At 41.1% G+C, this 57671-nt stretch carries 38 protein-coding genes (1 of these 38 running past the window's edge); 26 read left to right on the forward strand and 12 right to left on the reverse strand.

The features are described from left to right. Positions 1 to 1042: 1042 nt before the first annotated feature. The 3 genes from R2R71_RS11655 to R2R71_RS11665 are packed head-to-tail and all read left to right on the forward strand — an operon-like array spanning position 1043 to position 6175. On the forward strand, positions 1043 to 1621 hold the full coding sequence (locus tag R2R71_RS11655) for a TlpA disulfide reductase family protein (protein WP_316831443.1): 579 nt from the start codon (positions 1043 to 1045) through the stop codon (positions 1619 to 1621). Between the two features lie 26 nt (positions 1622 to 1647). Further along, complete coding sequence (locus tag R2R71_RS11660) at positions 1648 to 4815, forward strand: SusC/RagA family TonB-linked outer membrane protein (protein WP_316831444.1); 3168 nt, start codon at positions 1648 to 1650, stop codon at positions 4813 to 4815. A gap of 10 nt (positions 4816 to 4825) precedes the next feature. Continuing rightward, on the forward strand, positions 4826 to 6175 hold the full coding sequence (locus tag R2R71_RS11665; protein ID WP_316831445.1) for a RagB/SusD family nutrient uptake outer membrane protein: 1350 nt from the start codon (positions 4826 to 4828) through the stop codon (positions 6173 to 6175). 113 nt (positions 6176 to 6288) lie between these two features. Here R2R71_RS11665 and R2R71_RS11670 read toward each other — a convergent pair whose 3' ends face one another. The 3 genes from R2R71_RS11670 to R2R71_RS11680 form a co-directional block, all read right to left on the reverse strand. After that, positions 6289 to 6624, reverse strand: a complete 336-nt coding sequence (locus R2R71_RS11670) for a hypothetical protein (RefSeq protein WP_316831446.1) — start codon at positions 6622 to 6624, stop codon at positions 6289 to 6291. A gap of 249 nt (positions 6625 to 6873) precedes the next feature. Further along, the gene (locus R2R71_RS11675) at positions 6874 to 7452 is read right to left on the reverse strand and encodes a Crp/Fnr family transcriptional regulator (RefSeq protein ID WP_316831447.1); all 579 of its coding nucleotides are present in this window, start codon (positions 7450 to 7452) and stop codon (positions 6874 to 6876) included. A gap of 123 nt (positions 7453 to 7575) precedes the next feature. After that, positions 7576 to 7956 carry a hypothetical protein gene (locus tag R2R71_RS11680; RefSeq protein WP_316831448.1) on the reverse strand — a complete coding sequence of 127 codons (381 nt, stop codon included), beginning with the start codon at positions 7954 to 7956 and terminating at the stop codon, positions 7576 to 7578. A 203-nt stretch (positions 7957 to 8159) separates the two neighbouring features. Between R2R71_RS11680 and R2R71_RS11685 the strand changes: the two genes are divergently transcribed. Together R2R71_RS11685 and R2R71_RS11690 are read left to right on the forward strand one after the other, a co-directional pair. Next, positions 8160 to 8978, forward strand: a complete 819-nt coding sequence (locus tag R2R71_RS11685; RefSeq protein ID WP_316831449.1) for a LytTR family transcriptional regulator DNA-binding domain-containing protein — start codon at positions 8160 to 8162, stop codon at positions 8976 to 8978. Positions 8979 to 9864: 886 nt separating this feature from the next. After that, complete coding sequence (locus R2R71_RS11690; RefSeq protein ID WP_316831450.1) at positions 9865 to 11115, forward strand: hypothetical protein; 1251 nt, start codon at positions 9865 to 9867, stop codon at positions 11113 to 11115. 36 nt (positions 11116 to 11151) lie between these two features. Here the strand turns inward: R2R71_RS11690 and R2R71_RS11695 are convergent, their stop codons facing one another. The 3 genes from R2R71_RS11695 to R2R71_RS11705 all read right to left on the reverse strand — a co-directional run bounded on the left by R2R71_RS11695 (position 11152) and on the right by R2R71_RS11705 (position 14645). Next, entirely contained in the window at positions 11152 to 11628 is a 477-nt protein-coding gene (locus R2R71_RS11695) for a DinB family protein (protein ID WP_316831451.1), read from the reverse strand. A gap of 16 nt (positions 11629 to 11644) precedes the next feature. Further along, entirely contained in the window at positions 11645 to 12574 is a 930-nt protein-coding gene (locus tag R2R71_RS11700) for a hypothetical protein (RefSeq protein WP_316831452.1), read from the reverse strand. Between the two features lie 883 nt (positions 12575 to 13457). Further along, on the reverse strand, positions 13458 to 14645 hold the full coding sequence (locus R2R71_RS11705; protein ID WP_316831453.1) for a winged helix-turn-helix domain-containing protein: 1188 nt from the start codon (positions 14643 to 14645) through the stop codon (positions 13458 to 13460). A gap of 840 nt (positions 14646 to 15485) precedes the next feature. On the opposite strand from R2R71_RS11705, the gene R2R71_RS11710 reads away from it, so the two are divergent. The 4 genes from R2R71_RS11710 to R2R71_RS11725 all read left to right on the forward strand — a co-directional run bounded on the left by R2R71_RS11710 (position 15486) and on the right by R2R71_RS11725 (position 21974). Continuing rightward, positions 15486 to 16196: a YafY family protein gene (locus R2R71_RS11710; RefSeq protein WP_316831454.1), complete on the forward strand. Its 711-nt coding sequence runs from the start codon at positions 15486 to 15488 to the stop codon at positions 16194 to 16196. 55 nt (positions 16197 to 16251) lie between these two features. Beyond that, positions 16252 to 16662 (forward strand): VOC family protein, encoded by a 411-nt coding sequence (locus R2R71_RS11715; RefSeq protein WP_316831455.1) that lies wholly within the window; start codon positions 16252 to 16254, stop codon positions 16660 to 16662. A gap of 853 nt (positions 16663 to 17515) precedes the next feature. Further along, positions 17516 to 19342 (forward strand): glycoside hydrolase family 2 protein, encoded by a 1827-nt coding sequence (locus R2R71_RS11720; RefSeq protein ID WP_316831456.1) that lies wholly within the window; start codon positions 17516 to 17518, stop codon positions 19340 to 19342. A 253-nt stretch (positions 19343 to 19595) separates the two neighbouring features. Then, a complete protein-coding gene (locus tag R2R71_RS11725) occupies positions 19596 to 21974 on the forward strand; it encodes an outer membrane beta-barrel protein (RefSeq protein WP_316831457.1) in 2379 nt (792 codons plus the stop codon). Positions 21975 to 22037: 63 nt separating this feature from the next. On the opposite strand, the gene R2R71_RS11730 is transcribed toward R2R71_RS11725, so the two are convergent. After that, entirely contained in the window at positions 22038 to 23486 is a 1449-nt protein-coding gene (locus tag R2R71_RS11730; RefSeq protein ID WP_316831458.1) for a TlpA family protein disulfide reductase, read from the reverse strand. Between the two features lie 223 nt (positions 23487 to 23709). On the opposite strand from R2R71_RS11730, the gene R2R71_RS11735 reads away from it, so the two are divergent. After that, on the forward strand, positions 23710 to 24870 hold the full coding sequence (locus R2R71_RS11735; protein WP_316831459.1) for a transglutaminase domain-containing protein: 1161 nt from the start codon (positions 23710 to 23712) through the stop codon (positions 24868 to 24870). A gap of 86 nt (positions 24871 to 24956) precedes the next feature. On the opposite strand, the gene R2R71_RS11740 is transcribed toward R2R71_RS11735, so the two are convergent. Beyond that, on the reverse strand, positions 24957 to 25676 hold the full coding sequence (locus R2R71_RS11740) for a LytTR family DNA-binding domain-containing protein (RefSeq protein WP_316831460.1): 720 nt from the start codon (positions 25674 to 25676) through the stop codon (positions 24957 to 24959). After that, positions 25669 to 26712 carry a sensor histidine kinase gene (locus R2R71_RS11745; protein ID WP_316831461.1) on the reverse strand — a complete coding sequence of 348 codons (1044 nt, stop codon included), beginning with the start codon at positions 26710 to 26712 and terminating at the stop codon, positions 25669 to 25671. Before R2R71_RS11745 ends, R2R71_RS11740 begins: the two co-directional genes overlap by 8 nt. Before the next feature lie 199 nt (positions 26713 to 26911). On the opposite strand from R2R71_RS11745, the gene R2R71_RS11750 reads away from it, so the two are divergent. Then, positions 26912 to 28696 carry a S41 family peptidase gene (locus tag R2R71_RS11750; protein ID WP_316831462.1) on the forward strand — a complete coding sequence of 595 codons (1785 nt, stop codon included), beginning with the start codon at positions 26912 to 26914 and terminating at the stop codon, positions 28694 to 28696. A gap of 16 nt (positions 28697 to 28712) precedes the next feature. Here R2R71_RS11750 and R2R71_RS11755 read toward each other — a convergent pair whose 3' ends face one another. Beyond that, positions 28713 to 32759, reverse strand: a complete 4047-nt coding sequence (locus R2R71_RS11755) for a two-component regulator propeller domain-containing protein (RefSeq protein ID WP_316831463.1) — start codon at positions 32757 to 32759, stop codon at positions 28713 to 28715. 350 nt (positions 32760 to 33109) lie between these two features. Here R2R71_RS11755 and R2R71_RS11760 point away from each other — a divergent pair, with 350 nt between their 5' ends. The 7 genes from R2R71_RS11760 (at position 33110) to R2R71_RS11790 (ending at position 46084) form a co-directional block, all read left to right on the forward strand. Next, on the forward strand, positions 33110 to 36409 hold the full coding sequence (locus R2R71_RS11760) for a TonB-dependent receptor (protein WP_316831464.1): 3300 nt from the start codon (positions 33110 to 33112) through the stop codon (positions 36407 to 36409). Between the two features lie 18 nt (positions 36410 to 36427). Continuing rightward, positions 36428 to 38188: a RagB/SusD family nutrient uptake outer membrane protein gene (locus R2R71_RS11765; RefSeq protein WP_316831465.1), complete on the forward strand. Its 1761-nt coding sequence runs from the start codon at positions 36428 to 36430 to the stop codon at positions 38186 to 38188. A gap of 66 nt (positions 38189 to 38254) precedes the next feature. Beyond that, positions 38255 to 39775 carry an alpha-L-fucosidase gene (locus R2R71_RS11770; protein ID WP_316831466.1) on the forward strand — a complete coding sequence of 507 codons (1521 nt, stop codon included), beginning with the start codon at positions 38255 to 38257 and terminating at the stop codon, positions 39773 to 39775. A gap of 7 nt (positions 39776 to 39782) precedes the next feature. Then, positions 39783 to 41732 (forward strand): heparinase II/III family protein, encoded by a 1950-nt coding sequence (locus R2R71_RS11775; RefSeq protein WP_316831467.1) that lies wholly within the window; start codon positions 39783 to 39785, stop codon positions 41730 to 41732. Between the two features lie 31 nt (positions 41733 to 41763). Next, a complete protein-coding gene (locus tag R2R71_RS11780; protein WP_316831468.1) occupies positions 41764 to 42954 on the forward strand; it encodes a glycoside hydrolase family 88 protein in 1191 nt (396 codons plus the stop codon). Then, the gene (locus tag R2R71_RS11785) at positions 42942 to 44195 is read left to right on the forward strand and encodes a DUF2264 domain-containing protein (RefSeq protein WP_316831469.1); all 1254 of its coding nucleotides are present in this window, start codon (positions 42942 to 42944) and stop codon (positions 44193 to 44195) included. Before R2R71_RS11780 ends, R2R71_RS11785 begins: the two co-directional genes overlap by 13 nt. A gap of 32 nt (positions 44196 to 44227) precedes the next feature. After that, positions 44228 to 46084 (forward strand): beta-galactosidase, encoded by a 1857-nt coding sequence (locus tag R2R71_RS11790; RefSeq protein WP_316831470.1) that lies wholly within the window; start codon positions 44228 to 44230, stop codon positions 46082 to 46084. Positions 46085 to 46102: 18 nt separating this feature from the next. Here the strand turns inward: R2R71_RS11790 and R2R71_RS11795 are convergent, their stop codons facing one another. Both R2R71_RS11795 and R2R71_RS11800 read right to left on the reverse strand, forming a co-directional pair. Beyond that, a complete protein-coding gene (locus R2R71_RS11795; RefSeq protein ID WP_316831471.1) occupies positions 46103 to 46642 on the reverse strand; it encodes a hypothetical protein in 540 nt (179 codons plus the stop codon). Between the two features lie 190 nt (positions 46643 to 46832). Continuing rightward, positions 46833 to 47165 carry a DUF4870 domain-containing protein gene (locus R2R71_RS11800; RefSeq protein WP_316831472.1) on the reverse strand — a complete coding sequence of 111 codons (333 nt, stop codon included), beginning with the start codon at positions 47163 to 47165 and terminating at the stop codon, positions 46833 to 46835. A 212-nt stretch (positions 47166 to 47377) separates the two neighbouring features. Here R2R71_RS11800 and R2R71_RS11805 point away from each other — a divergent pair, with 212 nt between their 5' ends. The 8 genes from R2R71_RS11805 to R2R71_RS11840 all read left to right on the forward strand — a co-directional run. Then, on the forward strand, positions 47378 to 49255 hold the full coding sequence (locus tag R2R71_RS11805; RefSeq protein WP_316831473.1) for a LuxR C-terminal-related transcriptional regulator: 1878 nt from the start codon (positions 47378 to 47380) through the stop codon (positions 49253 to 49255). A gap of 122 nt (positions 49256 to 49377) precedes the next feature. Beyond that, positions 49378 to 50265: a DMT family transporter gene (locus R2R71_RS11810; RefSeq protein ID WP_316831474.1), complete on the forward strand. Its 888-nt coding sequence runs from the start codon at positions 49378 to 49380 to the stop codon at positions 50263 to 50265. Positions 50266 to 50305: 40 nt separating this feature from the next. Next, positions 50306 to 50773 (forward strand): Lrp/AsnC family transcriptional regulator, encoded by a 468-nt coding sequence (locus R2R71_RS11815; RefSeq protein WP_316831475.1) that lies wholly within the window; start codon positions 50306 to 50308, stop codon positions 50771 to 50773. Positions 50774 to 50989: 216 nt separating this feature from the next. After that, positions 50990 to 51364, forward strand: coding sequence for a hypothetical protein (locus tag R2R71_RS11820; RefSeq protein WP_316831476.1), 375 nt, complete (start codon positions 50990 to 50992; stop codon positions 51362 to 51364). 113 nt (positions 51365 to 51477) lie between these two features. Beyond that, positions 51478 to 52869 carry a TolC family protein gene (locus R2R71_RS11825; protein WP_316831477.1) on the forward strand — a complete coding sequence of 464 codons (1392 nt, stop codon included), beginning with the start codon at positions 51478 to 51480 and terminating at the stop codon, positions 52867 to 52869. Positions 52870 to 52875: 6 nt separating this feature from the next. Beyond that, positions 52876 to 56097, forward strand: a complete 3222-nt coding sequence (locus R2R71_RS11830) for an efflux RND transporter permease subunit (RefSeq protein ID WP_316831478.1) — start codon at positions 52876 to 52878, stop codon at positions 56095 to 56097. 17 nt (positions 56098 to 56114) lie between these two features. Beyond that, a complete protein-coding gene (locus tag R2R71_RS11835) occupies positions 56115 to 57194 on the forward strand; it encodes an efflux RND transporter periplasmic adaptor subunit (RefSeq protein WP_316831479.1) in 1080 nt (359 codons plus the stop codon). Positions 57195 to 57398: 204 nt separating this feature from the next. Next, positions 57399 to 57671, forward strand: partial view of a c-type cytochrome gene (locus R2R71_RS11840; protein WP_316831480.1) — the 5' portion only. 768 nt of this gene lie beyond the right edge of the window; 273 of the gene's 1041 nt are visible here — the first part of the coding sequence; the start codon lies at positions 57399 to 57401; its stop codon lies beyond the right edge, outside the window.

Genomic DNA, 57671 nt, shown 5'->3' on the forward strand with positions numbered 1-57671 from the left:
ATATACGTCCAATAGGTTAGGATACAGTGCTACTATGACGTCATTGAGAATTAAATTACTAAGATCAACCGCGAGAGCAGTGTATGATTTCTGTGTTGCGTATGCACTACTAGGGGCGTGTTGTGGCAGGTGGCCGGGATTAAAAGTTGAAAGCGTAAAGGTGAAAGGAGTAAGCTGAAAGCGTAAGGCGTGGGTGAGTTAGATTGCTTTCCCGATCATTTGATGGGGCAGTACAAAACGATTGAACAGTGCCTGTAGTAAACAGATCCTTCCTGTCGTCAGGATGACAGGAGGGGGGATCACCACTGTTTTTTAGTCGGTGGGTTTTGCGGCTGAGCCCATCGAGGCAGCGATGGTAAAAAGCTGAAGGATTGAAAACAGATTGCTTGTCCTCATGTGTGGGACAGGCGTTATGCTCAGAATGAATGTATAGAAGGCATTAAGATTCCCGCCTGCGCGGGAATGACGGAATTTGAAGCATGGATGGCACAGAGACCCTTCGACTACGCTCAGGATAACAAATTGGATGAAGATATTTTCCAGCATGATTAGCGTACTAGCGACAGCTTTAGGATTCCCGTTTTCACGGGAATGACGGATTTATTATTGAGGTTAATAACAAAACAACAACTAACTATACAATGAAACCACGTTTATTTTATCACTTTAACAGGCTTAATGCAATGAAGCCACGCCAGCCGGAGTAGCCGAGCTTCTGGCAGGCTGTGGTATAAATAATGGTTCTTTCATAATGCTGCCTGCCTTTAAAAATATCCCTTATCATTAACAAGCTGAAGAAATGTGCCCTGCGCTGCCCCGAATTTCATTGAAGTTAAGGTTAATAGTTTATGGGGTAGGCAGGGTTTTTTCGGGTAGTTTACTGTCCTTCGACTAGGCACAGGATGACACTATTTGTTCAATAGTTTATTGATTATTGTTTGAAATGTTCTTGCCAGCTGAATGAGCTATGGTAAACATGACTACTTTTTCCAACTGATCAGGGAATAACTATTTCTATCAATTTATTAATTCAAAAAATATCATGCGAAAAAATACATTTTTATACGCAGTGGCAGCGCTTTGCCTATGGTTTAACCTATTGAATGCCCAAACCAATCAGACCGTCAGCCCTGTTAAAATCGGTAGTATTTTGCCTGAAAGCTTCTGGAAACAGGAGCATAGCATCTACGCTGGTGGCAAAATAAGTAAACAAAGCCTGGCGCAATACAAGGACAAATTGTTGATCCTTGATTTCTGGGCTACCTGGTGCACCAGTTGTACCAAAAAGTTTAAATATCTCGATAGCATACAAAAAGAATATGAAGGGTTGGCCGTGATACTACTGGTGGATGCCAAAGATACCCGCGATACCCCTGAAAAGATTGCTAAAATGATGAAACGTTTCGATGACAAGCTGAGCAGCATTGTAGCCGATACGGTACTGACCAAACAATTTATCCATACCTCAGTACCCCATTACATATGGATTGCCGGCGGCAATTTTCTGGCTGCTACAGGCAGTGAATTTATGCACAAAGGTAACCTTGATGCGATACTGGAACGACAACAGATGCTAAAGGAGGGGAAGGCGAAAAGTGTTGAAAGTGCCATAAAAAAATAAAACTATAACACTAAGCAAACAAAGAAATGAAGAATATTATTGGCGTTCTCCTATTGGCCTTTTTAATGGCCAAAGCCCAGGCCCAACAACTTTTTACTGTAAAGGTTGTAGATGGAGCGAATATTAAGCCCCTTTCGGGTGCTACAATTATAATTGGCAAAAAACAGTTTTACACCGATGACGGAGGGTTTGCCGATATTAAGCAAGCTGCAGGAAAATATGCTGTTAAGGTAAGCATGGTTGGCTATGTTAGCCTTGATACGCTGATTGTTTTACCCAGTCAAAACCTTGTGCTAAAGCTAAAGCCCCTGGTTAAGCAGCTCGAAGAAGTAACGGTGAGTACCGGCTACCAGAAAGTGAATGCTGAGCGGTTGACCGGAGCATACCAGCAAATTAATAGCGCTATATTAAATGAGCAGGTAGGCAGCAGTATAATGGCGAGGCTCGAAGCCATAGGCAATGGCATCAGTATCGACCGCGAAGGGTACTACCGCGATAGGATGAGCATTCGTGGTGTGACCACTTTCGGTGGCCCAGGAGAAGTATTGGTGGTGCTTGATAATTTCCCTTATGAGGGTAGCCTGGATAACATTAACCCCAACGATGTAGAAAGCATCAGCGTGTTGAAAGATGCTGCCGCAACCTCCATATGGGGTAGCCGGGCAGGCAACGGGGTAATTGTAATTAACACCAAAAAAGGCAAGTATAACCAGCCCCTGAACATTAGTGCCAACATAGCAGGTACTTTCAAGGCGAAGCCTGATTTATACCATTTGCCACAAATGACCAGTAGTGACTTTATTGATGTAGAGTTGCAGTTGTACAAGGCTGGATTTTATAACTCTGATTATAACAGTGCCAATAAACCGGTGCTTTCTCCGGTGGTTGAGCTGATGTATAATACGGCTTTAACACAGGCACAAAAAGATGCACTGATCGCCGCTTACCGTACAAAGGATGTGCGTGACGATTTTAGCAAATACTTTTATCAAAATGCCTATACGCAGCAGTACTATGTACAAGCGGCAGCAGGCGCAAAGGGTTTCGGGTGGACGGCTTCGGCAGGATATGATCAGGCATCGACTGAACTTAACGCTTTGAGCAACCGGCTCAGCTTGCGTTATGCCCTCGGTTTCGACCTGCTTAAAAACCTGAAGATGGATGTAGGTTTGGTGTACACAGGTAGTAACAGCGCCAGTGGCAAGAGCGGTTACGGAAGCGTCATTTCTGGAAGCAGTAACCTGTACCCTTATGCCAGCTTTGCCGATGATGCAGGTAATGCACTTGCCATTGCCCGGGGTTATAGTGCCAGTTACATCAACAGCCTCAGCAATACCAAACTGCTCGACTGGCATTACTATCCGCTGACTGACGACCAATACCAGCAAACGAAAAGCCATCAGGATGATTTAAACCTCAATACAGGTTTAACCTATAAATGGAAAGGTTTATCAGCATCGCTGCTTTACCGTTTGGAACGGCAGTATGCAAAAAGCGAAACCCTTTACGAAATGGGAAGCTTTTATACCAGAAACCTCATTAACAGTTTTACACAGGCAGGTACAGATGGTAGTTTGGTTTACAAAGTACCGGTTGGGGGAATTGATAACAGGTCTACCGCGTTATTACAGGCGCACGATTTACGGGCACAGCTAAATTATGAGAAGCGTTTTGGGCAGCATGGCATAGCAATTATGCTGGGTGGCGAGCGCCGTGAGCAAGACGATACCGGAGATAAATTCCGTAATTATGGCTACAATGCTGCTGTGCTGAGTACTACTGCGGTAGATTACATTTCGGATTTCCCCACTTATGTGACCGGAAGCAGGGCTAATATTCCGGATGGGGCAAGCTTAAGCCACACCAATAACCGCTACGTAAGTACTTATGGTAATTTCAGCTACGATTACCGGGAGCAATATTTATTATATGGAAGTGCCCGCCGGGATGCGACTAATTTTTTTGGGGTAAATACCAACGATAAATGGAAGCCACTGTGGAGTATGGGGGCTGGCTGGATCGTATCAAAGGCAGGATTTTACCATCTGGATGCTGTAGAATTTTTAAAACTTCGTTTAAGTTATGGCTATAGTGGCAATGCCGATCCATCACAAACGGCGGTAACGACACTTCAATATTATGGTACTTCAATTTATACCCAATCGCCTTATGCCATAATCGATAAAAAAGCAAACCCCGATTTAAAGTGGGAAACTGTGGGTACAAGCAATCTGGGTATTGATTTTAAAATGCTAAATGGCCGTTTAAGTGGAAGCGTAGATGCTTATATCAAAACCGGAAAAGATTTACTGGGTGTTTATCCCATTGATTATACCACAGGAGTAGGCTTTTACATTACCCGTAATGTCGCTTCCATGCAGGGAAAAGGTTTTGATATCCAGTTGAATAGTGTCAATACCAATGGGCAGTTCAAGTGGCAAACGCAGTTAAACTTTAGCCGCAATGCCACAAAAGTAACGAATTATTACCTTCGGGCTATCAACGCTTACGAATGGGTAGGCGGTACGAGTGCCAACATCAGCGGCATCGTTGGAAGCCCCCTTTATAGTGTTTATGCCTTTAAGAGCCCGGGGCTTGATTCATCGGGTGATCCGCTGGGTTACCTGAATGGTGTGACCAGTAAAAATTACCAGAGTATCGTAACTAGCGGAACATCGATCAACGACCTGAAATTCTTTGGTTCGGCATTGCCCACCTTTTATGGAAACCTACAAAACCGTTTCAGCTATAAGGGTTTTAGTTTGCAACTGGCCATCAGTTTTAAAATGGGTTATTATTTCAGGCGCAGTACTGTTAGCTACAGCAGCCTGGTAAATAGTGGAAAAGGCCATAGCGATTATGCTGTGCGCTGGCAGAAAGCCGGTGATGAAGCCACTACCAATGTGCCCGCTTTTATTTATCCAAGCAACAGTTACCGAGACCTGTTTTATGCCGCTTCGGAAGTGCTGATCGAAAAAGGCGATCATATCCGCTTTCAGTATGCCAACCTGAGCTATAGTTTGCCAAAAAAACTTTTCAGGAACAAACTCCGATCGGCTGAAATTTACCTGAATACCACGAACCTGGGCATTTTATGGCGTGCCAATAAAAAAGGTATCGATCCCGAATATTCGGGCACAAGCACACTTTTACCTGCCAAAACCTTATCGGCAGGATGCAGGATTAACTTTTAACAGGAATAAGATGAGAAATAAACCAAAATCTATCATAAAAACAGCCATCCTGCTTTTGCTTTTAGCAACAGGTTTAGGCTGTAAAAAATACCTGGATGAAAAGCCCGATCAGAAACTGGCTACTATCCAAACTACCGATGATATGCAGGCACTGCTTGATTATTATCTAAAAATGAATTTTGCCGATCCATCTGTAGCCAACGCCTGTGTCGACGATTACTATGTAACCAACGAGGTATTTGCATCCCGTCCGGTAGAAGAACAGAATATGTATTTATGGAAGGGCGATCACAATTTCGGTGCTTCATCTTCACAGTGGTTTTCTCCTTACGAAATCATTTACATCTGTAATTCAGTACTCGATGCCCTCAATAAGCTTGAACCCTCGGCTACCACCAGCCACATTAAGGCACAAGCCCTGTTTCAGAGGGGGCGTTCGTTTTTAAACATCATTGGTATCTGGACCAAACCTTACAACGCAGCAACGGCAGCAACAGATTTGGGCATCCCGCTCAGGGTGGATGCCAATTTCAATGTGGTTTCTATCCGCGCTACGCTTACCGAAAGTTATGAGCAGGTATTGACCGATCTGCAAACAGCTTTGCCTTTCCTGCCCGCAAAAGAGATTTCGGCAGTAAGACCATCCAAAGGCGCAGCCTATGGCATACTGAGCCGTGCATACCTCCAAATGCGTGATTACAGCCATGCCACACTATATGCAGATAGCGCCTTACAGGTGCAAAACACATTAATAGATTATAATACGCTTACCGCTTCGGCCAACTTCCCGATAGTGCAGCAAAATGTGGAAGTATTGTTTGATAGCAGGGCGCCTACCGTAACCATTTCTTCACAAACACGGGCATTAATCAATCCTGATTTGTATAGCTTGTACAGCACCAATGACCTGAGGAAAACGGTATTCTTCAAAGCTAGCGGTACGGCTTATATCTTTAAGGGCTATTATGCTGGTGCGGCCTCGGTATTTAATGGTATTGCAACTGATGAGTTGCTCTTAACCCGTGCCGAAGGTTATGCCAGGGCAAATAAATTGGACCGGGCACTGGCCGATTTAAATAACCTGCTGATCAACCGGTATAAAAAAGGAACTTTTACGGCTTATGCCAACCTAAGCCAGACGGCCTTACTGACATTGATTAAGGTAGAACGGAGAAAAGAATTGATTATGCGTACCCTGCGGTGGGTTGATCTGAAAAGATGGAATATGGAGGGTGACGGGATAGTGATGAGCCGGACAATCAACGGGGAACAAACGGTTTTACAACCAAACAGCTTGCGCTATGCTTTACCCATTCCTGAAGATGTGATTGTATTGAGCGGGATGCAGCAAAACCCCTGACCAAACGAAATTGTACCTCAGATTATGGATAAATAAAAAAATGCCATGCATAGGCTTGTGGAACAAAGCATCCACAAGCCCGCACGGCACTCTGACAAGCAATCACCGCTTCGTTATGGTTTTTTGTAGATAGCCACATTCATGATGTCGCTATTTGCTGGGAAAACACTGGTATTTTTTAAATGAGCATCTAGTTCATTTTCTGTATCAATACTTTCATCCAGTTTTAACACACAAGGCAAATCACTTCCTGTTTCGCAAGGCGAAGATGTTGGCACAGGTATTTGTGTATAACTTGCACCATCGCGGATATCACTTACATCATCGGATTCGAATTGCCAATAAGTATAGCCAGTTTTTGGTTTTACATCAGTAAACGCATTTAGTGTTACGATAAGGCCGAACCCAACAAGGGCTACCAGGCCTAAGCTTAATTTTTTTAAGTTCATGATATTGTTCAATTAAAGATTTACTATTTAAAATTTGTTTAATGCTATCGGGCTACAGCCTTGCTGTGGCGGGATAAAAGTATTTTACCAATTGTGCGGCAGCCTCCTTTCTTTTTTAATGTTTAGGTGCCATTAATTATGACCAAGGTAGTGCGGATTGGATTTTTAGGGAATAGCAAAAAGGCAGTATTATAGATGATGGAAGATTTAAGATGGAAGATGTAATATGGATGATGTGAAATGGATGGGTTATTTGATGGACCGGAGGTGATTGAGGGTATTTAAAGACATGCCCAGGTAGGAAGCAACTTCTCTTAATGTTACGGTATTGAAGATGTTGCCATGTTGTTGCATGAGCAGTTCGTAGCGTTGGTGCGTGTTGAGTTTTTTCATCATTTGCATGTGGTCGCTAAGGTTTTTTATCAGGGTTTCGAGTACCATTTGTGCGATATTGATAAACTCGGGAAAGCGTTGTGACATGTATTTGAGGTGTATTAAGGGAAGGCTTAGGAGAGTTGCCTTTTCGGTAAGGATTATTGCGGTTTGGGATTTCTTTTTACTGGCGAGGCCCTCAAAAGGAATAATGATTTGCTGCGGGTGCCAGAACCAGATGGTGTTTTGGCTTTGCGTTTCAGGATCGATGACGTATACCCTGGCGGTACCCGAAAGGAGAAAGTGAATGTTTTGCTGTTGCTGGCCGATTTTGATCAGGTGGTGGTTTTTGGGGTAATTGTTCTGGCGAATGGAGGTAGTGAGGTAATCGCGTAAATCGGTTGAGATTTGCTGGTGTGGGCTAATTTGGTCGATTAAAATTTGTAGGGCATCCATGGGTAGGAAGGCTAAAATGTGTTTGATGGGCAAGTGAAGCTTGCCCAAAAGTAGCGGGACTTTTGAACCTGAATTTGATGGCACCTTATTCGAAATTCGATGGAATAGGGATGATTTATTCCACTAATAGCCGATTTCGATAACTAGATGGCCTTCGGCCTCGAAATCCTCGCCGGCTCCTGCCAGCTCGAAAACCCTGTCGGTAATTTTGATGTACTTGCTGTCGTAACCGGTAACGGGTTTTACAGGGGGCTTGATTAGGGAAACCTTAAGCCTGCCGCGAACAGCGATGGCTGTTTGGCTGGCAAGGTTTTGGATGCTTGCCAGGCCAAGGGTTTTAAGGTGGGCAATTTGCTGCGGGCTTAAGATGAAATTGTGATCCAGCCAATGGATAAAGTCCTGGTTAATGGCGTTGTAATGTAATTGCAGCTCCTGGTTGTTTAACTGATACAGCTGTTGCTGAAGCTCCTGGAAGCCTGTTGGGGTAAACGGAAATTTTTTCATACGCTTTTAAGGTTAATAGCCCTGGGGGCATTTTGGACAAACATATTGTGCATTTTTAACTGCCAGGTGCTGGAGGGCCCTAATTGTTGACAAGCGATAGGGAACAGGAGGATGAACGATATACAGCCTTTTTGTACTGGTTGTTATTGCCGAAATGTTTAAATTAGGTATGGTTTGTTTTTCGTTTTTGAAACCATATGCTCATGGATTTTTCAGATATATTCAGGCGATATAATAAGTATTACCCGCCCTTTTATTTAAGGTTGATTGTGTGCCTGGCGGTAGGGCATTTCTTTGTGGCATATGGCGAGGAGGACAGTTTATTGCAGATGTTTAAGGAGCCTGGTTATTACCTCTCGCTGGCGGGGAGTTTTATTATTGCGCTTATTGTTGGCGAGTTTATTAACTGCTGTAACGTTTATTTTGAGCGGCCTTATGTTCCGGGTTATTTATCGCTGCGCCGGATGCTGCTGGTTGCCGGGGTTTGCATTTTTTTATCGGTGCTGCTTGCAATAGGTTTGGCCACGGTTTATTTTTACCTGCGTAATACTTCTATAACCCTTGCCGGTTATTTTACGTACGATTTTGCGGTTGTGATTTGCTTTGTGGTTATGGTTAATGCTTACTATCTGATTGCGAATTTGCTTGCCATGAAACAGGTTTACCGCCGCCACCTGCCAAACCGGAAATTGCCGCCTGTGGCCGCTGATGGACCGACAGCGCCGGCCATTATTTTTAGTGAGGGCAAGGGGAATATGGTTATGCAGTTTGATGGCTGCCGTTTTGGGTGGACAAAGACCCTGGCTGAAACGATAGGAGAATTGCCAGCCGATAGTTATTTTATGGTTAACCGTTCGGAAATTGTGCATTGGGCAGCAATAAGTTACTATGAGGCGGGTGAATCAAATACTTTACGGTTGATTATGATCCCGGCATTTCTGCACTTGCGGATTACGGTAGCACAACGGCGGGTAGTTGATTTTAAGACCTGGTTTGAGCGTGAAAGGCTCCAATCGGGATGAGGGGTTGTAGACGAGAAGGATTACTCATTCGTCATTGCAAAGCCGGGTGAGAGCGGGCTGAAGCAATTGCTTTTCATACACTCCCGCTGATTTCACAGATTACCGCAGAAACCATTTCTATCTGCGTGAATCATCTTAAATCTGCGGGCCATTCTTTTGTTTTATAATTCTTTCATTCCTCTTTAAGGAGATTGCTTCCTCGTACGTCCTCGCAATGACGGGTTGTGGAGGCTGTCATCCTGAGCGTAGTCGAAGGATCTTTTTCATCCTACACCCGCTTAAAAGATCCCTCTATTCCGCTGCGCTACAATCGGGATGACGACTTGTTGAGACCAATGAACTAATGACTAATGAACAGTTGAATAATAATAATTTTTTAAAGAAAAACGTTGACTAAAAGACTGTTAACGCCAACCGTCATGCTGAATTTATTTCAGCATCTCATGAAAGAGAGACCCTGAAACAAGTTCAGGGTGACGTACTGGAGCATCGTTTCGCTCTGAAGCAGTCGGCCTACTCAATCTGTCGTCCTGAGCGTAGTCGAAGGATTATTCAACCGTCATTGTGAAGCCGGGCTGCGGGAGCTGAAGCAATCACTTTTCATACACTCCCGCTGATTTCACAGATTGTCGCAGAGACCATTTTTACCTGCGCAAATCATCTTAAATCTGCGGGCCATCCTTTTATTGTTCTATAATTCTTTTATTCCTCATTGCGAGGCTGGGTGTGAGCGAGCTGATGACGCGTTATAGAGATTGTCCTCCTGAGCGTAGTCGAAGGATTACTCAGCCGTCATTCCTGAATAGTTCGGAACACCACTTGAATGGCTTAAGAAAAAGAATTGCGCCAGCTACCTCATTGTGCATTATTTTGTTAGTTTTATTTCATGATAAAGTACTTTTACCTGTTGTGTTTTTTATTGGCTTTTAACCATACCAAAGCGCAAGAACTTAACGATAATCCATTTGAACTGGCCGCTTCGCTTGTAGAAAAAAACCAATACCAAAAGGCCACGGATACGCTCAGGAAATTGCTTAAGCAGTATAACCGTATACATCATGTAGCAGCCGGTGCACCCAATACCTCCGTATTAGACCAGGCACTGGCCACCTACCAGTCATTTATCGGGGAAGCCTATCCGATAAGGTGGAAGGCGCATCCGCCCAAGCGTAATTATGCAGCGGGATCGACAAGGTTTGAAGCCGCTATACCTTACATTGCCGGGCAGGCGGCATCCCGCCAGGTGGTGATGGTTAACGAAGACCACAATCAGCCAAAACACCGGCTGTTAACTTACAACCTCCTGGATACGCTTTATGCTGAAGGTTTCCGTTACCTGGCGGTTGAAACCATTGATCCTGAAGATTCAAGCATCCGGCAATATGGTTATCCAAAAATGAGCTCCGGAACTTATTCGGTTGAACCCAATATGGCCAATCTGATTCGTAAGGCAGTAAGCTTAGGTTACCACGTAATTGGTTATGAAAGCCAGGATACCACAGAGAACAATGAAAAACAGCAATATTATGCGGATAATTTAAGGGAATTGAACCAGGCACGTAACCTATACCAGATACTCATCAAAGATCCTAAGGCTAAAATAATTGTCCATGCCGGCCATGGCCATGTTTGGGAGAAGACAGACAACGAGTTGATACTGATGGGTGAATACTTTAAGATAATGTCTGGCATCGATCCGCTAACGATAAACCAATCGGTAAATAAGGCAGATGAATTTGAAACCGCCTTGAAGGAGCAAATGGGTACCCGGTTAAGTCCAATGCCTTATGTGGTACTTGATAGCAGGCACCGGCCGCGAACATCGGCTTACGACAGTCCTGATAGTTATGATTTACTGGTTAGCTGGCCAAAGGCAAAGCTTGATCTGGGACGATGGGATTACCTGGCTTTTAAGAGAGGGGCGAAGCCTTACCCGATTTCGGTGGAAGAAAGGGATGCAGGGAAACTGCTCCAAATTAAATCCCTAGATCGTAATGATGAAATCCCGGTAGATCAATTTCTTATAAAACCACTAACCAAAAGGTATCAAAGCTACCTGGAGAAAGGCAAGTATCTGATGCAGCTTGTAGACCTTAATGGAAAAGCCCTTTGGCAAAAGGAGATTGTTGTGGATTGATTAATAAACCGGGTTAAAATTATCTTGTGCGGTTTTTTATCGGGGCAAACCAATTAACCTCAAATAGGTGAAAATCTTACCGCTGTGTTCTGCTTCGTGATAGTTGGCGGCCTGGAGTGCTTCGATATGATTGGTGACCCTAAAGCCCATTGGCAGCGTAAAAGGTTCATAGTTTACGAACAGGCCTGATTCCAGGTCTGTTTCAAGTTGTTCAACCGTAGCCAGTAATAAATGTTTCAGCTCGTTAACATCAGGCATAACAGTCCAGGAAGCGGGCGAGGTGCCGATCTTGAAATTTGCGATGAATTCGCTGGAGATGTGCATGGCCAGGCCGCTTCGCATATACAGGTGCCGCTGTTGCGAAGTGATACAGTGGCCAATCTGCCAGATGATGTTATTGTTAAAACCTGCCGGGATTTTAAATAGGGTTTCCCGATCAGTGGTTTCGATGAGCTGCAATAAGCGGGTCCGGCTGGCCCTTAAAATTTCACATTCAAAAGGTACATTGATCATTGGCGCTGTGCTTAGGTTAGTGCGTCTGCTTTGCGACAGGAGCGGGGTTTGTGGGTATGGCGTAACGATAAATTACGGCATTCTTTCCTTCACTGATGCAGTAATAGGCTTTTCCATCGGGTGTGAAACCAACAGCCTCTCCCTGGGGTTCGAGGGTATAAGGCAATCTTACAGGTGTTCGTGCCAGGGTTTGGGCAATGGGCTCGTTGCCTTTTCGCATCCAGTAATAAACGTTTGTGTAAGTCTTAACGATGATCTGTCGTCCATCACGGGAGATATCACCCGAAACCACATACTTTACCAGGCCTTTGCCGGGCAGGTATAGGCTTCCCTGCTTTTTCATGGTAAGGGTATCCTTGTTTTTGAACAGGAGCGGCGTGGAATAGATGCCAACGGTATCCTGTCGTTTGGAGATGATGATGAGTTCCTTTAAAAGCGGATCGACCATTAAGGTTTCGGCATCCTGAGGGCCATTGGGATATTTGAGCTGTACAGACTCGCCTTCGATCTGCATCTTCGCTGATAGTTTGCCAGGCTCCGGGAAACGGTATACCGTAACATAAGGGTGCTTGCCTGCGTTGTCGCCGATATCACCAAGGTAAATGTAGTTTTTGTTTTTTATCGGGCCGGGGCCGCCAGCGATGTCCTCGCAATCTGTTACGCCCAGATGCTTGATTGAGGGATCGCCCTTGAAATATATGGTAGAAAGTAAATTGCCTTTGGCATCGATGGCAAAGAACCGGGAGGTATCGCCACTGTCGTTATGTACGAAAAACAGGTTGTCTTTCGCGATAAACAGGCCGGAGGTTTCGCTGATTTCAGCAGGGATAAGCCTTGGTTTTGTGTCCTGTGCAGCTGCGTAAAGGCCTGTGCATAGCAGGAAAAAAGTAAAAAGTACAGTTCTTGCCGGGGCTAATGCCGGGGCTTTATTTGGGTTGGGGTTCATCAGGATGTGGAGTTTTAATAACTGAGGGCTAATTTGAACATCCTTTTTGAAACGGGCAAGTTAATTGGTAAAAAAAGAAGAATTGTGGGGTGGCGATTAAATCGGGATGACGACTTGGAAAGACCAATCAAGGAATGTTCAATGACCAATGTTCAATAACCAATTATCAAAAATGTTAACTAAGAGATTATTAACGCCAAACGTCATGCTGAATTTATTTCAGCATCTCATGAAAGAGAGACCCTGAAACAAGTTCAGGGTGACGGACTGGAGCGGCGTTTCGCTATGAAGGAGTTGTCCTTACTCAAGCTGTCCTCCTGAGCGTAGTCGAAGGATTTCTCAGCCGTTTTTGCGAGGTTGGGTGAGAGCGAGCTGAAGCAATCGCTCTTCATATACTCCCGCTGATTTCACAGATTACCGCAGAAACCATTTCTATCTGGGCAAATCATCTTAAATCTGCGGGCCATCCTTTTCATTGTTTAATAATTCTTTCATTCCTCATTGCAAAGCCAGGTCGTCCCTACTCAAGCTGTCATCCTGAGCGTAGTCGAAGGATTTTTTCGTTTTACATCGACTTTAAAAGATCCCTCTATTCCGCTGCGCTGCAATCGGGATGACGGCTTGTTGAGACTAATGAACTAATGACAAATGAACCAATCAAGGAATGTTCAATGACCAATGTTCAATAACCAATTATCAAAAATGTTAACGAAGAGATTATTAACGCCAAACGTCATGCTGAATTTATTTCAGCATCTCATGAAAGAGAGACCCTGAAACAAGTTCAGGGTGACGGACTGGAGCGGCGTTTCGCTCTGAAGCATTCGTCCTTACTCAAACTGTCATCCTGAGCGTAGCCGAAGGATCTTTAGGCAGTTGATACCTAAAACATATTTTTTATGGCCTCAAGGTAATCCGGCCGGTTGCATTTGTCAAAACGGATATCGAAACACTGGTTAAATGCCACAAAGGCTTTGAGTGCATCAGCAAATTTTTCAATTGTTTTTTGCTGCAGCTCAACGGCTTCGAAGTGGATGTTGTTTACCTGCAGGATCTTTTTCTTCCGGTCGGCCTTTGCATCCATCCTGGCAATAAACACATCGCCGGCAAGTATGGGAAGGGAAAAGTAGCCATATATCCTTTTAGGTGCAGGAACAAAACACTCGATCTGGTAATCGAAATCAAAGAAATCGCGCAGGCGGTGGCGGAATACATTCAGGATGTCAAAAGGTGAGAGGATAAATACCCCGTCTGAAACTTCAAGGTTGATATGCTGCTCTTTAAGCATATAAAGCGGACCTTTGATTCCCGCTACCGTAACCATTAAAACTTCGCCCTCTTCAACCATGCTGTTCAGTTCGGTTTTTACCAGGTTTCCTTTAACCCTTCTCGAACGCCAGGCCATTTCCTTTACCGATGAAATACCCAGTGCAGCTAATGTTCTTTTGATGATATACCTTGCAAACTCCCTGGGATTGGGCAGGTTTGTATCTATTTCTGCAGGAACCAGGTTTAAAGGAATATCATAGCTTTTATGGAACTTGTAATCACGGCTGATCATGAGCTTTCCTTCCAGGTATAACCTTTCCAGGGCAACTTTGGCTGGCCGCCAATCCCACCAGCCTGTGCTGGCCTGCTGCCGGTCGTTTTCAAAATCGCCCACCCGTACCGCTCCATCACGTTCTACCTGATCCATGATCTGCTGCATTAAAAGGGCTTCTGCTTTGCCAAGTTCTTTGCCTTTCTCTGTATAGGCAGCTTTTATGGGCAAGGAAAAGCGGAAATCTGCCATTGGCCAGAAGCCTGCATCGGAACTTACATATTCGAAAACCCTGCCTTCTTCGCAAAGTTCGTTAAGCCAGCTGGGGTCGTAATCGGGTACCCTCGAAAAGAGTACATGATGATGCGCCCGCTCGACCACATAGTTTGTATCGAGCTGTACAAAGCCCAGGTGTTGGATAAACCGATCGGCTGCATCGATACCGAAACCAAACTGCGCAGATCTGGCTAAGCCGGCAGCTTCAAGAATGATTTTTCTGGCCTGTGATTTCGATAGGGTGAGGGTTTGCATTTTACTAAAATAGAAAATGCAGGCTTAAGACTCAACCTGAAAGGTAATAAATTTTTTAGCTTAAGGCAGCTTCGATTACCCTGTAATAGTTTCAGAGGCTACCTAAATAGGTGTTGAATTAAGTCGAAGGATCTTTTTTGTTTAACATGCATTTTAAAAGATCCCTCTATTCCGCTGCGCTGCAATCGGGATGACGACTTGTTGAGACTAATGAACTAATGACAAAGGAACCAATCAAGGAATGTTCAATAACAAATTTTCAAAAAAAACGTTGACTAAAAGACTGTTAACACCAAACGTCATGCTGAATTTATTTCAGCATCTCATGAAAGAGAGACCCTGAAACAAGTTCAGGGTGACGGTCTGGAGCGGCGTTTCGCTCTGAAGCAATCGCTCTTCATACGCTCCCGCTGATTTCACAGATTACCGCAGAAACCATTTCTACGTGCGCAAATCATCTTAAATCTGCGGGCTATCCTTTTCATTGTTTTATAATTCTTTCATTCGTTATTGCGAAGCCGGGTGAGAGCGAGCTGAAGCAATCGCTCTTCATGTGCTCCGCTGATTTCACAGATTACCGCAGAAACCATTTCTATCTGCGCAAATCATCTTAAATCTGCGGGCTATCCTTTTCATTGTTTTTTAATTCTTGCATTCGCTATTGCAAAGCCGGGCTTGTGGGAGCTGAAGCAATCTGTTTAATATCCATTTAAAAGATCCCGCTGTTGCGCTGCGCTGCAATCGGGATAACGACTTGTGGAGGAAATGGGGTGGAGCTTGCTATCAATTGTTTCTAAAAACCAAAAGCCGGGTGTATATTTACCAGTAAAATTAGAAGGAATGAGTGCCGGAAACGACTTAAAAAGACTAAACCGACTGAGTGCAATTCTACTGCAGTTACAAACCAGGCGAGCGGTAAAAGCTTCAGAACTGGCCAATAAATTCCAGGTGAGTATCCGCACCATTTACCGTGATATTAATGCGCTGGAACAAATTGGGGTGCCGGTTTATTCCATTCAAGATAAAGGCTATTCGTTAGCTGAGGGTTACAAAATTTCGCCAGTAATGTTCTCCGAAGAAGAGGCAAATGCATTGCTTACAGCAGGTCAAATCATGAGTGGTAACGATCCTTCGCTTAGTGTCACATTTTATCAGGCACTGGATAAAATACGTGCAGTGCTTAATCCGGAAACCAGGGATAAGCTGGCCTTTCTTTCGGAGCGGATCGCCGTCAGTCCTTTCATTGTTCAACAGGAAAACCAATGGCTGGCAACAATTCAGAAAGCACTGACAAATTTTTGTGTGCTTGAAATAAGTTATCAGTCGTCCGATCAGACCTTAACAGAGCGTGTAATTGAACCTTTTGCATTTTACTACAGTGAGCAGGGGCAATGGATACTGATTGCTTATTGCAGGTTGAGGGCAGATTACAGAATGTTCAGGCTCGACCGTATTGAATCGTTAAGGTATACAGAAACACATTTCGAACCTCATCAGTTAATGCTAAAAGATTATTTAGCAGCAAAAGAAAAAAACTTTGGTAAGGCGTGACAAACCGTTGTCATAAGCCTGGTATAAATTTGCTGAAACAATTAAATAATCAGCAATGAAATTACTCTCTATTAGAATCATCACGTCGAACATGAACGGGATGATTGATTTTTACGAAAAGATAACTGGTGAAAATGCTACCCGTTATACACCCGATTTCGCCGAAGTTAAAACCGATACACTTACCATCGCTATTGGCAGTACGGAAACCCTGCAGCTTTTTGGGGGTGCTGAAATTGCATCAGCAGCTTCTAACAGAAGCCTTATTATTGAGTTTTTAACTAAAAATGTTGAAGATGATTTTGAAAAGATTTCGGCTTTTCCTGGTATCGAAATTGTTCAGCCACCAACACTGATGCCCTGGGGAAATCTATCGCTGTTAATCCGTGATCCTGATGGAAATCTTGTAAATATTTTCCGGCCGGTATCGGATGAGGCAAAAGCTAAGTTTAATATAGTTGAGTAGTTAATTATTGGTCAGGTATTAATAGCGTATGTCATATTGAGTTTTGTTGAAGGATCTCTCAGCCGTCATTGCGAGGCGGGGTGAGAGCTAGCTGAAGCAATCGCTCTTCATATGCTCCCGCTGATTTCACAGATTACCGCAGAAACCATTTCTATCTGTGTGAATCATTTTAAATATGCGGGCCATCTTTTTCATTGTCTTATAATTCTTTCATTCGTTATTGCGAGGCTGGGTGAGAGCGAGCTAGTTTATCCAGGTTTTAGGGAAAGCAATCGCTCTTCATATGCTCCCGCTGATTTCACAGATTACCGCAGAAACCATTTCTATCTGCGCAAATCATCTTAAATCTGCGGGCCATATTTTTCATTGATTTATAATTCTTTCATTCCTCATCGCGAGGCGGGGTGAGAGCGAGCTGAAGCAATCGCTCTTCATATGCTCCCGCTGATTTCACAGATTACCGCAGAAACCATTTCTATCTGCGCAAATCATCTTAAATCTGCGGGCCATATTTTTCATTGTTTTATAATTCTTTCATTCCTCATCGCGAGGCGGGGTGAGAGCGAGCTGAAGCAATCGCTCTTCATATGCTCCCGCTGATTTCACAGATTACCGCAGAAACCATTTCTATCTGTGCGAATCATCTTAAATCTGCGGGCTATGAATGATATTGGGGCTAATTAGAAATTCAGAATCTGGCGTTAAGACACAGGAAGCGGGCTGTTCCCATTCCAGTCTTTCCAATATTGTTAACAAGGCTTTTACTTAAATAAGTTAAGCTTTTTAAAAGATTTAGGAAAAAGAAACTATCTTTAGTTGATTAACTAAAACGTTTAACCTAACCAATGAAACAATGAATTTTAAACCAATCCGGAACAGCTATATCCTTTCTGGCCTGATGCTACTGCTTGCGGGCGACCTGGCTGCTCAGGTACCCAAGTTACCTACGAAATGGACTACACAAGCTGCTTCAGCTAAAATTCCATTTCCTGAATATCCCCGTCCGCAACTTCAGCGTAAGGAATGGCTAAACCTGAACGGAAAATGGGAGTACCTTGGTGGCAAGGATGCGCCAACGGCTCAATCGCCTAAACAGGCTATATCCTTTACGGGTAAAAAGGAAAATATTCTTGTGCCTTACTGTCCTGAGTCTTTTCTTTCGGGAATTGAAAGAAAACAGGAAATCAACATGTGGTATAAACGCGACTTTGAGCTGCCGGCAGATTGGAAAGGCAAAAAAGTACTGGTGCATTTTGATGGTGTAGACCATGAGGCAACCGTATTTGTAAACGGTAAACCGGCTGGTAAGCATTCCGGAGCATATGATGCTTTTTCGTTTGATATTAGCACATTACTAAAACCTGGGAGTAATTCGCTGGTTGTTGCAGCCTACGACCCCAACGATGGAAAAGCACCATCGGGCAAGAACGGGCCACGTGGCGATTATACTTTCAGTTCGGGTATATGGCAAAGTGTGTGGCTGGAACCTGTTGGCAGTACCTACATAGAAAATATCCACCTGACACCCGATGTGGAAAACAACAGGCTGGCTATTTCGGTAGCGGCGAACCAGGGGCAGATTACTGTTACGGCGCTTGACGGAAATAAAACGGTATCGCAGGTATCTGGCGGAACAGGAACAACACTTTTTCTTCCGATAAAACAAGCTAAGTTATGGTCGCCGGATGATCCTTTTCTTTACGACCTTAAAATTGTACTTAAAGATAAAAACGGCAAAGTAACGGATGAAGCGATGAGTTACTTTGGTATGCGTGATATCAAACTCGGCAAGGTAAATGGGGTTGTCAGGCCCTTGCTGAATGGTAAGTTCGAGATGCAGGTTGGCCTTCTGGATCAGGGCTACTGGCCAGATGGTATTTTGACTGCACCAACTGAAGAAGCGCTTAAATCAGACCTTGAGTTTACGAAAAATGCAGGTTTTAACCTGATTCGTAAGCATATGAAAACCGAACCGAAAAGGTTTTATTACTGGGCTGATAAAATGGGTATACTGCTTTGGCAGGATATGCCCGCCATGTGGTACCAGAACGAGGATACGCTGAAAAACAGAAGTGCTTTCCGGAAGGAGCTTAAAGCGGTAATGGACGACCTGCATAATTCGCCATCAATTATTTCATGGGTACCTTTCAATGAAAACTGGGGTGCGTTTGATGTAAAGGAAATTACGGCCTGGGTAAAGAAATACGATCCTTCCAGGTTGGTAAACGGAAACTCAGGTTTTAATAATAATCCCGGATATCAAAAAGCCCTGGGCGACCCCGGAAATGGTGATTTTGTTGATACGCATATCTATATCGGACCAAAAGGTGCATCAAAGCCAGATGCGAACAGGGCAGCATCACTTGGTGAATATGGTGGGATAGGTCTTTTTGTACGCGGGCATATGTGGCCTGTAGAAAACAATGCCTATGGTTATGAGCCAACGGTTAGTTCGCTTAGTGATCGCTACGTATTATTGATGCAACAGGTTGAGCAGCTAATGCTTTATCACGGCCTTAGTACCGCTGTTTATACCCAAACCACCGACGTAGAACATGAGGTTAACGGTTTGCTCACTTACGACCGTGAAGTGGAAAAAATGGATGTGAAAAAAGTAAGGGAAATCAATAAAGCGATTATCGAATCGGGTAGGACTTTAGGGAAAGCAGAAAATAAATAATCCTTATTGTAAAATACTGAAATACAGTGTTAAAAGCCGGGCTGGAAGAAAAGAGCAGTCCTGCTTTTTTATGAATAATGGTTGTTGTTTTAGTTGATAAATGGCCAGGTATTGGTTTCCTGATAAGCCGATATTTTGTTATATAAATCTTTTGAAGTGCAACGTTGCATACTTTCCTGCGTCGTTTGAGGGAAATAAGAATCCTGTTTTTTGATTCTTTTAAAGTGAAAATAAATCCCTCTAAACGCTTAAAATGAAGAAACATCTGTTAACGCTCATCCTCCTCGTTCTTTCTTTTCAACTTTTTGCCCAGCTTAAAATGGTAACCGGAACTGTTACTGACACAGCGCAGGTAGCCATTGTTAATGCCAGCATTCAGGTTTACCGTTATGCTGAGACTAAACCTTATGCCAGTGCTGTAACCGATGGTAATGGAAAGTTTAATGTCCCGGTAATGCCAAAAGATATTATACAGGTTAGCCACATAGGCTATCTGAGTTTCCGTTTCGGTGTTGATGGTAACGAGTTTCCTGCAGTAAAGCTTAAGTATGATGAAAACAAGCTCGGTGAGATTACCGTAAAAGGCGTCAAGCCACTTGTAGAACTCCAATTTGACCGGACGGTTGTAAATGTTGATGGCGATGCGAAAGCAGGAATTAATGCGGTAGATGTGATCCGTAAAATCCCTGGCCTGATCATCTTAAATGGAAATGAAATCCGTTTTGAAGGAAAAGGCATTACGATTAATATTGATGATAAGCCAACACGACTTAGTGGCAGTGATCTGATTAATATGTTGAATTCGACGAGTACGGGAAATATTTCAAAGGTAGAGGTGCTTTACAATCCATCGGCAAAATACGATGCACAGGGCGAGGGTGGAATCCTGAACATCAAAACGATTAAGCGGGTAAAACCTGGTTACGATGGTAGCTTAAGTCTTACCGGAGGATATGGCTGGAAATACCTCACAGGTAATAATGCTTCTTTATCCCTTAATTACCGTAAGTTAAAAGATTATTTTTACCTATCGTACGGTATTAGTAAAGGGAAGCAATATCAGGAAATCCAAACCAATACCCGAATCCGTAACATCAACCAGCATTTACTCGATTCAGCCATATTTAACAGTCCATATACGAGTCAGAATTTACGGTTTGGATATGATCATTATTTCAATAAAAAAAGCATTTTCGGTATTCTTTTAACAGGCTATTATAATGCCAGCGACCCAAGAAGGGAAACCAGTACACAAATATTTTCAAACCTGGCGCAAAGCGATTCTACCCGAAAATCGACCAACCTTAGCGAGCGCCTCAGCAAAGGTTTTAATATTAACTTAAATTACAAGTTAACACTCGACTCGTCCACTCAACAGGAAATTATCATGGATGCTGATTTAGGTCGTTTTAATTATCATGACGATAATTTTATTGGCTTGAAACTATTGAGTGACGATGGATCAATCCTTGGGCAACCATATAGTTTGCTGCAAGATGGTAAAACGCTAACCAACATACTTAGCTTTAAAACCGATTATACACAGAAAGTTAAGGGAGGTACTTTCGAAACAGGTGTGAAAATAAGTAATGTACATATTGAAAATGACTTTAATTCAATCCGAAAGAATGATGCCGGTAATGGCTTTGACAATGGGAGTAATCTTTTCAATTACAATGAAACCATTGCAGCCGGATATGTTAACAGGAAGTTTGAACTTCGAAAACTAACCGTTCAAACCGGGCTAAGGGCCGAGCATACTTTTACACGCAGTTATTCACCAACACTCGATAGTACCATCAAGAGGGATTATTTAAGTCTTTTTCCAAATTTAGTCCTGGGTTACAAAATAAAAAGCCATTCCCTTTCCGCTTCGTACTCCCGCAGAATCGGGCGACCGAATTACAGTTATCTTAATCCTTTTAGTATTGTAAGAAGCGCTTATTCTATCCTGCAGGGAAATCCATATCTTTTACCATCATTTACCGATAATTTCCGCCTGGGTTATGGCTTCAAAGGGAAATATACTTTTTCGGTAACCTATCGCAGTGCACAGGATGTGATTACCGATTTAAGCAGGATAGATGATTTAAGTAAGGTAACAACAGACACCAAAGCAAATCTGTCTGCCAACCGGAATTATGGGGCAAACCTGGGCTATTACAACAAGTTGTTTAAAATTTGGGATGTTGGGCTGTCGGTTGGGTTTTCTAATAGTCGTTATCGCTTTAATTATCAAAATGAAGTGGTTTCTATTGCGCAGACTTCCTTTACCTATTCGCTTGATAACCGGATTACCCTGAAGAAAAGCTGGTGGCTAAATGCTTTCTTATACGGACAAACACGGGTAACTTATGGAAACCAGATTAATCTTCCCTTTTCATACCTCAACCTATCGGCCGGAAAAAATATTTTGAAGGGCAAAGCCAGTTTAAGCTTAACATTGAATGATATTTATTACGGAAGCATTACCCGAAGCAAAACGATGTATGGTAATCTTGATTACGATACCTACAGTAAATATGATAGTCGTAATGTACGACTGAATTTTACCTATAATTTTGGTAATACACAGGTAAAGATACGCAGAAGAACTTCTGGTTCTTTGGAGGAGCAGGGCAGGAGTAATTAAAAATTAATACTCCGGATTTTCACTATCCGGAGTATTTTTTGTTTTTATATCATCTTTAGTTTCCTAACCTTTCGCAAGTTCAGATAGCAAGAGTTTTTCTGTGTTTGGGTCTTCAGGTCCCGGGGCATTAAAACTCACAATTTTCCCCTCCTTATCGATGATGATGTATTTTGGGATCGCATTGGCTACGTACGAACGGGCAATAGTGCCATCATTATCCCGAAGCTGTATCCAGTTCGGGTTTTCTTCTTTCAAAGCCTGACGCCATTCTTTTTCACCATCAGATACTGCGATTCCCAAAAAGGCAATTTTTTCATTGTCTTTGTGTTTTTCGTAAAGCTTTTTATAGGCGGGCATTGCTTCCCTGCAAGGCGCACACCAGCTGGCCCAAAGGTCTATGTAAACAACTTTTCCTTTGAAATCGGCCAGGCGGTAAGTCTTCCCATCGGCGCTAAATAAAGTGAAGTCTGGTGCGGGCTTTCCAATCTGCACCTGCATCAGCTGCTTTTCTTTTTCATTGAATACTTCTGTAATTTCACCTTTGTAGGTATGATCAGAAAGGCTTGTCAGGTAGGGTTCAACTCTTTTCTTCGAAGCATTTAATCCTTCTATCGATTTAGCCGCATTAATATTTGAAATAATAACCCTCGACAGGTAATAATCCAATACTTTACCATTTAAAACTTCTTTTATACTTTTCAGGTTATAACCCTCCTGTTTGGATAGTGTAGAATCCTGCGCTTTATCAAGCTGCCTGTGGTAGGATACAGAGTTACCAAGCAACCAGGTTTTATAGTCTTCAGAATTTAAGTAGCTATCGTTAGAAATACCATTCTTAAATGCGGTTGGTGTATGTTCTTTAACAAGGGAGCTCATCTTTTCATAGCTATATTTATTCATGGCAATATGCTCGAGCAGGTTGTATAAAGCAATAGATTGATTATCAACCTCAATCATTCGCTTAAAGGTATCGAAGTATTTATCTTTCGAGGTGTTTTTAGCGAAGACAAGCTTCTGTATGGAGTCTTGTAATTTTTGTTCCGACTGGATATAGCTGAGCAAGTCTTCAAGGTTCATCTCATACCAGCTGCTGCCGCGTGGCCTTGAAGCGTAAACTGAATCGAGCATTGTCCGGTAACGATTCACCGCTGCACCTTTACCTGTGATCTTTTTACCTGCAAAGAGTGTTTTGTAATCGGTAGCATCGCCGGTAATGCTTAGTTCATAACCTGGTGCAACGTAAATCTGGTTAATCTGGGTCCGGTTATTTTGTATACTGGTACGCTGGGGTCTGGTTATTTTATAGGTTTTCAGGTAAAATGAACCATCTTCTTTCAAATGTATGGTGTCAATAGTGATTTTCTCCTTTTCATCCAGAAAAAATATTTTAAGCATCTTTTCGGGCGAATTGATAAGCTTGCCTTGTATTACGAATGGCTCCTTTGCGGGTTTTTGTGCCAAAAGATTTAACGTTAATAATACAAGCGTTGATAGTGTCAGGGATTTTCTCATGGTTACAAATGGCTGATACCTTGAAGGTAAAGACTATCTTTTAAATAAACAACTAATTTTTTAGTTTTATTTTGAGGTGCTGATTAAATCTTAAATAATTTGAGAGATAAACGGTTGTTTGTTGGCTAAAATTTGATAAATTTAAAATAGTGCTGGTATCCGTGCAACCTTTTACCTGTTTCAGCGTCAGTATTAAAACAACGAACTAAAACACAATAACTTTATGAAATCTGGAATAACGCTTTTGCTGCTGTTTCTCTTTACAGCCAGTACTTCATTTGCACAGAAAAAACTGCGCATTATTAATGCCGCAACAAACAGTGTAGATATAAAAGAAGATAATTATCCTGTGCGTAAGAATGCATGGAAAGTGGTGCCTGAAGAAAAGCTCGATGTGTACACGACAAATGCCAGGAAAGTTACTTTTTATACAGATAAGGAATCAATTTCTTTTAATGTTGATCCGAAGGTTGGTAAATACGATTTTATAATACTGGTGAATGGAAAAGATACTGCCCGAACGCAGGTAAAATATGATGCCAAAGCGCCTGATCGCAGACCAATTGCTTACCTGGATACACTTAGAAAAGGTGCAAAGTATAACCAGCTAGATAAACGGGAAATTCCTGCCTTCAGTTATCAGTCAATGGAAAACGAAAACCTGGTGAAAATCCGTAAAGATCTGAAACTGGATTCTATAGCAGGCAAAGGTAATGAACTGTCGAAAGTGTTCAATTTGCTGCATTGGGTACATAACCTGATTCGCCATGATGGCAGCAGCAACAATCCAACCTTAAAGAATGCAATAGATCTGATTAAAGTTTGCAGGGAAGAAAACAGGGGTGTTAACTGCCGCATGCTGGCCACCGTACTTAATGAGTGCTATCTTTCGATGGGAATTGTTTCGAGGTACATCACCTGTATGCCAAAGGAAACCAATTTTGATGATTGCCACGTAATTAACATGGTTTACAGCCGCGATTTAAAGAAATGGATATGGATAGATCCGACTTTTGATGCTTATGTTATGGATGAAAAGGGGGGATTGCTTGGTATTGAAGAGGTGCGTGAACGTTTAATAAAGGGATTACCATTGGTATTAAATGCAGATGCCAACTGGAACCGTGATTACCTGCAATCGAAAGAATACTACCTGCAAACTTATATGGCCAAAAACCTTTACCGCCTCGAAACACCGCTAATCAGTCAGTATGATTCAGAAACCTGGAAGAAAGGGATGGAGGTAACTTATGTTGAATTACTACCGCTTGACGGGCTGGTACAGGGACCACAGAAAAAAGAAGCACTGGTAGAAAAAACAGGTGTAAAGTTTACCAATTATAAAACGAATAATCCGGCGCTTTTCTGGACAACGCCACAATAGCATTTAATCTTTGTTGATTAGCGAAGCCTCCGTTATGAAATAACGGGGGCTTTTCACTTCATACTGAACCTAAAGGCGAATAAAATTTAATTGCCAGCTATGGCATTGTAAAAAGCTTCGCGGTAAACTTCGCCAAGGGCAATTTTCTGGTCGGCAATATTAATCCGGTTACGTTCAATACTGTCGATCTTATTTATGGCAATAATAAACGACTTGTGCACCCTGATAAACTGTTTGGCAGGCAATTGCTCTGCGGTTTTTTTCATGGTTTGCAAACTGGTGATTTTTTCTGTTTTGGTGTAGATGATGACATAGTTTTGTAATCCTTCGATGTAAATGATATCGGCCACATTAACGCGGATAAGTTTGTATTCGGTTTTTACAAAAATATAATCTATGGTACTTTCCTTCTCCGGTAATACATTGTCGGTTTTTTCAGGTGTTGACATGCCTTTTAGCAGTAATTGTACTTTTTCAACTGCTTTATAAAAACGTTCGAAAGAAACAGGTTTTAGCAGGTAATCAACGGCATCATTTTCAAATCCTTCGAGTGCGAATTCAGCGTAAGCAGTAGTTAATACCACCAGGCATTTGCCCTTTACAATCTTCATAAACTGCAAGCCATTGAGCTCTGGCATCTGTATATCCAGGAAAACCACATCTGCTTCTCCCTCAATTACCTTATTCAGCGCTTCAATAGGGTTAACGGTACTAAACGTTAATGTTAACGACGGTACTTTTGAAATGTAGTGTTTAAGTACATCAATGGCCAGCGGTTTGTCATCAACAATAATACATCTAATCATAAAGGTCGATTTTTAAATCTACAGTAAAAGCATCCTCCTGCTGGTTAATGGAAAGCTGGTATCGGTTTGGGTAAATCAATTCCAGACGTCTTTTCACATTCACCAGGCCAATTCCGCCCGTCTTATCTTTTTTGGCAATGTTAATCTTATTGTGAAGATGCAAATGAAAAGTTTGTTTATCAATAGTAACTGAAATTTGTATGGGCGTTTCGCTGTTTTTGAATACACCATGTTTAAAGGCATTTTCAATAAAATTGATCAAAATTAAGGGCGCAATTTTTTGCTTGTCAATTACTCCTTTAACACTAAAATCGATATACGAATTCCCTTTTTGTCCAATTCTTTGTAAATCAATAACATTCTTCAGGTATTCTATTTCATTAACCAGGGGCACATAAGGATCGTCGCTTTCGCGTAACATGTAACGCAGCAGTTCAGAAAGCTTGAGCAAAGCATCGGGCGCTTCTTTTGATTGCAGTTGTGTTAGCGAATAGATATCATTTATGGTATTAAAAAGGTAATGTGGATTTACCTGCGATTTTAAGAAAGCCAGTTCGGTTTTAAGTTGTTCCTGTTCAATCACTTCTTTTTCTGCACGGATGTTTCGCCAATCCATCAGGTAACTCAGCAACAGGCCGAGAAATATATTCAGGAAATTGGCTCCTAATGTTACAAGAAAGGCAAAACGAAAATTGAGATCAAGGCTGTAACTTTTCCAACCGATTAAAGGGTAAACCAGTTGCTCCATCAGGTAATACAATGGTGTAAATACAAGGATGCAGCCTAGTAACGAGCAGATGTATTTTAAGGTATTCCTTTTCTTTAAAACATAAGGGACAAGCAGGAGGTAATTTGCATAGAAAAACAAAGCAGAACATGCAATTTGTAATACTTTAACAGGTAATACGATAGATAGAAATAAATGCCAGTCGAATTGTGTGCCTAAAACGCCGGTACCTATCGCTACTAATAAAACCTGTACCAGCACTAATAACCAATAGCCGGAATGCAAATAGAAAAGTAATCTTTTGTTCATGGTTTAAAAGTAACTGAAATTAAATCCTGCAGGAAACGGAATACACTAAAGGGTAAATTTTATTGACAAGAAGGCTATTTGGATACACAAGATTCATTTTTACTTTTTCCGTTCTTATCAATGTAATTCTGGCGTTGGTCAATCGGTTTTTTTTAATGGTTTTCGGATAAGCAGTTTTGGGGAACAAAAAAGCAATAACATGAAAACGATCAAAAACAGCTTACTACTCATAACCTTACTATTTCTTAATAGCATTAGCTTAATGGCACAACAAAAAGTGAGTCAGAATGAAAACATTGGTAATTTTATCCAGGTGTGGGGGCTGGTTAAATACAAATCGGCGAAAAGTATTTCGGGGAATTTTGATGCAGACAAGATTTTTTTAAGCTTAATTGATTCAGTTAAAAAAGCTGATGAAAGGCAGTTCAATCAAATTATGTTAAAATTGATCAGTGATTCTGTCAGAGTGCCTACAAATTATAATAAATCAGACAGTTACCGGTATTTCCAGAAAAATGTAAGCTTCGGCTGGATTAATGGAAAAGGTTACAATAATGCCGTAAGAAAGCAACTTACCGCTTTGTCAAATGCAGCTAATATCAGCGGCAAACACCATTATATCCCAACTGTCTGGTATGAAGGTGATCTCCCTAATGAGGAAAATTATGCTAATTATGCCTTTAATGAGGAGGATATGAACTTGCTGGCATTGGCAAAGGCCTGGAACGCAATAGAATACCTTTTTCCATATAAATATGTAATGGGTAGAAACTGGAAAGATGTTCTAAGGAAAATGATACCGGTTTTCAGACAGGTAAAGAACAGGGCTGGCTATGAAAAAAGTATATTGATACTTGCCGAATCGATTAACGATACGCATGCCGGAGAATTTATGGAGAGCGGGAATATGAAAATGGTGAATGCAATTTTTGATATGAAATATTATCCACCCTTCGAGTACAAAGCCGAACCAAATGGGATCATTGTAAGAAATTTTTTGAATGATTCGCTGGCAAACAGCAGCACGTTGAAAAAAGGAGATGTGATTGTAACCATTAACGGAAAAAAGATAAAACAATGGCTTGAAGAAAGAGCGGTATTGCTTCCTGCTTCAAATGAGGCCGTTAAATACAGGTTGTTAAGTGAATCAGATAACGACAGAGGTGATACTTTTGCTTTCAGTCATCTGGAAAGTCCGGTCCTTAACTTAGAAGTTAACCGTGATGGTACCCTGTTGAATCTACAAGTAGTTTTGCTCGATCGGCAGAACAAATCGGCTATTAAGCTTATCGAAAATCATATTGTAAGTAAACGGGCAAAAGAAAAAAGTATCAGCGGTAAGGAAAATATAGGTGCCGACATTGCTTTAATAAGAGCCGGGAACTTTTTTGAAAAAGACCTGCCAGCTAAAAAAGACCTCGGACAGTTTGCTGCCGAACTAAGGAGCAAAAAAGCAATTATATGCGATATGAGGAAATACCCCCAGGCACCTGGTTTGTTTAGTTACTATCTGCCAAATGCCTTAGGTAAAGCACCTTTTGTATTTGCACGTTATTATTCGGCTTACCTTAATGATCCTGGCGTTTTTAAACTTCGCGAAGCAGTTGAGGATTATATGTATATGCCGAAAGATGGTTCAAAACCAACCGGCGCATTGTATACAGGTAAAATTATTATTTTAACAGACGAAAACACACAAAGCATGGGCGAGTGGTTTTGTATGATGTTGCGTCAGCTGAATAACAACACCACAGTTATTGGCAGCCAAACCGCTGGCGCTGATGGGGATGTTAGAAGATTAACGCTACCAGGCAGCTACAACTTTAGTTTTACCGGTAATGGCATCTTTTATCCTGACGGTAAGGAAACGCAACGCATTGGTATAGTACCTGATATTTATTTTAAGCCATCGGCAAAGCAGTTAACCTTATCAGAAGATCCATTGCTCGACAGGGCTTTGAAATACATCAGGGAGGGTAGGTAAGGTGTATAATAACAGTCTATTTCTCCATGTTTTCCTGTGCAAACTCTGTTGGGCTTTTACCAAACTGCTTTTTAAATTCGATACTGAAATATTTCCTGTCGTTAAAACCTGTAGCGTAGGCCACTTCAGCAATATTTCCGAAATGCTGGCCTAGTAGCTGGGCCGCTTTTTTTAACCTGATAGATTTAATGAAATCATTCACCGATAAATCGGTAAGCGCCCTCATTTTTTTATAGAGCACTGACTGGCTCATGCCTATTTCGGAAGCAAGAAATGGTACACCGAAATCGGGGTCAGTCATGTGTTCTTCTATTATGGCAATTATTTTTTCGAGAAAGTCCTGTTCGGTTTTATTAATGGTTAATACCCTGGGCTCAAGTTTAATAACCTGTGCATACTTCTTTTTAATGGTTTCCCTTGCCGTTATAAGGTTATGGATGTTCAACAATAAAATATTTACATTAAATGGTTTCACAATATAAGCGTCGGCACCATTTTCCAGGCCATTCACCTGATGGATATAAGCGGACCGGGCCGTTAATAAAACAACTGGGATGTGGCTTGTCCTGATATCGGTTTTTAGCTGCCTGCATAGTGTTATACCATCCATTTCCGGCATCATTACATCACTCAGAATCAAATCAGGAATTAAATCAGTGGCGACATTCCAGCCCTCAAGTCCGTTTTCGCACTCAATGATATTATAAGTGCCAGATAATGCATTTTTAATGAAATTTCTGATTTCGGCATTATCTTCAATAACTAAAACAGTAAACTTATTATCATCGCTTTTAAGGTTTTCCTGTGGCACAATTTCAGTGAAGGGTTTAATTGTTTTTTGCAGGTTATAGTTTGCTTTATCGCCACTATGGGAATCATCACTAATAAAATCTTCAGCGCTGAAATGCGCTTTACCTTTTTTCAGAAGCACCCTGAAAGAGGTAAAACCAGGTGTGTCATTTTTTTCTACCTCACTATCCAATTCGATGGTTCCATGATGAAGTGTGGTAATGCGTTTCGAGAGGGATAAACCTAAACCGGTACCTATGTTGGTGTTGGGTGATACCTGAAAGAAATCCTGAAATAAATTCTGCTGGGTTTCTTTGGCAATTCCTTTTCCATTATCTGTAACACTGATGTAAACCTGGTTCTTACCATCAGTTATCCGGAGTTCGACTTTGCCCTTAGGCGAGCAAAATTTAAACGCATTTGAAAGCAGGTTAAACAATACTTTTTCCATCTGCATTTTATCGAAATACAATTCGATTGCCGTGTTTTCCGATTCAAATGTGTAGTTAATCTGGTTGCTTAGCGCAGTGTTTTCAAAAGAGAGAAAAATCTCCTTACAGAATTTAACGATATCACCTTTGTTTACCTGTAAATGTAGTTTTCCGCTTTCGGCCTTTCTGAAATCAAGCAATTCGGTTACCAGGTTCATGAGCCTGTCGGCATTATTTTTTATGGGCAGCAAATCGCGGTTTAGTTCAGGCTCATTTTGGGTTTTATCGATTATTTTTTCGAGTGGTCCAATAATTAAAGTTAGTGGTGTCCGGATTTCATGCGAGATATTGGTGAAAAACTGTAGTTTATGCTCATTGCTTTCCTGCTCATGCTTTAGCATTGCCCTAACCAGTAAATACCTGATTACCACAGAAAGAATGGCGGCGAAAAGGAGCAGGTAAATTAAATAGGCCCACCAGGTTTGATAAAAGGGTGGTAAAACCTTAATCTTCAATTGAGTAGGTTTTTCGGTCCATAAACCATCATTATTGCTACCTCTAATCAGTAAAGTGTAGTTGCCCGGCGATAAGTTGGTATAGCTGGCGGATGGAATCGTGACGTAATTCCAGTTTTTTTCAAAACCTGCCAGCTGATATGCATAGCGGTTTTTGTCGGGTTTGATGAAGTTGAGGACAGTAAAATCAATGGAGAAAACATTCTGACTTGCCTTAAAAGTGATGGTTTTGGTTACACTGATGTTACTGTCCAGTAATTCACCATTATTCAAATCAACAGCTTTGTTAAATAATTTTAAACCTGTGAAAAATGCTTTGGGGATGCTTTCGTTTCGTTTAATGCTTTTCGGATAGAAACTAATCATACCACTTAAGCTTCCGAAGAAAAATTCGCCTTTACTATCTTTTAGGAGGGATTTGTAATTAAATTCATTTCCGGGCAAGCCATCTTTCACATTGTAAATATTGAATGACTTTTCCTGCTGGTTGTACTTGCATAACCCGTTATCGGTACTTATCCATAAATTATGCTGGTCGTCTTCTAAAATACCCACAATATTATTGCTGGGTAAACCATTCGATTTACTGATGCATCGGTAGCTGTGCTGCTCCGTATTTAACCTGAACAAACCATTTCTAAAGGTTCCAAGTAAGATATTGCCATCGCTGTCTTCGCTAATGCAGCTTACTGCATTGTAAGGTAGCCTGGCAGGATCGTCGGAAACACGGGCAACAAATTTATCAGCACCATTTTTTAGCTGATAAACACCTGAATTGGCAGCTACCCACAGATTTTGCTTAGCATCTTCAAAAATGAACTGAACGGCATAGCCTGTTCCGCCAATCCTGTCGCGGGTAAATTTTCCTGTTTCCTTGTCGAAACTATTCAGTCCATTATTGGTACCTACCCAGAACCGGCCTTTACTATCTTCAAAAATAGCCGTGATTTCATCATTGCTGATGGATGAAAGGTCGTTCTTTTTGCTGGTGTATCGGGTAAATGTTTTTGTTTTGGGATCAAATAGGTTAAGCCCACCTAGGTGCGTACCTATCCAAATCCTGTTCTGTTTATCTTTAATGATTGATTTAACCAGATTAGAACTGAGGCTTCTGGCATTATCGGGGTTATTTTTGTAATGGGTGTAGGTATTGCTTTGCCTGTCGAAATAATTTAAGCCCTCACCTTCGGTTCCTATCCATAAATTGTGGTTTACATCTTCCGTTATTGCACTTACCACATTGCTGCTTAGGCCACTCGAAGTTTTAGCGCTGCTATAAATCCTAAAAGGTGTATAATCGGGGTAAACCATGTTAATACCACCATAATAAGTTCCCACCCAGATAATTCCCTGCCTGTCCTGAAAGATGTCGTAAACAGAATTCTGACTGAGGCTGGAAGCGTTGCCGGGCTCATTTTGAACGGTAGTAAAGGTTTTGCTTATGGGGTCGTATATATTTATTCCGTGCAGTGTACCAATCCACAACCGGCCAGTTAAATCGATAATAATTTTCCTGATGTTATTACTGCTGATTCCATTTGCATTCAGGCTGTTATAAGTGTAGGTCGTGATTTTTTCTGTGCCCAGATCGAGCCTGTTTAAACCACTTTGTTTGGTACCTATCCACAGATTTCCATCCCTGTCCTCTGCAAAACTCGTAATGTGGTTATCGATTACTTTATTTATTTCCTCACTGAAAGCTTTAAAATACCTGATTTTGGTATGCCCGTTTTCTAATTTCATGTTGAACAGGCCTTTTGTAGTACTTAACCAGATGGTTCCATTATGGTCTTCGGCAAGGGCGTAAACCTGTTGCGCTTGGTTTTTGTTATAAAAGAAACGTTTAAAACGATAACTGCCTTCCCTTACTAAAAGGTTAAGTCCATTTGTTGTACCTACCCATAAACGGTTTTTTTTATCCTGAAAAATACAATTGATTTTTGAAGCACTTAAACTGGCCGGATCATTTTCCTGATGTAAAATCCTATCGAAGTTATCCTTAGCTTCATTGTATTTATTCAAACCAATCGGGGTTCCAATCCAGAGTGAACCATCTTTTGCAGCTAAAATACTCGAAATGTATTCAGACTGGCTCAGGCTTTTATCGTTATCCTTTTCTCTTTTGTATATTTTAAAGTTTTGTGAGTCGTATTTATTTAAGCCAAAGCGGGTGCCAAACCAGATAAAGCCTTTTGCATCCTGAGCAATAGCCAGAACAGCACTTTGAGAAAGCCCGTTTTCGACATTAAGGTGCTTAAAAGAAATGTTAGTTTGTGCCCGACTAATCAAAAAACAGAACAGCAAAAAAAATAGCAGGCGGAATTTCATGCGCAAAGGATATAGCTTGATTTGGTTATACAGGGATTAAAATTACAATATGTATTTGTTAATAAAATGAATTTATCTGTCCTAAATCAAATTTTATTTTTTATCTGAAAAAAAAGCAGGTAAAAGTTGTTAAAATAGAATTTCACCCCTAATTAGCGAGGATTTTACCCCGCTCAGCACGCTCTATGTCCACAATTTTGAGTTAACCAAATATTAAAGCAAAACCAAACCGTTTAAGCCGATATCCTTTTTCACGAAAACCCCGAACCATGTTCAGGGCAAATTATTGCTATAGGTTGTGCCTGTAATTTTTTGCGATTAACAAACCAATGCTAAATCAACTAAAAAAAATGGATAAACTTTACAAACATTTCAAAACCGGAGAAATGAAGCCAGGTCTTTCTAAATGGCCGGCAGGATTTTTCTTCTTCATTATGCTGCTGGGGTTTACGGCATTTACAGCCATGGCCCAGGGTATTAAAATTTCAGGAACCATTAAAGATACAAAGGGGGAAACTTTACCCGGAGTAAGTGTAAAAATCAAAGGGACATCAAGCGCAGTAATGAGTACCGGAGATGGTAGATTTTCTTTAAGTGTACCTTCTTCGCAAAGCGTACTTGTTTTCTCTTACATTGGTTACGATATAAAAGAGTTAACCGTTGGCACTAGCACTCAACTTGATGTTGTTTTACAAGACCAGAATAACAGCCTGAACGATGTTGTTGTGGTTGGTTATGGCGTACAAAAGAAAGTGAACGTAATTGGGTCTGTAGCCACGATTGATGCAAAATCAATTGAAAACCGTCCTGTTACCAATCTTTCTTCTTCGCTTGGCGGATTAAGTTCTGGTGTTTTCGTACGTCAATCGTCAGGAAAGCCAGGTGCGGATGGTGCAACCATCCGTATTCGTGGAACTGGAACCTTGAACAGCAATAATGCATTAATCATTGTGGATGGGATTGTAGGCAGCATGGATGCCGTGAATCCGAATGATGTGGAAACTGTTTCCATTTTAAAAGATGCGGCAGCTGCTTCTATCTATGGTTCACTTGCGGCCAATGGTGTAATCCTCATTACCACAAAAAGAGGTAAACAGGGAAAAACCACAGTAACCTACAGCGGACTTGGTTCGGTAGCAAAACCAGCTAATCTGCCAACTTTCGTAACAGATTACATTACACATATGCAGCTGGTTAATGAGGGTTATCGTAACCTGGGGCAAACACCAGTGTACACCGATGCAACTATGGCATTGTGGGCGGCTGCTAATGCAAATCCTGATGGTTTCACCGCACAAGGTATTCCTAATTATGTAGCTTATCCGAATACCGATTGGGCTAAGGCAATTTTTGAGAATAACTTCACCCAACAACACAATCTTTCTTTAAACGGTGGTAACGAAAATACCCAATATTTGCTTTCCGCATTTTACATTAACAACCCGGGTACAATGGCAAATACAGGGTCGGATAAATATAACCTAAGAATTAACCTCCAGTCGAAGGTAGCCAAGTTTTTAACAGTTGGAACGCAAACTTTTGCCTCGAAACAAACTTTTGGACTGGCGAGTACTGACAATGCATTTAACTTTTTACGTCAGACTACACCAGGTGTTTACCCAGTTTATAATGGTAAATACGGTTTTCCAGCAGCGGCTGAAGAATCATCAACTGCAAACAATATTTCATCATACTTGTACAGCACCGGGGGAGATGACAATGAAACACGTATAAACACAACCCTTTTTGCAAGGTTCGACATTGTAAAAGGATTAAATTTCGAAACCAGGTTTAACTACCAGGCCCGCCAGGAAGAATCTAACTCACATTCCATTACCAACGAGCGCTGGAACTTTGCCAGCAATACTTTAAAAACTGCTGCGACAACACCTGATCAGCTGAGTACTAGTTACGGTTTTAATAAAAATTACGCTTATACAATTGATAACATCTTAAACTATAAAACAACGATTGCTAAAGTGCACGATATTGCAGTGCTGGCAGGTTACAATCAATACTATTACAACTATTACAACTTTGGGGCGAGTAAAAAAGGCCTGATTGATGAAACCATTACTACGTTAAATGCTGCAACAACGCTAACCTCAGCATCGGGCGATGAGTATGATTATGCTTTACGTTCTTATTTTGGCCGTTTAAACTATGCATTCAAGAACAGGTATTTGCTTGAAGGTGTTTTCAGGTATGATGGTTCTTCCAGATTTTCGGCTGATAACAGATGGGGCTTTTTCCCTGCATTATCTGCCGGATGGCGTATATCAGAAGAACCTTTCATGGAAGGCCTGAATAAATATGTTGGTAATTTAAAACTAAGGGCATCGTGGGGTAAAACAGGTAACAATGCATCAGGAAATTATGATTATCAAGCTGTTTACGGGGCTACAAACTACTCTTATAATGGTTTGCAGTCGACAGGTTTAGTATCTACCAAATTTGCCAATAATGATTTGAAATGGGAAACCACTACCACCACCAATATTGGTTTAGATGGTAACCTGTTTAAAGGTGCCTTAACTTTCGAAATCGATTTATACAAGAAATATACCGATGGTATTTTATTTACACCAACTATCCCTTTAACTACTGGAACAGCAACTGCAGCTACACAGAACATTGCCGAAGTATCTAATAAAGGTGTGGAATTAACCTTAGGTTACAACGGAAAGGAGGGCGATTTTAAATATGGTGTTTCAGGAAACTTTGCTTATAACTTTAACAGGGTTTCAAAATATAAAGGTTTATTAAATGCCGGTTACACCACTGATGCATCAGGAAATACTGTATATACTTCGAACCTTGGCAATGTTTCCAGCGGAAGTTCAAACCGTATTCTGGAAGGCCACGAAATCAATGAATATTACCTTCATACCGTTTATAAAGGTACCGGTAACTATTTTACTGATGGAAAGGTTAATGTTAACGGAGGACCAAAAGACGGTATGATTCGCACGCCAGACGATATGGCCTGGTTAAATGCAATGATTGCTGCGGGATACAGGTTCCTTCCAGCTGATGGCGTTAGCAAGACCAAAATTTATTATGGCGATTTAATTTATGCTGATAACAATGGAGACGGTTTATATGGAAACTCTTTTGATGCCCAGTTTTTAAACAAATCATCAACACCAAGGTATAATTATGGTTTCAGTTTAAATTTATCTTATAAAAATATTGATATGTCTATGCTGTGGTCGGGAAGTGCAGGCATGTGGTATTACTGGAATGCTACCGGATATAACAACTCTATCGTTTCATTAGGTAATGCGGTAAGTACATTAATTGCCCAGGATCACTATTATTACAATGATGCAAACCCGGCAGATCCGGCAAATAATATCACGGCGCATTATCCTCGTTTGAAAAATACTACCGACGCACAGAATGCGGCTGTTGCAAGTGATTTTTACCTGTATAATGCATCGTACCTGAAGCTGAAAAACCTGCAGATAGGATATACACTTCCTGAGAAGATTTCTAAAAAAGCTTTAATGAGCAGGGCGAGAATTTACGTGTCAGGAGAAAACCTGTGGACGATCACTAAATACCCGGGCTTAGATCCTGAAATTGGTTCAGGAATCGGCTATCCAACCATGCGCCAGTATTCGGTAGGATTAAATGTTACTTTTTAACCATTCAGAAAGATTAAAATGAAAAAGATATTTACCATAATACTTACACTTGCAACTTTAGCAGGCTGTAAAAAAGATTTGCTGGAAACGGCACCATATTCACAGGTCGCATCGGAAACAATGTGGACTACAGATAACCTTACCGATCAGGGCGTAACCGGTGTGTACGCATTGCTGAGGTACGGAATCCAATCGGGGGGTGCTTCAGGACTGGAGCTTTATCAAATGGATGCATTAGGTTTTACCGGGCAAACAACCGGAGCCGAGTCATTATTATCGGGCACCATTACGGCCTCTAATGGCTATTTCAGTTCGCACTGGCAAAACTTATATGAAGGTATACAAAGGGCAAACGATGCCATTAAAAATATCCCTTTGAAGTCGCCTTCATCTGCTGAAAAGAAGGCCAGGTATATTGCAGAGTGTAAATTTCTAAGAGCTTATTTCTATCTGAGGTTAAATCAGTTGTATAAAGGGGTGCCAATATACCTTGAGCCATTTACTGCTGCTGAAGCCACGAAAGCACGTTCATCCGAAGCTGAAGTCTGGACGCAGGTGGTAAGCGACCTTAGTGCGGCAATTGCCGAACCAAATCTTCCAGACAGATACCAGAGTGGTAATGCATTGTATGGCCATATTACGAAGGGTGCAGCCTATGCATTAAGAGGTAAAGCTTACTTATATACACAGAAATGGGATCTGGCTGCTGCTGATTTCAGCAAAGTTAAAGATGCCGGTTACACTTTGTTTGCCAGTTATGCAAACCTATTTAAAACGGCTAATGAGCAGGCCAGCGAAATGATCTTCTCCATTCAGAATATTGGTGTTTCCGGTTTCGGTTCGGACACGCAGTTTTATTGCGGAACACGTTCTTCTTTCGGCTCTTGCTGGAATACCTATCACGTTTCACCTAACCTTGTCGATTTATATGAAAATGCCGATGGTTCCAAATTTGACTGGAATGTTGCCATTCCCGGTTATTCCGCTTTAACTGTTGCCGAACGTGAAGTTTATTTTTTAAGAAACAATCTAACAGCCGCAGAAATCACAGCAGCAACAACAAGGGGAGCAAAGATGAGTCTTTATTTACCTACGGGAAATGAGGCACGCCTGCTTGCTGCCTACACAAACCGTGACCCGCGTTTAGCTGCAAATGTAATTACCCCATATGCTACTTATGTGGGGGTATTTGCGGGGGCTAATGCTGTAGTAACTTCAAGATGGCCTTACCGTGCAGAGGCAGCCACAAACGGCGATTTACGTACCGATACGCAGAGTTTGTTCTATTACCTGTATAGAAAATATGTTTACGAAGGAACAGCGGAAACACCTGCGAGGGATTACGGGCCTACCGACATGGTTTTAATCCGCTATGCCGATGTGCTTTTAATGTGGGCTGAAGCACTTAATGAGCAAGGTTTAACCAATGAATCGATAGCAAAGGTAAACGAGGTAAGGGCCCGTGCCGGTGTAGCCTTATTGCAGAATACCAACGGAGCGTTGCCAACTTTTGTGTCGAGCCAGGCCGATTTAAGAGAAAGAATCCGTAACGAGCGCAGGGTTGAGTTCCCGAATGAAGGTATCAACTTCTTTGACGAGATGAGGTGGAAAAGCTGGAAAGATAAAGTTTTTTATGCCGGAAACGGTGTAAAACAAGCCTGGGGAAAAGTAGTATATGCTTATTCCTTTAAAGGTGATTATTTATACAATTGGGCTATTCCTGCAGTAGAAATCGAGCGAAATCCAAACCTTACACAAAACCCGGGCTGGATAAATTAAATAGTTATTTTGGTTAGTTTTAGGTCGCCATGGCGGTGGCGGCCTTTTTTAAATTTTAAACTCCCTATGAAAAATCTTTACTTTTTATTTTTGATGTTGATGGCTTTTAGGTTAAATGCACAGCAAAAAAGTTTCGTAAAGATTGATAAAACAGACAATGAAAAAACAATTATTGCCAAGGCAGCAAGGGTAGTTCCTACGCCAAGGCAATTGCGGTGGCAGCAACTGGAATTAACAGCATTTTTTCATTTTGGGATAAACACCTTTACCAATAAAGAATGGGGCGATGGGAAAGAAGATATTTCCATATTCGATCCGGAGCAGCTCGATGCCGAACAATGGATAAAAGTAGTTAAGGATGCCGGCTTCAGGCAGGTTATCATTACGGCGAAGCACTACGATGGCTTTTGCCTCTGGCCGAGTAAATACACCACACATACCATCGAACATACACCATACAAAAATGGTAAGGGCGACATCGTTAAAGAGGTTGCCAATGCTTGCAGGAAATATGATATAGGGTTTGGAATTTACCTCTCTCCATGGGATAGAAACTCCGCAACATATGGTTCCGATGATTATAATACCTATTTCACCAATCAACTCAGGGAATTACTAACGCAATATGGAAAAGTTGATGAAGTTTGGTTTGATGGTGCCAATGGAGAAGGCCCTAACGGGAAAAAACAAGTTTACGATTTTAACAGCTGGTATGCACTTATCAGAAAACTTCAGCCGCAAGCCGTTATTGCTGTTCAGGGGCCTGATGTACGTTGGGTAGGAACAGAATCGGGTGTAGGTAGAGAGACAGAATGGAGTGTTTTGCCAGTGGCTGAACAAAGTCAGGAAAAGATAGCAGCATCCTCTCAAAAAGATGTTAATGTAATTCCGGGTGTTTTAGGTAGTTATAAAGATCAGGACAGGGGAAGCCGTTCGAAAATTATGAATGCCGCAGGTTTGGTATGGTACCCGGCTGAAACGGATGTCAGCATCCGACCTGGATGGTTTTACCATCCCGCAGAAGACCATAAGGTTAAAACAGCCAGGGAATTGATGAATATTTATTTTACGTCGGTTGGTAGAAATGGCGTTTTGCTTTTAAATATTCCTCCTGATACAAAAGGATTGATCGCCGAAAGCGATGCGAAAAATTTAGCCGCTTTTGCTGAACTTTTAAAAACCACATTTAATCATAACCTGATTAAGGATGCTGAGCGGAATGGCCTTTATGGCAACAAACTCAATAGGCTTTATGATGGTAAACCTGAAACCAGTATAACCCCTTCGGCTAATGACAGCACATTATCAATTGAATTTTCGTGGAAAGAGCAAGTCCGGTTCAATATTCTGGCGCTACAGGAAAATATCGCCCTTGGCCAGAGAATAGAAAAGTTTTCAGCTGAATATTTTGACGGTAACGAATGGAAAACGTTTGCAAACGGTACTACTGTCGGATACAAGAGACTGCTGAAATTCGAAGAAATCAACAGCAATAAAGTAAGGTTTAAAATATTGTCTTCAAGACTGAATCCGGTACTTTCGGAATTTGGGTTATATTATTTAAAACCGGATGAATATAAAAACTAAATAAGACATGAACATTTTTCAATATAAAAAAAACGCTCTGCTTGGCCTGATGCTATTCTTTGTTTTAAATACAGGGGCACAGCAGGTAGTTAAAAGAAACTGGTTAAATTCGGCATACGATAAGGTTTACGCTGCTGCAGAAGCATTCCCTGACCTTAAAAGCTGGCAAAGTGAACAGGCAGCAAGCTCAATTAAAGCTGTACAGGATTTACCCGACAGTACAAAACAAAAACTTTTAAAACAGGCCGATAAAGCGTTTCAGTATAATTGGCCATCCTTACCTGCATCTTTATACCTCGATTATAAATTGACGGGCACAAGGGTTAACTATGAAAATTTGCAGGGAGAGCGACGTAAAATACTGGCGCATCTGGTAGCAGGCGAGCTGATTAGCAATACAGGCAAATACATCCCTCAGATTGTAAACGGGCTTTGGTTAATTCTTGAGGAAAGTACCTGGGTTGCTCCGGCACATATTGTTGTCCAAAAAGAAGGTGCAGATTTAGCCAACATAGAAAATCCATATATCGATTTAAATGCTTCCAGAACAGCACTAACGGTAGCCACAATTTATAACGTACTTGCTCCAAAATTAGGGGCTTATTCGAAAGTGATTAACGGGAGAATACTATACGAACTAAACCGCAGGATTTTTGACCCTTACCTTAAATATGATAACTTCTGGTGGATGGGCTTTAAAGGTAATTCGGTAAACAACTGGAACACTTATATTAATGCAAACAGCCTTCAGGCGGCAATGCTTACAATGGAACCTGGTAAACAACTTGATGCGATAATCCCTAAAATTTTAAAGAGCACAGATAACTTTATTAACCAGTACCCGGAGGACGGAGGTTGTGATGAAGGACCATCTTACTGGGATATGGCCGGAGGCAGACTCATCAGGTTAATGACCATACTAAATGAAGCATCGGGAGGGAAACTGAGCTGGAATGATAAACCACTTATTCACAGGATCGGCAGCTACACTTATAATATGCATATCGCTGACCGCTATGTTGTTAACTTTGCTGACGCTTTTTCCAGATATGGACAGAATCCGGAAAGCGTTTACCAGTATGGTTTAATGTTTAAGGATGAGAAACTTAAAAATTATGCTGCCTTTCTTTTTAAATCAGCAAACAGGCAGATTTCATCTGATGATATCAGCGATTTTCTGGCAATATCGAATAGTTATCAGGCACTTTCGCGTACCGATGCTGCTGCACCATATCCTTTATATGCAGTATTTCCGGATTTGCAGGTTTTCAATGCAAGGCAAAAAGCCGGAAGCACGCAGGGTTTGTTTTTTGCAGCAAAGGGAGGGAATAATGCCGAAAGCCACAACCACAACGATATTGGTAATTTTATAGTTTACAATAACGGAAAACCTGTATTAATCGACGTTGGCGTAGGCGTATATACCAGTAAAACTTTTAGCAGCAAACGCTATGAGCTTTGGAACGTACAATCGCAGTGGCACAATTGCCCTACCATAAATGGTGTTCAGCAACATGATGGTAAGTCTTATGCAGCAGCAAATTTTAAGTTCGGGAATACCGCCAGCATGGCCACAGTTGCTATGGATATTGCCCAAGCTTATCCGGTTGCTGCGGCAGTTGATAAATGGAAACGAACTATTTCCCTTAACAGGACAAAAAATGAAATAAGCCTTATCGATGAAGCTGTTCTGAAAAGTTATCAGGCGCCAACGGAACTGAATTTTATAAGTCCTTTAACTGTAGAAATTAAAGGGAACAGCCTGATACTCGGAAAAGATATGGTTCTTAATTATAACACCGAACAATTCGACGTAAAAATAGATGAACAACAGGTAGATGATACAAGACTTGCTGCGGCATGGGGCGATAAAATTTATCGCATCCGTTTCATCACCAAACAAAAAGGCAAAGTTGCAACCTATAAAATATCATTACACGCGGCGAAAAAACAATAAAAATACCGCTTTTAAACACACATCAATCCTCATGATTTTAAAGAAAATTAGCATTCCTATTTTCCTGATTTTAATAACAGGCAGCATCGGTTTTGCCCAAGCACCGAAAAAAGATATGGCGCAATTAATAAACGACGAATTCAAATTCGCTATACAGCAATATAAAACATTGGCTAAAAATATACCTGACGGTAAAACCCCTCAAAGTTTTGAAAATGGAAAACCCGTAAACTACGATATCAAGTGGTGGTGCAGTGGTTTCTATGCAGGGAGTTTATGGTATTTGTACGAACAAAGCCATGATGCAGCAGTAAAGACCGAGGCAGAAAAGGCTTTGAAAGTTATCGAGCCAAACCAGACTTATACAGGCAACCATGATTTAGGTTTTATGATGTATTGCAGTTTCGGGAATGCCTATCGTTTAACTGCCAATCCGGAATACAAGACGGTTATACAGCGCTCAGCAGCCTCGCTGGCAACACGTTATCGTCCTAAAATAAAATCTATCCAGTCGTGGAATAAAAATAAATACTGGGATTGTCCTGTGATTATTGATAATATGATGAACCTTGAAATGCTAAACTGGGCAAGTGAAAATGGAGGAGAAGGGAAATTTAAGGAAATTGCTGTTGAACATGCCAATACAACTTTAAAAAATCATTTCAGGCCCGATTTCAGTTCATACCATGTTATTGATTATAATCCTGAAACAGGTGCTATTAAAAGAAAGGCAACCTGGCAAGGTGCGGCAGATTGCTCTGCCTGGGCACGTGGACAAGGCTGGGCTTTGTATGGTTATACCATGATGTATCGGTTTACAAAAGATGAGGCTTACCTTAAACAAGCCAAAGGTATTGCTCATTTTATATTAAACCACCCAAATTTGCCTGCCGATAAAATTCCATTCTGGGACTTTGATGCACCGGGGATTCCCTATGCCAAACGTGATGCTTCGGCAGGAGCATTAATTGCTTCGGCCTTACTTGAACTTGGTCAGTATTCATCGCCCCAGGAAAAAACAGTATTCAAAACTGCTGCAGAAACTATGATTTATGCACTGGCAAGTCCTGCATACAGGGCTAAACTTGGTGATAACGGAGGCTTTTTATTAATGCACAGCACCGGGGCGTATCCTTTAAACAGTGAAATTGACGTGCCTTTGGTTTATGCTGACTATTATTACCTCGAAGCTTTATTAAGATATAAAAAATGGTATTTGTAAATAAGAAGTTTTCGAAAATGAAATATGGATTGCTGTTCATTTTTTTTATTACTTGTAAAACAGTTGGTGCACAGCAGAAGCAAGCAGCAACAGGGCTTCAGGAACGTAGCTTTTGGGTAAAGAGCCTATATAAAATTGCCTATCCGGTTATTCACAACCTGGCGAATGAAACTTTAAAGAAGAACATGCCGCTGGAGCATAATGTCAATTATGGACTGAACTTAACCAGGGTAACTTATCTGGAAGCCTTAGGACGTACGATGGCAGGGGTTGCACCATGGCTTGCATTACCGGACGATAACACCGAAGAAGGAAAAATGCGTAAAACCATGCGCCTTGAATTATTAAAAGGGCTTGCCAATTCAGTTAATCCGGAAAGTCCTGATTACATAAGTTACCGCAATGAAAATCAGCCTATAGTAGATGCAGCCTATGTAGCGCAGGCATTTATAAGGGCGCCGAAAGCATTATGGGAACCATTGGATACCATTACTAAAAAAAGATTTGTTGAAGAGTTTAAGTCGTTGAGAAACCGGAGTGGTGCCTATAATAACTGGTTGCTTTTTGCTGGTTTAACGGAAGGTTTTCTCTTAAGCATTGGTGAACAGTACGACCCCGCGAGGATTCAGTTTGCGGTAAATAAAATGAAGGAGTGGTATGTTGGCGATAGCTGGTACAGCGACGGTGAAAAATTTAGCATGGATTATTATAATTCTTATGTAATACACCCAATGCTGGTTGATTTGCTTAAAATTCTGGTTGATAAAAAGAAAGCCTCGCAGGCAGATTATGATTTAGCTGAAAAAAGAATGGTTAGATATGCTGAATACCTGGAAAGAGTTATTGCACCTGATGGTACTTATCCGGCATACGGCCGTTCCATTACTTACCGTACTGCCGTTTTTCAGGCACTTGCACAAACCGCTTTGCTGGAAAAACTCCCTGATGATATAAAACCCGGACAAGTGCGGAGTGCTTTAACAAAAGTAATGCATAATATGTACGAAGGAAACCAGAATTTCGATGATAAAGGCTGGCTGGTTTTAGGCTTTAATGGCCATCAGCCAATGGTTGCCGACATTTATACATCAACGGGTAGTTTATACATGGCAACGCTTGGTTTTTTAACTTTGGGTTTACCTGCCAGCAATCAATTCTGGGCGGATGCCCCTGCGCCCTGGACAAGTGTAAAAGCATGGAGCGGCCAGGCCTTAAAAAAAGATTATAAAGTTGAATATTAGCCTTTAATTGAATGCTGTTAAAAAGAAAATACATGAAAAAGAGCACCTTTTTGTTATTAATGCTCGCCAGTTTTAGTTTAAAAATGCAGGCACAGGTAAAACCTGCAAAACCCCCACATAGTTTTAAAATTGAAAATGGCAGTTTTATACTTGATGGTAAAGCTATTCAGATTCATAGCGGAGAAATGCATTATGCACGTATTCCAAAACCATACTGGCGCCATCGTTTAAAGATGATGAAAGCAATGGGTTTAAATGCTGTTGCTACTTATGTTTTCTGGAACTACCATGAAACAGCTCCGGGTGTGTGGGATTTTAAATCGGGTAATAAAGATGTGGCCGAGTACATTAAAACTGCACAGGAAGAAGGTTTATTTGTAATTCTTCGTCCAGGCCCATACGTTTGTGCGGAATGGGAATTTGGTGGTTACCCCTGGTTTTTGGCAAAGGTTCCGGGAATGGTTATCCGTGGAAACAATACACAGTACCTAACTGCCACAAAGGCCTACTTTACCGCTCTTTATGGTCAGGTAAAGGACTTATTGGTTAGCAACGGTGGACCCATTATTATGGTTCAGGGAGAAAATGAATTTGGTTCGTATGTGTCGCAACGAAAAGATATCAGCCTCGAAGATCATAAAAAATACAGTGCAGCTGTTTTTCAACAGTTAAAAGATGTTGGATTCAATGTGCCTTTTTTTACATCCGATGGAAGCTGGCTGTTTGAGGGTGGTGCTTTGCCTGGCGCATTGCCTACTGCGAATGGTGAAGATGATGTAGCAAAACTCAAGGAAACAGTTAATAAATTTAATGGCGGAAAAGGGCCCTATATGGTAGCCGAATTTTATCCCGGATGGCTAGACCACTGGGCAGAACCTTTTCAGAAAGTCAGTTATAAAACGGTAGCCAGGCAAACACAGAAATATTTGGATGCTGGTGTTTCCTTTAATTATTATATGGTTCATGGCGGAACTAATTTTGGCTTTACTTCGGGCGCAAATTATGATAATAAACATGATATTCAGCCTGATTTAACCAGTTATGATTACGATGCGCCAATTAGCGAAGCCGGATGGGCCACGGCCAAATACGATACTTTGCGCAGTATGCTCAAAACTACAACAACACCTGCTGTTCCGGCACGTATTCCCGTAATTACCATACCTGAAATTGTTTTGGATAAAGCGGTAGACCTGGAGGATATAAAAAATAGAATAACACCTGTAAATGCAGATAAACCATTAACATTCGAAGAACTTAATCAGGGGCACGGTTATGTATGGTACAGTAAGAAATTTAACCAGCCCATAAGTGGAAAATTAGAACTGAATGGATTAAGGGATTATGCCTTGGTATATGTTAATGGCGTTAAGGTAGCAGAACTGAACAGCTATTATAAAAAATATGAATGCGATATTGATATTCCATTTAATGCTACGCTAGATATTCTGGTCGAAAATATGGGCAGGATAAATTACGGCGCAAAAATTATCAACAGCGCAAAAGGTATTGTTTCACCTGTAATCATAAATGGCCAAAACATTACCGGAAATTGGGATATGTTTAAGCTGCCTATGGAAAACGCCCCAGACTTAAAAGGATTAAAAAATACTGCTGAGCGAGAAAGACCAGCACTTTATCAGGGCAGTTTTAACCTGACAAAAACTGGCGACACTTTTCTGGACATGGAAAAATGGGGTAAGGGCATCGTTTTCATCAATGGAATAAACATTGGTCGTTACTGGAATGCAGGGCCACAGCAAACACTTTATGTACCAGGATGCTGGCTGAAGGCTGGTAAAAATGATATCGTCATCTTTGAACAAAAAAACGACGTTATTCATAAATCGATAAATACGGGGGCCAGTCCGGTTCTTGATAAAATGTAGACCAAGACTGTTTATGATTTAGGTTTGAATATTTTTCAGTTCATTTATTGACAGTCGCTTTAGACGCTGTTTTTGGCTGTTCTTAAACCATATCCAGCTACATACAATTCCCCAGATGATCTGAGCAGGCAGGAGGGTTCCCCTCACAAAGCCACTCAGTTCATTCGATTTTTTATAAATGTAGGGAACAAAGTGTACTTCAGGTTCTGTTTGCCAGTAAAGGTAATAAATCATGAACATCCTGATTCCTGTAATCAGCAGCACGGTAGTCATAACTGTTAAAGGTTTTTTGTCTGTCAGATTTAATTGAATAATTAATCCTAATACAATGAAAGCATAAACAATAAGTTCAACTATAAAAAAAGCAACATGTACAATGTTATAGGTAGGACTATAGCCTAGTTCAGGCGTATGCAGGTAAGCCAGAAAATCTATACATTCTAAAAGCAGAAACAAAGCATAAAAACCGTATAACCAGATACCCCATTTCAATGTTGTATTACCCGTACTAAATTTGGTTTCGCTATGGGTTAATACATTTTGTTCATTACTTTTCATAACTACTGGATTAGGTTGTTGCCTATACAGAAAGATTTCTTTCCCAAAAAGCAGCACAGCCTGGGTAGCCACTGTCAAACGCAAAGACAGTGGCACCTTGGGCAGCTGGAGAGACATTAATACATCATCATTTTATGGCATGGGATTTCGTACTGTGGTTCCTGATGAAATGGCCCAGATGCCAGGAATTTTAGCTGGCAAAATTAAATTTACCCTCAAATAATTTTCCAACAACGGGAAGCGGCTTACTTACCTCACTATTTGCTGCAACAATACCCAGCAATAAAAAAACAATTGTTGCTACGCTTAGGATAAGGGATAGGAAATAAAGTGATGGAATTATACTCACCACAATTGTTAATATTATTCCCAGAACAAAGCTTGAGATAATTAAACCTAAAGATTGTCCCAAATGGTAATTTACCAGCGGATTTCTATCCTTACTTTTTTTGTACTGTAAATAAGCTACCACCCATCCAATGATGGTAACATACGCCAGAATGGCCATCGTTTTGTTTGACATAACTAGATTTTTTTTTAGATTGAGAAATAAAATTATCTGAAAACAAAATTAGGCCTCAGGCTATCTCCAGCCAAAGAAACAGCGGCTACAATACGTCTACGATTAAGAAACTGGGCGTCTACAAATCGTCTACAACAAAATATACAATGCTTTGTTAAATGTATATTCGTTTAAATCTATTGCCATTATAAAACAATCATTCTACCCGATAAATGACAAAGAAAATTGCTGTTCTCCTCTATATTTTATCCATTCAATTTGTTGTAACCGCAAAAGCACAGCAGCTGGTTATCGACTCTTTAAAAGCCGTTTTGGCAAAAACAGAAAAAGCTGATAAACCCATTGTTATGGCCGAATTAGCCAGGGCCAGCTACGAAACCGATGTAAAAAAGGCGATCAGTTTGGCCATGAATGCAACTAATTTGGCCAAGATGGAAAAAGACAAAGGCGTTATTTCCTTTTGTTATGCTACAACGGGGCATCTTTTAGCAAGAAAAGGGCAGGAAAAGCAAGCTTCACTTTATATTGATAGCGCCGTAACATATAGCCAGAAATCAACGAATAGAATTTATAGTGGTTTTGCATGGTTTAGAAAAGGGTGGTTCGAACTCACCAATGGTGATAACGAAAAAGCCATGGCAGCCTTTATTAAGTCGGATAAATTACTCAAAGAGATTCAGAACCCAAAAGCATTTAGTTACCGTACACTGATTAACCATTATGCTGCCAGTATATACGCTTATGGAAGCGATACACTTAAACAACACAAGTATGCACTTGCTGCTTTGCAGATGGCCCGGAAAAGTAAATACCCTGATGATATTCAGCTAGCTTACATGACCCTTGCACATAGTTTTTTCTCTGCTTTTGAAGCAAATGTTTCCAGGAGAAACCTGCTCGATTCGGCTATTTATTATTATCGCAAAGCGGGAAATACCTATCGCCTTAACCAGGGAAAAATCCTGCTTCAAAGCAATGCTTCGGTAACGGCACTTAATATGGCTAATATCTATTTTAAATATTTTCCACCGCAGTTTCAGGATAGCGCAAAAAGATATGTTAATGATGCGCTTACCATAGCGAGGAAAACAAATACGCCTGAAGTTATTGCCAATTGTTATGGGATACTGAGTGAATATGCCATGCGGAATGGACAATATCAACATGCAGAAAACTATTTGCTTACCGGCATAGCTGAACTTAACCGTTCGATACCGGGTGTAGATATTACCCGTTCAAGAATGATGATGGGGTTGGCCAATCTGGCCGAACAAAGTGGCGATAAAACTAGAGCCTTAAACTATTACAAACAATATATCGAGTATTATAAAAAGGTATTTGATGCCCAAAAGCTGACTGCAGTACAACAATTGGAAGAACAATACCAGGCAGAACAACGTAACCTTGAAATTGCAAGACTACGCGAACGGGCAAATTTAAACAGACAGATTAACTGGTTGTATGTCGCTATTGGTTCAGCAAGTATACTGGTTCTGGCATTGTTACTTGGTTTTTATCATTATAAACTTAAGGCTTCGCAGCAGCGGATGCTGATTTCGCTCCAGGAAAAACAGGAAGCTGAATTGCTGGCTTCATTGGGTGAGCAGGAACGCGAACGTATTGCCGCGCAACAGGCATTACTACAAGACCGGACTGAATGGCTGGAACGTGAATTACTTGCCGGTACACTCAAAATTGAAGAAAAAAATACCATACTCGAATTGCTAAAAGAAAAGTCGAAAAGTTCTGCCGACGTTGCAGCCAGAAGTATTGGCCGAATTATTACGCAAAACCTGCGTATGGACCGGGAGAGCGCCGACCAGCACAACGCCATCGGCGATATCCACCCCGGATTTTTTAGTGCATTGCAAGAACGTGCTGGAGAGGTGCTAACCAAACTCGATCTTAAGTATTGCTCGTATATCTTAATGGGACTCGATAACAAAGAAATTGCCAACCGTTTGGGTGTTGAGCCAAAAAGTATACGTATGGCAAGGTATAGGTTAAAACAAAAGCTAGGTTTAAAAAAGCAAGACAACCTCGATTTAGTTGTGCGCTCGTATGATAAGCGTTATCAGGAACCTGAATAATACACATTCAGTTGTAATTGTATGCGAGTTAAAATTGCAAATCGACACCTTAATTTGCTGAAATTACAATCTCTTATTGATTTATTTTTGCAGCCGTCAATTATTATATGACGAATGTATTTATGAAATTAAATTATAAGCAGGCAGTTTTACTAACCTTATTGGCAGCTTCATTATGGGGAGTGTCGGGAACTTTCGGACAATTTCTTTTTAATAAAAGAAACGTAAATGTTGAATGGTTAATCACCGTTAGGTTATTAATATCAGGTTGCTGTTTATTGTTGTTCGGCAGGTTTGGAGAAAAACAATATCTTTTTGAGATCTGGCAAAGTAAAAAAGATATTATTCAACTATTGATTTTTGCCGTTGCGGGTATGCTTGGTGTTCAGTACACCTATTTTGCAGCAATTAAGTATTCCAACGCGGCTACAGCAACGGTATTGCAGTTCATTGGGCCAATTATTATTGCGATATATCTGGCGATAAAAAACAAGCGGATTCCGCCCATTGTAGAATTGCTGGCAATACTCATGGCGGTAACAGGAACATTTTTACTGGTTACCCATGGTCACTTTGATAGCCTTTCAATTTCTTCAAAAGCACTGTTCTTTGGAATTGCTTCTGCCTTTACTTTGGCTTTATACACACTTCAACCAAAGCAGTTAATGCAGCGTTATAATTCTTCAATTGTTGCAGGCTGGGGCATGTTGATTGGAGGAATTGTTTTCTGTTTCGTTCATTCCCCCTGGGATATTGAAGGAATCTGGGATGTTCAAACCATTATAAGTTTAGCGATGATCATCGTATTTGGAACATTAATAGCTTTCTATTCCTATTTAAGCGGGGCTAAAATAATCGGGGCACAGAAAGCAAGCTTGCTTGCATCAGCCGAACCACTTGTTGCAGTATTAATTGCTGTTACATGGCTTAAGACATCGTTTATCCTTATTGATTGGATGGGCAGCCTGCTAATCGTTTCTACTATCTTTCTTTTAAGCAAGCGAAAATAATCAATACTAATTTGCAGTTTTGTAGGATAAAACGGGTTTTATGCAGGATAAATTTGATCTGGAAATTTTAAAAATATTGCAAATAGATAATCAAACTTCACAACGCGATATTGGAGATCGGGTAGGGCTTTCTGCGGCAGCAGTACAACGACGGATTAAACGATTGAGGGCAGATGGTATCATCATGTCAGACATATCGGTTGTTAACCGTGAGCTTGTGGGAAACCCCATCACCATCCTTGTAGAAGTATTTTTGAATAGCGAAGAAATTGAGCTGATTGATGAAGTTAAGCAAACTTTCGTATCTACCCCCGAAGTTCAGCAATGTTATTATGTAACAGGCGAATCTGATTTTATACTGGTCATTATAACTCCTTCTATGGCCGATTATGAAAAACTAACCAGACGTATATTCTTTGCAAATAAAAATATTAAACGCTTTCGTACAATTATTGCAATGGAACTGGGGAAGGTTGGTCTTGCATTTCCGCTTAATATCAATGATTAAATCTTTTTTGAGCAAATTTGTGATGTTTCAGGGAAGAATCTTAACAAAAGCAAAGATCATTCTAAAGGTTTAAAAGCTACTCTTATTATTATCGGATACTGGTTATGGAATGCGATAATCAGCTAATGTCTATGTTTTTTTTACATTATCATAAAGTTTCTTTTCAATCAAAATACTCACTTTAGTGTTTATAAACGAACAAGCGCAAAAGGTTAGATGAAATCAGAGAATAAACAGACATATCACTTCTCCATATTCGGAGTTGTTCTATTTTATCTGTTAATTTCACTTTCCAATATCTTTCTTTTACCAAATCTTTCAGTACTCAATACTTCAAATAATCATTTCGATAAACAAACCAGCGTTAACCTGGCAACTAAAGGCACTGAGCTTGGCCGACAGTTTAAGTGTGTGTTAGAAGAACGAAAAAAAGCACCCGCCTTATCGCAGATAAGTTTGCTGCTTAGTGCATTTATTGTTGTTGGTCTTTTTGTATCGCTTTTCAGGCATAATCCCATACTGCTGCCAAACAGCCGTAATGTTCATCAAAATATTCCCATTTACATTTCTGTAAGCGTATTCAGAATCTGAGATTTTCCAATTTCTTATTAACAGGATGGTGCTAAACATGGCAATAAATTGCTTTCGTTTACCCCTAACCTGTAACTATTAATTTATCTTTTTCTGATTTACATTTTTTTGAAATGAAACGAATTCAACAGGTTTCCTGTTTCTTCCTTTTCTTATGTTTTGGGCTGCAGGCAAGCGCCCAGGATTTTTCCAAACCACTTGCCATTCGCGATTTGCTTGATCATGTGATCGCTTTTTCGCCTAAACTGGCTGCTGATTCTGCTGCTATTCAAATCAGCGAATCTTTGCTTAAAGAAACAAATGCCAACGCCTTACCCAATTTAAAGCTGAGCTACCAGGCAGACCTGGGTTCAAATAACAATGTTGCGGGACCTTATATGGCTTTTGGTTTAGTGCCATCAAATTCGCGTGGGGTAAGAACGGCCAGCAATATGCAGGCATCATTGAACAACCTTGGCATTGTTTCACTCGATTGGGAAGTATATAATTTTGGCGCTTACAAGGCCGCTAATGAAGTTGCTAAAGCTTCGGTAGCAGCAGAGAAATCAAGATTTGCGCAAAGTGGTTTCCAGCTAAAGGCCATTGCGGTAGATGATTACCTGAGTTTAATGAAAATTCAGGATTTACTTAAAATACAGAACAATAACATCGAACGGAATGATCAGATTAACCGTTCCATCAGCTCGCTTGCCAGAAGTGGTATCCGCCCGGGAGTAGACACCAGTATCGCAGGAGCAGAGCTTTCGAAATCGAGACTGAATTATATTGAGCTTGAAAATACCTATAAAAAGATTCAGCTCGATATGGAAGCCATCAGTGGTATTAACCGGAACCTGATTATTGCTGATACCGCTTTACTTGATAAACTACGTTTGCTTGAAATCAGCCTTTCCGTAAAACTTACTGACAGCTCTTCGCATCCTTTGCTGGACTTTTATCGCAAAAGTTATCAAATCAGTCTGGAAAAGGAGGCTTTAGTGCGGAAATCTTATAACCCCAAAATTAACCTGCAGGCTGCGGCCTGGTCGAGAGGCTCGAGTATTGATGCCAATGACAATTTCAATAGTTTAAGCACTGGACTTGATTGGCAACGGCAAAATTATTTCGTGGGCATTGGTGTGAGTTATAATCTTTTCGACTTGAAAAGAAGGCAATTAAAATTGCGTACACAAAAGGCCAACAGTACTTATAACCTCAAAGCCTTGCAGGAGGAAAGGCAATTGCTAAGTAATTCATCATTACAGGCTGATGTGGAGTTACAAACCGCGCATAAGCGATTGATAGAAATTCCTAAACAACTTCAGGCCGCCCGTTCGGGGTATCGTCAGAAACTTTCCTTATACAAAAACGGATTGACGGATATTATCGAACTCAATGCCGCATTGAATATTTTGTACAGGGCAGAAACGGATTATGTAAATGCGAAATACCTGTACAGTCGTGCGCTTTTTCAAAAAGCAATCGCAACCAATCAAATAGATTCCTTATTAAATTCTTTAAAATAAATATATATGTCGATGGTTACCTCGGCTTTAAAGAAGCCGATTACAACAGTTGTAATTACCGCCAGCCTGCTCATTTTTGCAGTGCTGAGTGCGCTTAAAATTCCGATTGATATTTTTCCTCAGCTCAATGCGCCAACCATTTACGTTATTGAGTCTTACGGAGGCATGTCGCCCCAGCAAATGGAAGGGTTCTTTTCAACACGATTACAGGATCAGTTTCTGTATGTAAATGGAGTAAAGAATATTACCGCAAAGAATATCCAGGGTTTAACCATGCTTAAACTCAGTTTTTATGAAAGCACCAATATGGCCGAGGCTTCGGCACAGGTGGCCTTACAGGTTAACCGGGCCATGAAGTTTTTCCCACCCGGTGCACTTCCGCCTCAGGTGGTACGTTTTGATGCATCTTCTTTACCTGTAGGGCAGTTGGTATTATCGGCCAAAAGCCGAAGCTTAAAGGAGATTTACGATATGGCGGCAACACGTATCCGCCCGATGTTTTCTTCAGTGGCGGGGTTGTCGGCACCACCACCTTTTGGTGCCAATTCACGTTCCATTACCATTAGTGTAGATCCGAGCAAACTCAGGAGCTATAACCTTACACCAGATGAAGTAGTCGCGGCATTATCGAAGTTTAATGTCATGTCGCCTTCGGGTAATTTACGTCTGGACAATACCATGATGGTGACTTCCATGAACTCGCTGGTAAAGCAGGTAGATGAGTTTAATAAGATTCCAATTGCCACTAAAAACGGTGTATCAATTTTAGTTAGAGATGTTGCCCGTGTAGCTGATGCGGCCGACGTCACTGTAGATTATGCCCTGATTAATGGTAAACGTTCTGTGTACATTCCGGTTGTTAAAACTGCTGATGCGTCTACCTGGTCGGTTGTGCAATCATTAAAGAGCAAAATTCCAGAAATGCAAAGCCTTTTGCCGGATGATGTTCATATTTCTTATGAGTTCGATCAATCTGTTGCCGTAATCAATTCAGTAAAAAGTTTAATTACCGAAGGAGGATTAGGTGCATTGTTAACCGGTCTGATGGTACTGCTTTTTCTGAGAGATTTAAGAAGTAGCTTAATTGTGGTCATCACCATTCCGGTATCGATTATGATCGGGGTGTTGCTTTTAGGGATGTTTGGTCAAACCATCAATATCATGACTTTGAGTGGTCTGGCCCTTGCTATTGGTATTCTGGTCGATCAGGCTACGGTTACAATTGAGAATATACACCAACACCTGGAAATGGGTAAGCCCAAGCGTGAAGCCATTTACGATGCCTGTGAGGAAATTGCCTTTCCCTTATTGCTCATTTTATTATGTATCCTGGCTGTATTTGCGCCATCATTCATGATGAACGGAATCCCGAAAGCGATGTTCCTGCCGTTATCATTATCAATAGGTTTTACCATGATTGTATCATTTGTTGTAGCACAAACGCTTGTGCCGATATTAAGCAACTGGATGATAAAGGCTGAGCGCTATCAGCACTATCACCATGGCGACATCCATGCACACGCAGGTGAAGCTTTGGATGAGCGGGAAAAAGAACAGGTGAATTCACATCTTGAAGCTGAACAGAAAGCGCCGGAAAACAACGACTTTTTTGAGAAAGTTAAAGTCAGATTCATCGCTACGATCAACAAATTGATGCCAAGGAAGAAAATGGTTGTGCTGTTTTACCTTTTTGGCGTAGTAGCCCTTGCCGGATTGGGTTTTGTATTTATAGGTAAAGATATGATGCCTAAACTGAACAACGGGCAGTTTCAGATTCGGATTAAGGCACCTGATGGTACCCGGCTGGAACGGACGGAAGAGAAATTTAAGCAGGTATTAGCCATTATCAATCAAACCGTAGACAATCACGTGGCAGTAAGTTCGGGCTATGTGGGGCTTATACCCAGCAGTTATGGAACGAGTAATCTCTATATTTTCAATACAGGAACACACGAAGCCGTATTGCAGGTAAATCTCGATGAAGATTACAAGGTAAATATGGATGAGCTGAAAGATGCATTGAGGAAGAATATTGCTTACAAACTGCCTGAGCTACGCATCACCTTCGAACCAATTGATATGACCGAAAAAATCATGAGTCAGGGAGCAGCTACGCCAATTGAAATCAGGGTTGCAGGTAAGGATATGAACCAGATTGAAGCGTTTTCAAATAAAGTAATCAAGCAATTGAAAAAAATTGATTACCTGAGGGATATACAGATTTCGCAGCCACTACATATTCCTGTGGTTTCGATCACTTTAGATCGTTTAAAAGCTGCGCAGTTTGGCTTAAATGTGGTCGATATAGCACGTTCCGTTACAGCAAGTACTTCTTCAAGCCGTTTTACGGAGAAAAACCAATGGCTGGATGAAAAAACGGCCTATACCTATCAGGTACAGGTACAAGTACCGGAATATGTAATGAATACCATGGATGAGTTGAAAGAAATTCCTTTGGTAAAAGGGCAGAGTAGTCCGGTGCTGGGTGATATTGCGACTTTTAATACGAGTTATGTTCCCGGTGAATATGACCGTACAGGCCCCAGACGTTTCTTAACGGTAAGTGCTAACATTCACAAAAAAGATTTAGGAACAGCAACTGCGGCGGTTCAGAAAGCCCTTAGTGAAGCAGGAACGCCACCAAAAGGATTGACTGCTGAAGTGAAAGGTATGTCGAGTTTACTTACTGAAACCTTATCCAGTTTACAAGGTGGTTTGGGCTTTGCTATATTGGTGATATTTTTGCTGCTTGCAGCGAATTATCAGTCGTTTAAACTCTCTTTAACAGTACTCTCTACTGTTCCTGCAGTGATTTTAGGATCACTTGCTGCTTTACTGTTAACCGGATCTACACTGAACCTACAAAGTTATATGGGTATGATCATGTCGACAGGCGTTTCGGTGGCCAACGCAATTTTGATCGTTACCAATGCCGAAAAACTTCGGTTGGAGTACAAGGATGCCACGAAGGCTGCGGTAATGAGTGCCGGTATTCGTTTAAGACCGATTTTGATGACCAGCTTTGCCATGATCGCAGGAATGATTCCAATGGCTTCCGGTATGGGCGAGTCGGGTGAGCAAACTGCACCATTGGGTAGGGCGGTGATAGGTGGATTGCTGTTTTCTACCCTTGCTGCCTTATTTATCCTGCCACAGGTATTTGCCTGGGTACAACGCAAATCGAACCTGGAGGAACCTAATTTAATGCCAAGAAAATCAAAAATTTAATGCCAAGAAATAAAACCATGAAAATAAAATTCATACCCGTACTGATTTTAATGACAGTACTTGCTGCCTGCTCTGGAGGAAATAAACCAGTCGATATCAGTCCTGAAAAAAGTAATAAAGAAGCTAAATATGAAACCGTAAAAGTGGAAGAGCAGGCTTTATCGAGCTATACACGCATACCAGGAGTGCTTAAGCCCTTCAATCAGGTAAATATTTTTCCAAAGGCAAATGGCTTCGTAAAAAATATACTGGTCGATTTAGGTGCAAAAGTAAAAAAAGGGCAGTTGTTGATGACACTCGAAGCGCCGGAACTGGAATCGCAATTACAATCGGCCAATTCACGATACCTGCAATCGAGGGAAAATGCATCGGCAAGTGCCGAAAAATACAGAAGACTAAAAGAAGCCGCTAAAGAAGAAGGCGCTGTTTCACAACTGGATCTGGACAATGCCTTATCAAGGATGCGTGGCGATAAAGCCATTGCAGAAGCTGAACGCTCTAATGTATCGTCTGTTCGGACCATGCAGGATTACCTTAAAGTTTATGCCCCGTTTGATGGTGTTATTGTTGATCGTAATGTTTCTCCCGGTGCGTTGGTATCAGCAGGTAAAAACAGCGATTTGCCAATGCTCGTACTGCAGGATTTAACGCACATGCGCTTAGAGGTATCCATTCCCGAAGATTATGTAGATAAAGTTGATCTGGAGCAACAGGTAAGCTTTCATTTCAATGCCTTACCCGGCGAACAAAGAAAAGCTAAGATCAGCCGTTCGGCCAATTCATTGGGTAATATGCGCCAGGAAACAGTTGAAATAGATGTAGCCAATCAGGATAACCGTTTAAAGGCGGGGATGTATGCAGAGGTAGAAATTCCTTTAAAATCCGGCGCAACTTCATTATTAGTACCAAATTCAGCAATAGTACGCTCTACTGAACGTAAATATATTGTTGGAATAAAGGATGGAAAAGCGCATTTAATTGATATTAAAGAGGGCATGAAAGGAAACGATCTGACCGAGGTGTTTGGACAGTTAAAGGCAGGCGAAAGCATTATTTCACCTGCGAATGATGAAATTAAGGAGGGAGAAAAGCTGTAATTGGTTCGAAGTGGAGTTGGTAAAACTGACCCCACTTTTCTTGAAATAGCCTGCTTTCGCTAAAATTTTAAGGAATTGGTAAACTTAGTTTGTATCTTGATTACAATAACTTCTGGTTATCTGAAATAACTTTTAATGATTTCTTTCATACAACAGACCTTAGCACTTTTGTATTAACAAATAAGACAAATAAAAAATAGAAGTATGATAGAAGAGTTTATCAGGCAAATACGTTTCAGTCTTTTAGTCCTGCTGGTGTTAACGGTTGTGCTTGCTGGTCTGGTTTTTACAATGGTGATGTTGCGCTTTTATCCAGAACCCGCACTTATTTCTGAAACAAAAAAAGATAGGAATCCAAAAACCGCAGTAAAAAAAGAGGTTGTGGAAGCCGTTTTCTGGCAGGCACCGTCAATTGATGATTTACCTGATAATCAGGATAAGCAAATGATTAGCTACGGCAAGGATTTAATTGCAAGC

The sequence above is a fragment of the Pedobacter aquatilis genome, from assembly GCF_032678405.1.
Classification (GTDB): Bacteria; Bacteroidota; Bacteroidia; order Sphingobacteriales; family Sphingobacteriaceae; genus Pedobacter; species Pedobacter aquatilis_A.

Excerpts from the sequence above, each read along its gene's own strand:
- R2R71_RS11655 (WP_316831443.1), top strand. The coding sequence starts at position 1,043 with ATGCGAAAAAATACATTTTTATACGCAGTGGCAGCGCTTTGCCTATGG.
- R2R71_RS11660 (WP_316831444.1), top strand. The coding sequence starts at position 1,648 with ATGAAGAATATTATTGGCGTTCTCCTATTGGCCTTTTTAATGGCCAAA.
- R2R71_RS11665 (WP_316831445.1), top strand. The coding sequence starts at position 4,826 with ATGAGAAATAAACCAAAATCTATCATAAAAACAGCCATCCTGCTTTTG.
- R2R71_RS11670 (WP_316831446.1), bottom strand. The coding sequence starts at position 6,624 with ATGAACTTAAAAAAATTAAGCTTAGGCCTGGTAGCCCTTGTTGGGTTC.
- R2R71_RS11675 (WP_316831447.1), bottom strand. The coding sequence starts at position 7,452 with ATGGATGCCCTACAAATTTTAATCGACCAAATTAGCCCACACCAGCAA.
- R2R71_RS11680 (WP_316831448.1), bottom strand. The coding sequence starts at position 7,956 with ATGAAAAAATTTCCGTTTACCCCAACAGGCTTCCAGGAGCTTCAGCAA.
- R2R71_RS11685 (WP_316831449.1), top strand. The coding sequence starts at position 8,160 with ATGGATTTTTCAGATATATTCAGGCGATATAATAAGTATTACCCGCCC.
- R2R71_RS11690 (WP_316831450.1), top strand. The coding sequence starts at position 9,865 with ATGATAAAGTACTTTTACCTGTTGTGTTTTTTATTGGCTTTTAACCAT.
- R2R71_RS11695 (WP_316831451.1), bottom strand. The coding sequence starts at position 11,628 with ATGATCAATGTACCTTTTGAATGTGAAATTTTAAGGGCCAGCCGGACC.
- R2R71_RS11700 (WP_316831452.1), bottom strand. The coding sequence starts at position 12,574 with ATGAACCCCAACCCAAATAAAGCCCCGGCATTAGCCCCGGCAAGAACT.
- R2R71_RS11705 (WP_316831453.1), bottom strand. The coding sequence starts at position 14,645 with ATGCAAACCCTCACCCTATCGAAATCACAGGCCAGAAAAATCATTCTT.
- R2R71_RS11710 (WP_316831454.1), top strand. The coding sequence starts at position 15,486 with ATGAGTGCCGGAAACGACTTAAAAAGACTAAACCGACTGAGTGCAATT.
- R2R71_RS11715 (WP_316831455.1), top strand. The coding sequence starts at position 16,252 with ATGAAATTACTCTCTATTAGAATCATCACGTCGAACATGAACGGGATG.
- R2R71_RS11720 (WP_316831456.1), top strand. The coding sequence starts at position 17,516 with ATGAATTTTAAACCAATCCGGAACAGCTATATCCTTTCTGGCCTGATG.
- R2R71_RS11725 (WP_316831457.1), top strand. The coding sequence starts at position 19,596 with ATGAAGAAACATCTGTTAACGCTCATCCTCCTCGTTCTTTCTTTTCAA.
- R2R71_RS11730 (WP_316831458.1), bottom strand. The coding sequence starts at position 23,486 with ATGAGAAAATCCCTGACACTATCAACGCTTGTATTATTAACGTTAAAT.
- R2R71_RS11735 (WP_316831459.1), top strand. The coding sequence starts at position 23,710 with ATGAAATCTGGAATAACGCTTTTGCTGCTGTTTCTCTTTACAGCCAGT.
- R2R71_RS11740 (WP_316831460.1), bottom strand. The coding sequence starts at position 25,676 with ATGATTAGATGTATTATTGTTGATGACAAACCGCTGGCCATTGATGTA.
- R2R71_RS11745 (WP_316831461.1), bottom strand. The coding sequence starts at position 26,712 with ATGAACAAAAGATTACTTTTCTATTTGCATTCCGGCTATTGGTTATTA.
- R2R71_RS11750 (WP_316831462.1), top strand. The coding sequence starts at position 26,912 with ATGAAAACGATCAAAAACAGCTTACTACTCATAACCTTACTATTTCTT.
- R2R71_RS11755 (WP_316831463.1), bottom strand. The coding sequence starts at position 32,759 with ATGAAATTCCGCCTGCTATTTTTTTTGCTGTTCTGTTTTTTGATTAGT.
- R2R71_RS11760 (WP_316831464.1), top strand. The coding sequence starts at position 33,110 with ATGGATAAACTTTACAAACATTTCAAAACCGGAGAAATGAAGCCAGGT.
- R2R71_RS11765 (WP_316831465.1), top strand. The coding sequence starts at position 36,428 with ATGAAAAAGATATTTACCATAATACTTACACTTGCAACTTTAGCAGGC.
- R2R71_RS11770 (WP_316831466.1), top strand. The coding sequence starts at position 38,255 with ATGAAAAATCTTTACTTTTTATTTTTGATGTTGATGGCTTTTAGGTTA.
- R2R71_RS11775 (WP_316831467.1), top strand. The coding sequence starts at position 39,783 with ATGAACATTTTTCAATATAAAAAAAACGCTCTGCTTGGCCTGATGCTA.
- R2R71_RS11780 (WP_316831468.1), top strand. The coding sequence starts at position 41,764 with ATGATTTTAAAGAAAATTAGCATTCCTATTTTCCTGATTTTAATAACA.
- R2R71_RS11785 (WP_316831469.1), top strand. The coding sequence starts at position 42,942 with ATGGTATTTGTAAATAAGAAGTTTTCGAAAATGAAATATGGATTGCTG.
- R2R71_RS11790 (WP_316831470.1), top strand. The coding sequence starts at position 44,228 with ATGAAAAAGAGCACCTTTTTGTTATTAATGCTCGCCAGTTTTAGTTTA.
- R2R71_RS11795 (WP_316831471.1), bottom strand. The coding sequence starts at position 46,642 with ATGAAAAGTAATGAACAAAATGTATTAACCCATAGCGAAACCAAATTT.
- R2R71_RS11800 (WP_316831472.1), bottom strand. The coding sequence starts at position 47,165 with ATGTCAAACAAAACGATGGCCATTCTGGCGTATGTTACCATCATTGGA.
- R2R71_RS11805 (WP_316831473.1), top strand. The coding sequence starts at position 47,378 with ATGACAAAGAAAATTGCTGTTCTCCTCTATATTTTATCCATTCAATTT.
- R2R71_RS11810 (WP_316831474.1), top strand. The coding sequence starts at position 49,378 with ATGAAATTAAATTATAAGCAGGCAGTTTTACTAACCTTATTGGCAGCT.
- R2R71_RS11815 (WP_316831475.1), top strand. The coding sequence starts at position 50,306 with ATGCAGGATAAATTTGATCTGGAAATTTTAAAAATATTGCAAATAGAT.
- R2R71_RS11820 (WP_316831476.1), top strand. The coding sequence starts at position 50,990 with ATGAAATCAGAGAATAAACAGACATATCACTTCTCCATATTCGGAGTT.
- R2R71_RS11825 (WP_316831477.1), top strand. The coding sequence starts at position 51,478 with ATGAAACGAATTCAACAGGTTTCCTGTTTCTTCCTTTTCTTATGTTTT.
- R2R71_RS11830 (WP_316831478.1), top strand. The coding sequence starts at position 52,876 with ATGTCGATGGTTACCTCGGCTTTAAAGAAGCCGATTACAACAGTTGTA.
- R2R71_RS11835 (WP_316831479.1), top strand. The coding sequence starts at position 56,115 with ATGAAAATAAAATTCATACCCGTACTGATTTTAATGACAGTACTTGCT.